We start from the raw sequence: 56,319 nt of genomic DNA on the forward strand, positions 1-56,319 counted from the left end.
TCAGTTGAGCGGGCACGACTTACGCAAAACGGGATCAGGCAAGGCGCTCGCCCCTGAAAAAACTTTATTCCATCCTTGTTTGCGTAAGTCCAGGCGGAGATTCGGCGCCCGTTGTGGCGAGTACCGGTTTGCGCGCTCGTTACCATCGGGGTCGAAAGGACTCATCCCCATGACGGTCAACATCAGCTTTCTCGGTGGTGCGAGCACGGTCACCGGCTCCAAATTCCTCGTGCGCTACAAAGAGCGCAAACTGCTCGTGGATTGCGGGCTGTTCCAAGGCTATAAGCAGCTGCGCCTGCGCAACTGGCAGCCCTTGCCCGTCGCACCCACCGAAATCGACGCCGTCGTGCTGACCCACGCGCACCTGGACCACAGCGGCTACCTGCCGCTGCTCGCGCGCGACGGCTACCGCGGCGCCGTGCACACCACGTCGGGGACGCGCGACCTCTGTGCCATCTTGCTGCCCGACAGTGGCCATTTGCAGGAAGAAGACGCCGCGTTTCTCAACCGCCACCACCTCAGCGAACACACACCGGCGCTGCCGCTTTACACGCGGCTGGACGCACAGCATTGCCTGCCGCAACTTCGCGCCCACGCTTTCCACCAATCGTTCGAGCCGATTCCCGGCTGGCGCGTGCGCTTCACACCCGCTGGTCACATCCTGGGTGCGGCCAGCGTGCTGCTCGAAGTCGGTGGACGGCGCATTTTGTTTTCGGGCGACCTGGGACGCCCCGACGACCTCATCATGAACCCGCCCGAGGCGCCGCCGCAGGCGGACACCGTGCTCGTCGAATCGACCTACGGAGACCGGGAACACCCACCCACCGACGTCCTGCAAGAGCTCGGCCCGGCGCTGCAGCGGCTTGCGGCACGCGGCGGCGTGGCCGTGGTTCCGGTATTTGCCGTGGGCCGGGCGCAAACCCTGCTGCATGCGATCCACTTGCTCAAGGCGCAAAAGGTGATTCCAGCCTCGCTGCCGGTCTTCCTCGACAGCCCCATGGCCGTGAGCACCACGGGACTGTTCGAGCGGCATTTGGGCGAGCATCGCCTGAACTTGCGCCAGTCGCAGGCGCTCTCGCGCGAGGCCACCATGGTGCAGACCACCGACGAATCCAAGGCGCTCGCACGCCGCCACGGCCCCATGGTGATTCTGTCGGCCAGCGGCATGGCCACGGGTGGGCGCGTGCTGCACCACCTGGCGCTGTATGCGGGCGAGCGGCACAACATGATCATCATCACGGGCCACCAGGCGCCTGGCACGCGCGGCGCGCGCATCGCCAACGGTGAAAAGCGCATCCGCATCTTCGCCCAGGAAGTGGACATCCGCGCCGAAGTGGTGACGCTCAATTCAGCCTCCGCACACTCGGACGCCAACCAGACGCTCGCCTGGCTGCGCAGCATGGGGCGTGCGCCCCAGCAAGTCTACGTAGTGCATGGTGAGCCGGGCGCAGCCGACGCGCTGCGCGAGCGCATCGCTCATGAACTGCACTGGCGCGTCGCCGTGCCCGAGCACAACAGCACCTGCCCGGCGTAAGGGATGTGCGGCTGCCCCTGCGGGCAGCGCAGGCCTTGCCACCCGTTCTGGCCCTACGCCCTAAAATCGCTTTTTCCCCACACCAAGACCTTCTCGAGAACCATCCATGGGACGCACCCTCTACGACAAAATCTGGGACGAGCACGTCATAGACACCGAGGAAGACGGCACTGCCCTGCTCTACATCGACCGGCACCTGGTGCACGAGGTCACCAGCCCGCAGGCTTTCGAAGGGCTGCGCCAGGCCGGACGCAAGGTCTGGCGCATCAGCTCGGTCGTCGCCACGGCCGACCACAACACCCCGACCACGGGCTGGGAGCTGGGCTACGACGGCATTGCCGACCCGATCAGCAAGGAGCAGATCACCACGCTGGACGCCAACATCGCCGAGTTCGGCGCGGCGGCGTTCTTTCCCTTCATGTCCAAGGGCCAGGGCATCGTGCACGTGATGGGCCCCGAGCAAGGCGCTACGCTGCCCGGCATGACCGTGGTCTGCGGCGACAGCCACACGAGCACGCACGGCGCGTTTGGCGCGCTGGCGCACGGCATAGGCACTTCAGAGGTCGAGCATGTGCTCGCCACGCAGACGCTGCTGGCCAAGAAGGCCAAGAATATGCTCGTCAGGGTCGAAGGGCCGCTTGCGCGCGGCGTCGGCGCCAAGGACATCGTGCTCGCCATCATCGGCAAGATCGGCACCGCCGGCGGCACGGGCTACACGATAGAGTTCGCCGGCTCGGCCATCCGCGCGCTCAGCATGGAAGGGCGCATGACCGTGTGCAACATGGCGATTGAGGCCGGCGCGCGCGCCGGGCTCGTGGCCGTCGATGACAAAACCATCGAGTACGTCAAAGGCCGCCCGCTCGCGCCCACGGGCGCCGAATGGGAGCAGGCCGTGGCCTACTGGCGCACGTTGCATTCCGACCCCGACGCACAGTTCGACCGCGTGGTCGAACTCGACGCGGGCAGCATCGTGCCGCAGGTCACCTGGGGCACGAGCCCCGAGATGGTGCTCGGCATCGATGCGCGCGTGCCCGATCCCGACAAAGAAAAAGACCCGAACAAGCGCAACGCGATCGAGCGCGCGCTGACCTACATGGGCCTCACGCCCGGCAAGCCGATCACCGACATCCACATCGACAAGGTCTTCATCGGCTCGTGCACCAACAGCCGCATCGAAGACCTACGCGCTGCCGCCGCAGTGGTCAAGAAACTGGGGCAGAAAGTCGCGAAAAACGTCAAGCTCGCGATGGTCGTGCCGGGCTCGGGCCTGGTCAAAGAGCAGGCCGAACGCGAAGGCCTGCACGAAATCTTCCGCGCCGCCGGCTTCGAGTGGCGCGAACCCGGCTGCTCCATGTGCCTGGCCATGAATGCCGACCGGCTCGAGCCCGGCGAGCGTTGCGCGAGCACCAGCAACCGCAATTTCGAAGGCCGCCAGGGCGCGGGCGGGCGCACACACCTCGTGAGTCCGGCGATGGCCGCGGCGGCCGCGATCCACGGCCATTTCGTCGATGTGCGCCAATTTGCCTGAGGAGGGCCCCATGAGCAAAACATCTGCCCTCCTCGCCGTATTTTTGACAGGGCTCGTGCTGAGCGGTTGCAACACCGTGCAAGGCATGGGCCAGGACATCCAAAAAGCCGGCAACGCCATCGAGCGCGCCGCCAAGTAACGGCTCCATGTAACGGCTCCAAGCCCCAGAGACATCGCCATGCAGAAATTCACTGTGCACAAGGGCCTCGTCGCCCCGCTCGACCGCGAAAACGTCGATACCGACGCCATCATCCCCAAGCAGTTCCTCAAGTCGATCAAGAAAACGGGCTTCGGCCCCAACCTGTTCGACGAGTGGCGCTACCTCGACCACGGCGAGCCCGGCATGGATCCGGCCAGCCGCAAGCCCAACCCCGACTTCGTGCTCAACCAGCCGCGCTATCAGGGCGCGTCCATCCTGCTCGCGCGCAAAAATTTCGGCTGTGGCTCGAGCCGCGAGCACGCACCCTGGGCGCTCGAGCAATACGGCTTTCGCGCGCTGATCGCGCCAAGCTTTGCCGACATTTTCTTCAACAACTGCTTCAAGAACGGTCTGCTGCCTATCGTTCTGCCTGAAAACGTCGTCGACCAGCTCTTCGACGAAGTGGCAGCTTTCCCCGGCTACGAGCTCACGATCGACCTGCCACGCCAAGTCGTCGTGCGCCCGCAGGGCGAGGAAATCCCGTTCGAGGTCAACGCCTTTCGCAAATACTGCCTGCTCAATGGCCTCGACGACATCGGTCTCACGCTGCGCCATGCAGACAAAATCCGCGAATACGAAGCTCGCCGCCTGGCCACCAAGCCCTGGCTCGCGCACACGCTGCTCGCCTGAATTAGTAGTAAAAATGACCTCTAGCCCATATAAATCAAGCGCTAGCAGCTATCAATAAAGAACTATTTCATGAAAATCGCGATCCTCCCCGGGGACGGCATAGGCCCCGAAATCATGGCCGAAGCCGTCAAAGTCCTGCAGGCGCTGGACCTGCGCTTCGAGATGGAAACGGCCCCCGTCGGCGGCGCCGCTTACGAAGCCTCGGGCCACCCGCTGCCCGAGGCCACGCTGCGGCTCGCACAGCAAGCCGACGCGATCCTGTTTGGCGCCGTGGGCGACTGGAAGTACGACAAGCTCGAACGCCATTTGCGCCCCGAACAGGCCATCCTGGGCTTGCGCAAGCACCTCGGGTTGTTCGCCAACTTCCGACCTGCGATCTGCTACGAGCAGCTCGTGGGCGCATCCAGCCTCAAGCCCGAACTCGTCGCCGGCCTGGACATCCTCATCATCCGCGAGCTCACGGGCGACATCTATTTCGGCCAACCGCGCGGGCGCCGCAGCGCACCGGACGGCGCCTTCGCGGGCGCCGAGGAAGCCTTCGACACCATGCGCTACACGCGCCCCGAGATCGAGCGCATCGCCCGCGTGGCCTTCGAGGCTGCACGCAAACGCGGCAAAAAAGTCACGAGCGTCGATAAAGCCAACGTGCTCGAAACCTTCCAGTTCTGGAAGGACGTGGTCACCGAAGTGCACCAGGACTACCCCGACGTCACGCTCGAGCACATGTACGTGGACAACGCCGCGATGCAGCTCGTCAAAGCCCCAAAAAACTTCGACGTGCTCGTCACAGGCAACATGTTCGGCGACATCCTGAGCGATGAGGCCTCCATGCTCACCGGCTCGATCGGCATGCTGCCCTCGGCCTCGCTCAACGACAAAGGCCAGGGCTTATACGAGCCCAGCCACGGCAGCGCACCCGACATCGCAGGCAAAGGCATTGCGAACCCGCTCGCCACCATCCTGAGCGCGGCCATGATGCTGCGCTTTTCACTAGCGCAGCCGGCCGCCGCCGAACGCATCGAGGCCGCCGTCAAACAGGTGCTGGCCCAGGGCCTGCGCACCGCCGACATCTGGAGCGAAGGCACGACGCGCGTGGGCACGCGCGAGATGGGCGACGCGGTGATCAAGGCATTGCAAGGCGTTTGATTTTGCTCGGCTTGATCGCGATCTGCCTGATCGCGGTCGGTTTGGCTGACTGCTAAAATCCAGACCACGATGAACGCCTCGATCCCCTTCGATGCCAACACCTGCGCAAATTCCTCGCTGCGGGTGGCTTTTTTCATCGCTTCATCCCCTCTCTCTCCCACTACCACGACCAAAAAAGGCTGAACCCAGCCGGTTTCGTCGTGCGCCGCCTTTCCGGAGCCTGACGATCCGGAAGGGCCAGCAAATGCATCGTTTGAAAGGCGCAAAATGAAACTCGGTAACCTTGTGGGCCTCGTCGGCTGGCGCGGCATGGTCGGCTCAGTCCTGATGGATCGCATGCAGGCCGAAGGCGATTTCGACCTGATCGAGCCCGTTTTCTTCTCGACCTCCAACGCTGGCGGCGTGGCCCCTGCGATGGCCAAGAACGAAAAAACACTGCAGGATGCGTACGACATCGCTGCGCTGAAAAAATGCGACGCCATCATCACCTGTCAGGGCGGTGACTACACGACCGAGGTCTTTCCCAAATTGCGCGCCGCGGGCTGGAAGGGCCACTGGATCGATGCGGCGAGCACGCTGCGCATGAAGGACGACGCCGTGATCGTCCTCGACCCGGTGAATCTGCCCGTGATCCAGAACGCGCTCGCCAAGGGCGGCAACAACTGGGTCGGCGGCAACTGCACTGTCAGCTGCATGCTCATGGGTGTGGGGGCGCTCTACAAGGCCGGTTTGGTCGAATGGATGAGCACGCAAACCTACCAGGCCGCGAGCGGTGGCGGCGCACAGCATATGCGCGAGCTGCTGACGCAATATGGCACGCTGTACGCCGAGGTGCGAGACTTGCTCGCCGACTCCAAGAGCGCGATCCTCGAGATCGACCGCAAGGTCATCGCCAAGCAGCGCAGCCTGGGCGCCGATGAAACCGCGCATTTCGGCGTGCCGCTCGCAGGCAGCTTGATCCCCTGGATCGACAAGGACTTGGGCAACGGCATGAGCCGCGAGGAGTGGAAAGGCATGGCCGAGACCAACAAAATCCTGGGCCAGGGCGAGGGCTTTGGCTCGCCGGCCGTGCCCGTCGATGGCTTTTGCGTGCGCATCGGTGCGATGCGCTGCCACAGCCAGGCGCTGACCTTCAAGCTGAAAAAAGACGTGCCCGTGGCCGACATCGAGGCCATGATCGCCGCCGACAACGCCTGGGTCAAAGTCGTCCCCAATAACAAAGAGGCCACGCTCAAAGACCTCACGCCCGTGGCCGTGACCGGCACCCTCACCATCCCCGTGGGCCGCATCCGCAAGCTCACGATGGGCCCCGAATACCTGGGTGCGTTCACGATCGGCGACCAGCTGCTCTGGGGCGCGGCCGAGCCGCTGCGACGCATGCTGCGCATCCTGCTGCAGGCTTGAGCGCCGCGCTGTCCGTGCGCATGAGCGTTGCGCCGCAGGCGTTGCTGCCTGGCAACATCTGACATCGCCGCTGAGACCTGACATCCTCACGCGTCAAATGCAGATGCCAAGTATGCTTGTCAGTGCAATGCATTGCTGCTATGGTTCTTGCACTCCTTTTGCCTTGAAAAGCAGTGGTTTGCACTTTCTTGCGTGAAACCACCGCCAAAAGCAAAATCGTCCAACCCCATCACCTCTGGCGACCAAGCCCATGCACCGTTGGAAACTTTCTGCCTTGGCGGCCGCAGCCGCACTCTCGTTCGGCATCTATAGCAGCAGTGCATGGGCCTTGGCTTTTGGGCGATTGACCGTCCAGTCGGCCTTGGGTGAGCCTCTGCGGGCCGAAATCGAGTTGCCGCAGATCACCCCGGAAGAAGCCGACACCTTGCACGTCGGGCCGGCGGCGCCTGAGGTGTTTCGCGCTCAGGGCGTGGAGTTTTCTCCCCTGCTGAACGACATGCGCATCACGCTGCGCAAGCGTGCAGATGGCAGTGTGTATTTGCAGGTCACGAGCAATCGCCCCATCAATGAGCCCTTCCTGGATTTGGTCATCGATGCCTCGTGGAATGCGGGCCATCTGATACGCAACTACACCATACTGCTCGACCCCCCGGCACTGCGCCGCCCGGCGCCCGAAATCGGTGCTGCGGCACAAGTGGCACCGTCCTCCTCTGATGCCGGCCGCACCACGGCAGGCGTGACGAGCGCGCCAGCAACCCCTGCCGCTGCGGGTAGATCCACCACCGAACGCGCCGCGACCCGGCCGCGGGCGGCACAGGCAGCCCCCTCCCCAGGTTCGGTGACGCGCATTACCGTGCGCCCCGGAGATACCGCCGCTCGGATTGCCGCGGCGCACCGTCCGGCGAGCGTCTCGCTCGACCAAATGCTGGTCGCTTTGCTGCGCTCCAACCCCGATGCCTTCATTCAAGGCAACGTCAACCGCCTGAGGTCAGGCGCCGTACTGCAGTTGCCCGACGAAGCTACCGCGCAATCCACCCCGCCCAACGAGGCCCGCCAGCTCATTGCCGCGCAAAGCCGGGATTTCAACAACTTCCGGCGCAAACTCGCGTCCGCCGCCACCAAAACCGAAATCGCTCCCGCGCAGCGCTTTGCAAGCGGCAGCGTGCAAACGGCCGTCGAAGACAAAAAAGCTGCCGCCGCAAGTCCTGACAAACTGCTGCTGTCCAAGCCCTCCGCGCCCGGTCAACCCTCGGCAGAAGACCAGTTGGCCCAGGAAAAGCAAAAGCACGAAACCGCCGCAAGGGTGGCCGAGCTTTCCCAAAACATTGCCGAGCTCAACAAACTCAGCGCAGCTTCCGCGGGCGCATCCGCTCCCGCTTCGGCCGCAGCCCCCTCTTCCGAGCCAACGCCCGCAGGGGCCAAGGCATCCTCGCCCCAAGGCTTGGCATCGGGGGCCGTGACGGCCAGCGCCGGCCTTGCTCCGGCTGAACAGGCATCCGTCGCTTCGGCTGCCAGTGTGGCTGAAGCGGCCTCAGCCCCCGCATCCCGCCCCAAGCAGCCACCGGTACCTGCCCCGCAGCCGGAGCCGCAACCCGGCTTCGTGGCCAGCCTTTTCGAGGAGCCGCTGCTGCCAGCCGTCGGTGGATTGCTGGCCTTGTTGCTCGGCTATGGCGCCTACCGCATTGCACGCAAACGCTCCAGCCAAAAGGATTTCGCTGACTCCACCATCATGGAAAGCCGCCTGCAGCGTGATTCTTTTTTTGGCTCCAGCGGTGGCCAGCGCGTGGACACCACCCAAAGCGACCTGAGCACGGGGGCATCGTCCATGGCGTACTCGCCGAGCCAGCTCGACGCGGGCGGCGACATCGACCCTGTGGCCGAAGCAGATGTCTATCTGGCGTATGGCCGCGATATGCAAGCCGAGGAAATCCTCAAGGAAGCGCTGCGCCACCACCCCGAGCGCGTGTCCATCCATGTCAAGCTCGCCGAGATTTACGCCAAAAGACAGGATCGCAAAGCACTCGAGGCCGTCGCCACTGAAGTTTTCAAGCTCACCCACGGAGAGGGCCCCGAATGGGGACGTGTTGTGGATCTGGGCCGCGCGCTGGAGCCAGCCAACCCCCTGTATCAACCCGGCGGACGCCCCAAGACTGCAGAACAAGAAAGCTCTGCCCCAGGAGGGTTTCCCAACACCCTTCCCGGTGCCGCCGCAGTCAGTAGCGGCGCTCTGCCAGAGCTGGACCTGAACCTGGAGGAGGCAGATGTTGCAGGCATTGCGGCACCCGCACCTGCGCCTGCACCTTTGACCGCCGACTCGGCCCAGCCGCAAGTTCCGACCTCGCGGGCCGCACCAGAGATGCCCGAAAACAGCTCTGGATCGGGCGCAGAGGCACAAGAAGCCGCTGTTTCGTCAACCGTTTCGCCAACCGATTCCGCGCCGCCCCCGCCAAGCTTTGCCATGCCCCCAGCGCAAGAGCCCGGTCTTGCGCCCCAAACCCTTGCCCAAGCGCCAGCGCAAGAAAAAGCCCCCACCGAAGAACCCGTGCTGGCAGAACTCGACTTCTCTGGCGCGGATTTGCATTTGCCTGCACAAGCCCCCGCGCCGCTCGAAGAGGAAGCTCCCTCCGCGGAACTCCCGTCTTTGGAATTCGACCTTGGCGATCTATCGCTGGAACTCGACTCCAACACCGACTCAGCCACAACTCCCGCCCCTTTGATGGCAGCGAACGGCGCGCCTGAGTCAACGGCACAAGACCCGCTGGCCACCAAGCTCGCATTGGCCCAAGAATTCCACTCGATCGGTGACACCGAAGGCGCACGCCAGTTGGTCGAGGAAGTGCTCGCCGAAGCCTCTGGCCCGCTGAAGGAACGCGCACAACGCCTGCTGAATGAAATCGGCTGAGCGGCTGCCCTGACCTGTCCCATACCCAGGTACACGCTGCAAAACCGCTCCTGCCCGCTTGCCCGATGAGGATCGCGCTCGGCGTCAGCTACAACGGCCAGGCCTACGACGGCTGGCAGAGCCAGCCCTCGGGCAATACCGTGCAAGACAAGCTCGAAGTCGCGCTTGCGCGCTTTGCCGCGCAGCCCGAACCGGTGCGCACGCTGTGCGCGGGCCGCACCGATGCCGGCGTGCACGGGCTCATGCAAGTGGTGCACTTCGACACACCGCTTGCACGCACGGCGTTTTCATGGGTGCGCGGCACCAATACCTTTTTGCCGCCCGACATCGCCGTGCAATGGGCGCAACCCGTGCCCGACGCCTTTCACGCACGCGCCAGCGCCGTGGCGCGGCGCTACGCCTACGTGCTGCTGCAGTCGCCCGTGCGCCCCAGCGTCGAAGCCGGGCGGGTCGGCTGGGTGTTCCAGCCGCTGAACCTCGCCGCGATGCAGGAAGCGGCCGAGTACCTGCTCGGCGAGCATGACTTCAGCGCCTTTCGCGCCGCGGCCTGCCAGGCCAAGTCGCCCGTCAAAACCCTGCAGCGCATCGCGATCTCGCGCCGCGGAACATCCACGTCCGTCCAGGCCAAGGCGGATTCCGACACCGATTGGCAGCCCTGTTACTGGCGCTTCGAGTTCCAGGCCGACGCCTTCTTGCACCACATGATCCGCAACATCATGGGCTGCCTCGTCGCCATAGGCCAGGGCAGCCAGCCGCCGCAGTGGATGGCGCAGGTGCTCGCGGCGCGCTCACGCAGCGCCGCCGCACCCACCTTCGCACCCGATGGTTTGTATTTTCTGGGGCCGGTTTATGCGCCGCACTGGGGCCTGCCCGAGCGCAGCCCTGCGTATGATTGGCTGCCATGAGCTTCGCCCCCGAACAGACCCAAAAGCCCCAGCAGCCGCCACCCCCCAGCCGCCCCGCCGCACAACGCACGCGCATCAAAATTTGCGGCCTCACACGCGAGCAGGACGTGGATGCGGCCGTCGCCGCTGGCGCGGACGCGATCGGCTTCGTGCTCTACCCGAAAAGCCCGCGCTACGTGGCGCCCGAGCGCGCCGCGGCCTTGGCCAGGCGCCTGCCGCCCTTCGTGACGCCGGTGCTGCTCGTGGTCAACGAGAGCGCTTCTTTCGTGATAGCTGCTTGTGCGCTTGTACCGGGCGCCATCGTGCAATTTCATGGGGATGAGAGCGCCGAGGAGTGCTGGGCCGCGAGTGGCCACGGCAGCCGCCCTTACCTGCGCGCAGCGCGCATCCCTATCGGCGCGCAGGCCGCGCCATTCGACCTCGTAGAATACGCGCAGCAATATTCTCGCGCCCAGGCCATTTTGCTCGACGCCCAAGTCGAGGGCTATGGCGGCGGCGGCAAGGCATTCAATTGGTCACTCCTGCCACCAAACGTCAACGCTCACCTCGTTTTGTCTGGTGGACTCACGCCTGCAAACGTGACCGATGGCATCGCCCAGGTGCGCCCACGCTGCCTGTCGCTGGCCGTTGACGTCAGCTCGAGCGTGGAACAGGACGGCCCCGACGGTCGTCCCCTCAAGGGCGTGAAAAGCGCCGAAAAGATCCACCGCTTCGTTGCCGCCGTGCGCGCGGCCGATGCCCAACTTGCCTCCAAGAGCCATGTCCAGTTACCAACAACCTGATGCCTCGGGCCACTTCGGCCCCTACGGCGGCAGCTTCGTCAGCGAAACCCTGACGCACGCCATCGAGGAGCTGCGCCAAGCCTACGCGCGCTACCAGAACGACCCCGACTTTTTGGCCGAATTCCACTACGAATTGCGCCATTTCGTGGGCCGCCCCACGCCGGTTTACCACGCCGCGCGCACCAGCCGCGAAATGGGCGGCGCGCAGATCTACCTCAAGCGCGAAGACCTCAACCACACGGGCGCGCACAAGATCAACAACGTGATCGGCCAGGCCATGCTCGCGCGGCGCATGGGCAAGCAGCGCATCATCGCCGAGACCGGCGCAGGCCAGCACGGCGTGGCCACGGCCACCATCTGCGCGCGCTACGGGCTCGAATGCGTGGTCTATATGGGCGCCGAAGACGTCAAGCGCCAAAGCCCCAACGTCTATCGCATGAAACTGCTCGGCGCGACCGTGGTGCCCGTGGAATCGGGCAGCAAGACGCTCAAGGACGCGCTCAACGAAGCCATGCGCGACTGGGTCGCGAACGTGGACGACACCTTCTACATCATCGGCACCGTGGCCGGCCCGCACCCCTATCCCATGATGGTGCGCGACTTCCAGAGCGTGATCGGCAAGGAGTGCATAGAGCAGATGCCCGCCATGCTCGTCGCGCAGAACGCACGCTCGGGGCAGCCCGACGTGGTCGTGGCCTGCGTGGGCGGGGGCAGCAACGCCATGGGCATCTTCCACCCCTACATCCCGTTTGAAAACACGCGCCTGATCGGCGTCGAAGCTGCGGGCGCGGGGCTCGACACGGGCCGCCACGCGGCCTCGCTGCAGCGCGGCAGCCCCGGCGTGCTGCACGGCAACCGCACCTACATCCTGCAAGACGCCAACGGCCAGATCATCGAGACACACAGCGTCAGCGCGGGCCTGGACTACCCCGGTGTCGGCCCCGAGCACGCCTGGCTGCAGCAGATCGGGCGCGCCGAGTACGTGGGTATCACCGACCAGGAGGCGCTCGCGGCGTTCCACTACCTGTGCCGCACCGAGGGCATCATCCCCGCGCTCGAATCGAGCCACGCTGTGGCCTACGCGATGCAGCTGGCCAAGACCATGCGGCCCGAGCAATCCATCCTGGTCAACCTCTCGGGCCGCGGCGACAAGGACATAGGCACGGTGGCCGATCTTGGCGGCGCCGATTTTTTCTGCCGCCCGAGCTGCCAGGGGCAAAGCGTGAAAGGCAGCGAACACAGTGTCAAAGTAGCCAAATGAGCCGTATCGAAACCACTTTTGCCGCGCTGCAGGCGCAAGGCCGCAAGGCGCTGATCCCTTACGTGACCGCAGGCTTTCCGTTTGCCGACATCACGCCGGCGCTGATGCTGGGCATGGTCGAGGCCGGTGCCGACATCATCGAGCTGGGCGTGCCTTTTTCCGACCCCATGGCCGACGGCCCGGTGATCCAGCGCGCCGGCGAAAAAGCCCTCGCCCTGGGCGTGGGCATGGCGCAGGTGCTGCAGCATGTGCGCGAATTCCGCAAACGCAACGACAGCACGCCGGTGGTGCTCATGGGCTACGCCAACCCCGTCGAGCGCTACGACCAGCTGCATGGTGCAGGCGCCTTCGTGCGCGATGCGGCAGCCGCGGGCGTCGATGGCGTGCTCATCGTCGATTACCCGCCCGAGGAATGCGCCGAATTCGCCGCGCAGCTGCGCGCGCAGGGCATGGACCTGATCTTTTTGCTCGCACCCACCTCGACCGAGCAGCGCATGCAGCAAGTCGCGGCGGTGGCGAGCGGCTACGTCTATTACGTCTCGCTCAAGGGCGTGACCGGTTCGAGCGCGCTCGACACCGGCGCTGTCGAGCAGATGCTGCCGCGCATCCGCGAGCATGTGCACATCCCCGTGGGCGTGGGCTTTGGCATCCGCGACGCGGCCAGCGCGCAGGCGATCGGCCGCGTGGCCGACGCCGTGGTGATCGGTAGCCGCATCATCGAGCTGATCGAACCCCAGCCCTACGAGAAGGTCGTGCCGGTGGCGCGCGACTTTCTGCGCCCGATCCGCAAGGCGCTGGACGCCGCATAATCCGCATCCCCTGCCTGCAAAGGAGCACCCCATGTCCTGGCTCGAAAAACTCCTGCCCGCCAAAATCCAGCAAACGCCTGTCAAAGAACGTCGCCAGATGCCCGAGGGGCTGTGGATCAAGTGCCCGAGCTGCGAGGCCGTGCTCTACAAGACCGACCTCGAACACAACCTCAACGTCTGCCCGCAGTGCGGCCACCACCACCGCATTGGCGCGCGCGCGCGCCTCAACGCCTTTCTCGACCCCGAAGGCCGCTACGAAATCGGCCACGAGGTGCTGCCCGTCGACCCGCTCAAGTTCAAGGACAGCCGCAAGTACCCCGAGCGCCTCAAGGAAGCGATGGAGCAGACCGGCGAGACCGACGCTCTGGTTGTGATGGGCGGCGCCGTGAAGAGCATCAACCTCATCGCCGCGTGCTTCGAGTTCGAGTTCATGGGCGGCAGCATGGGCAGCGTGGTGGGCGAGCGCTTCGTGCGCGGCGTAGAGACCGCGATCGAGCAGAAAGTGCCCTTCGTGTGCTTCACCGCCACGGGTGGCGCGCGCATGCAGGAGGGCTTGTTCTCGCTCATGCAAATGGCCAAGACCAACGCCGCGCTGGGGCGGCTCGCGAAAAAGGGCCTGCCCTACATCAGCGTGCTCACCGACCCGACCATGGGCGGCGTGAGCGCGGGCTTTGCCTTTCTGGGCGACATCGTGATCGCCGAGCCCAAGGCGCTGATCGGCTTTGCCGGCCCGCGCGTGATCGAATCCACCGTGCGCGTGACCTTGCCCGAGGGCTTTCAGCGCGCCGAGTTCCTGCTGCAAAAAGGCGCGCTCGACTTCATCTGCGACCGCCGCGAGCTGCGCAACGTCGTCGCTTCGAGCCTGGCCATGCTGCAGCGCCTGCCAAGCGACGCGGTGGCGTGACGCGCCTCACCGCAAAGACTCCCGAAAGATGAGCTGCCAGCGCTTGCCCATCAAGCACTGACGGCCATTTTCACTGCATAAACACGCTGGCCTGCACATGCCCCAGCACGATCAGGGCGATCTGCAGCAGCACCAGCGCCACGAGGGCCGACCAATCCACGCCCCCCAGCGGCGGAATGATGCGCTGCAAGGGCCGCAGCACGGGCGCACACAGCCGCGCGACCACGTCGGCCAGCGGCGCGCGCGCCGGCATCCAGCTGAGCACGGCAGACACGAGCAACAAGCCCATGAGCCCCGTGATCGCCACGCGCACCAGGCCGAACAAGGCCAGCCACAGCAGCCAGACCCAGGCCACGCCCGCGCCCATGAGCAGCCACAGCAAGCCATACTGCGCCAGCTGCAACAGCAGCGCCGCCACCAGGCTGGCCCAATCCCAGCCACGCACCGCGCGCAGCACGCGCCGCAGCGGCAGCACCAGCCAGTCGGACAGCGCCATCACCACGCGCCCGAGCGGATTGGCAAACGATACGCGCTGCCACTGCATGTAAAAGCGCAGCAAGCACGCGCCCGTCAGCAGGCCGCCCACGAGGTCGAGCAAAAAAGTGGCGATTTCGTACAGCATGGACAACCCTGGAAAAGCAATTCTGCGCTGTGGGGAATGATAGCGGGCACAATGCTCGGCCCATGACCCAACGCCTCACCCTTTCGTCGCTGCCGCTGTTCCCGCTGGGCGCGGTGCTTTTCCCGGACGGCGAGCTGGCGCTGCGCGTGTTCGAGGTGCGCTACCTCGACCTGGTGCGCAAGTGCCAGCGCGCCGCGGCGCCGTTCGGCGTGGTCGCGCTGCGCGCCGGGCATGAGGTGCGCCAGGCCGGCGCGCCCGAGGAAAAGCTCTGCGAAGTAGGCACGCTCGCGCACATCGAACAGCTCCAGACGCTGCAGCCCGGGCTGATCAGCCTGCGCTGCCGCGGCGCCGAGCGCTTTCGCATCCTGCACTCTCAGCGTCTGCCACACGGGCTGTGGATAGCCGATGTGGAGCAACTGCCCGCCGACCCGTCCGTGGCGATTCCGCCCGACCTCGCGCACACGGCCACGGCGCTCGCCCAGCTGCAGGACACGCTGCGCGAGCGCACTGCGCAAGACGCCGTTGCGTCCCGCCCCACGGCAGCGCAGCTCAACGACTGCGGCTGGGTCGCAAACCGCTGGGCCGAGCTGCTGCCCGTGCCGCTCGAGCTCAAACAAAACCTAATGGCGCTGGACAACCCGCTGCTGCGGCTGGAGCTGGTGAGCGATCTGCTGCAAAAGCTGGGCATCGTGCAGTAGCTCCGCCCGGCGCAGCGGCTGAGGCTGTGTCTGCCAAGGCTTGCAATTTCGAGTGTTTTTGGCCTCTAGCCCTTACAAATTAAGCGCAGGTAGCTATGATTTTTGCATTAGCTGCAAGCGCAACCTCCGGGCCTGTGAAGCCCTTCAGCGCGGCCGGTATTCCGGCACCAGCGTCTGCAGCCAGGCGCGCAAGGCCGCGGCGTCGGGTGCGGGGCCGGCCTGTTGCAGCCATTGCTCGACCACCTGCGCGGCGAGCCCGCCGTCGGCGCCGAGCTTGGCCACGCGCAGCTTGGGGTGCGGCGTGGGTTCGGTGGTTTCGTCGTCGGCGAGCAGCTCTTCGTAGAGTTTTTCGCCCGGGCGCAGGCCCGTGAAGGCGATCGGCACCGCGTCCTCGGTCTGGCCCGAGAGGCGAATCATCATGCGCGCGAGCTCGACGATTTTGACCGGCTCGCCCATGTCGAGCACGTAAATCTGGCCCGAGCGCCCCATGAGCCCCGCCTGCAACACGAGCTGCGCCGCCTCGGGGATGGTCATGAAGTAGCGCACCATCTCGGGGTGCGTGACCGTGACGGGCCCGCCGCGCGCGATCTGCGCCGCAAACAGCGGCACCACCGAGCCGCTCGAGCCCAGCACGTTGCCAAAGCGCACCGCCACGCACTGCGTGCCCGGCCACTGCACCGCCACGCCCTGCAACACGCGCTCGGCGAGGCGCTTGCTCGCACCCATGACGCTCGTGGGGTTCACCGCCTTGTCGGTGGACACGAGCACGAAGCGCGCCGCCCCCACCTCGCCCGCCACACGCGCGGCGTGCAGCGTGCCGAGCACGTTGGTGCGCAGCGCCTCGACTTCGTTGCCGTCCTCCATCAGCGGCACATGCTTGTACGCCGCGGCGTGGAACACCACGGCGGGGCGGTGCTGCGCGGCAATGGCGCGCAAACGTTCGTATTCGCGCACATTGGCCGTGTAGTAGAGCCCCTGCATCTGCGGGTGCGTGGCGCGCAGCTCCTGCTCGAGCTGGTAGATGGCGATTTCGGACATGTCCAGGCACACCAGCCGCGCCACGCCAAAGCGCGCGATCTGCCGGCACAGTTCGGCGCCGATGGAGCCACCCGCTCCGGTGACGAGCACCGTCTGCCCCGCGAACAGCTCCGACAGGCCGCGCACGTCGAGCTGCACGGGCGCGCGGCCAAGCAGGTCTTCGAGCTGAACCTTGCGCGGGCGGCCCGCGCTGCCGGGCACGAGCAGCTCTTCAGGCGCAGGCAGGGTGAGCAGGTTCAGCCCCGAGCCCGACCAGCGCAGCAGCGCCTCGCGCCGCAGCGCCGCGCCCGGCGCGCTCGCAAGCAGCACCGTGCGCACCTGCGCGGCGGCGGCAATCTCGGCCAGAGCAGGCGCCGCACCGAGCACGGGCACACCTTGCAGCGTGCGCCCGGCGTCGGCCGCCTGCGCCGAGACGATGCCCACCACGCGCCAGCCCGCGATGCCTTTGAGGGTGCGCAGCGCTTGATCCGCCTCGTCCAGGCTGCCCAGCACGAGCAAAGGCTGGCGCGCGTCGGGGGTGCCAGCCGGCCTGCGCTCGCCCACGCTGCGCCACAGCGCACGCGCGCCGCTCAAGGCGACCAGTGCGAGCAGCGTGGCCAGGGGCAGCACCGCGCGCGGAAAATCCTGCACGCGCAGCCCCATGACCAGCGCCGTGGTCAGCACGCCGCCCAGCGCCACGCCCGCGGCCAAGCGGCGCAGGTCGGCCAGACCCACATGCCGCCACGACTGGCGCGGCACCTGCAGCAAAGCCAGCCCTGCCGCCATGCCCAGCAAGGCGAGCGGCGTGGTCTGCAGCATCTGCCCGAAGTAGCGCGCGGGCACTTCGAAATTGAAACGCAGCCAGTATGCGCCCCACCACGCGAGCGCGGTCAGCGCCAGGTCGGTGAGCCAGATCGCGCCCGGCACGCGCCGCAGCCAGGCGCCCAGGCGCAGCGGCAAAGACGCCATCGCACTCACCGCCGCAGCACGGCGCGCGCCGTGTCCCACAGAATGCGCAGGTCGCCGCGCAGGCTGCGCTGGGCGACGTAGTCGAGGTAGTAGCGCTGCTTGATCGGCATGATCTGCTCCACGTACACGCGCTCGGGGTCGGGCGCGGCGGCGAGCAGGCGCTCCTCATCGCGAAATGCGATGGCTGCGCGGTCGGTGATGCCGGGGCGCACAGACAGGATGCGCGCACGCACCTCGGGCGCGTACAGCGCCATGTAGCGCGGCACTTCGGGGCGCGGGCCCACCAGGCTCATGTGGCCGGCGAGCACGTCGATGAGCTGCGGCAACTCGTCGAGCTTGCTGCGCCGCAGCCAGCGGCCCACGCGCGTGATGCGCGCATCATGCGCCGCGGTGAGCTGCGGCCCCGCGCCATCGTGCAGGTGCATGGTGCGGAACTTGTGGATGCGAAACAACCGCCCGCCGCGCCCCACGCGCGTTTGCCGAAAGAACACCGGCCCGCGCGAGTCGAGCCGAATGACGAGCGCGATCACGCCCAGCAGCGGCAGCGCGAGCAGCAGCGCCGGCGTGGCCAGCAGCAGGTCGAAGCCGCGCTTGGCGATGTCGCGTGTCATGAAGGATGCGTGCGTGGCCGGGGTCGGAGAGTGCATGGCCGTGCGGATGCTGCTGGGCATGGTCAACGCACGCAAGCGTGCAGCGCGGCGATGACGCGGCCCTGCTCCTCGTCGCTCATCGCGGTGAACAGTGGAATGCTGAACATGCGCTGGTAGGCCGCATCGGCCACGGGAAACTGCGCGGGCGTGAGGCCGTAGCGGTCGCGCCAGTACGGCTGGCGGTGCAGCGGCACGTAATGCACGCTGGTGCCTATGCCCGCTGCAGCCAGCGCCTCTATCACCGCGTCGCGCGTCACGCGCGCGGCGTCTGACAGGCGCAGCACGAACAGGTGCCAGGCGTGCGTGTCGCCCGCGGGGGGCTGCGCGGGCAAGACGAGCGGCAGGTCTTGCAACTCGGCCAGGTACCGCGCCGCGAGTTGAGCGCGCCGCTGCACGAAGGCCGGCAGGCGCGCGAGCTGCACCCGGCCGAGCGCGCCGGCCATGTCGCCCATGTTGTATTTGAAGCCCGGCGCGACGATTTCGTAGTACCACGCCGGCGTGCGGCTTGAGAAGCGGTCGAACGCGTCGCGGCTGATGCCGTGCAGGCGCATCACGCGCATGCGCGCCGCGAGCGCTTCGTCGCGCGTCACGACCATGCCGCCCTCCCCCGTCGTGATGGTCTTGTTGGCGTAAAAGCTGAATACCGTTGCAGCGCTTGCCAACTGGCCGACAAGCGCTCCTTGAAAAGTAGCAGGCAGAGCATGCGCCGCGTCTTCCACCACGTGCAGGCCGTGGCGCTGTGCGATGCCAAAAATCGCGCCCATGTCGCACGCCAGGCCGCCGTAGTGCACCGGCACGATGGCGCGCGTGCGCGGCGTAATGGCTGCCTCGATGCACGCCGGGTCGATGTTGAGCGTGACCGGATCGACGTCCACCAGCACCGCATCGGCGCCCAGATAGCGCACCACCTCCACCGTGGCGGTGAAGGTCAGCGTGGGCGCGATCACCTCGTCGCCCGGGCCAATGCCGATCGCCTCGAGCGCCAGGTGCAGGCCCGCGGTGGCCGAGTTGACGGCAATCGCCTGCACGCCACCGCCGAGATAGGCGGCGAATTCCTGCTCGAAGGCCTTGGTTTCGGGCCCCGTGGTGACCCAGCCCGAGCGCATGGCACGTGCCACGGCGGCTATCTCGGCCTCGCCGATGTCGGGGCGGGCAAAAGGTAAAAAATCTGAAAAATTCATAATCAAATCAGACCTAAAGGAAGTCTGGTCAAGCGCAAGCAGCTATTACTTTCAGTGCAGTGGCCAGCCGCCTGCGGCGTCGATGGCGGCGTCAAGCTCGGCCTGGATCGCGAGCGTGCGCACTAGCGCCGCCAGCACGCTCTGATAGTGCGTGAGGTCGTCGTAACTCAGCGGTCGCCCCTTGCGATCTTTGAGCCATTTTTCGGCCACTCGGTAGCCGCCGATGTGCGTGTCCCACACCGCCTGCGGCACCTGGTCGAAATATTGCGCCTCATTGATCCACACGCGCCCCGCTGTGGCCCCAGCTTCGATGCCAAAGCGCACCTTCACCACCTCATTGCTGCCCGCCACCGGAAAGCCGGTGACGCGCGGCAGCACTTTTTGCAGGGTGTGCAACCCGATCAGCTCCTGCCCCAGGCGCACCAGCGTGTCGAACAGCGCCGGCTGGGCCGTCAGCGGCACGCGCGGAAAGTCGCGGCGCAAAAATTCGGCATAGCGTGCGCGATAGCCCGGCGTGTAGAGCACCGCGTACAGATAGGCGAGCGTATCTTCGGGACTGACGTTGCGGCCTTGCGCGGCCAGCAGGGCAGCGGTGAATTCTGGGGCGAGGTTGGGGCGTCTTTTTAATGCAAGCTCTTCGATAGGAATCTGCGATTCTCGGGGATAGATATATAACGGAGAAAGGTAGCTTCCATCATATGGGGTTGCCAGTTTGTGTTGCCCCGCCGGAAGGCGAGTACAAAACACAGAAAATTCTTCCTTGGTGCCTCTGGTCGTAATTATTGCAATATTTTCCTCGATCAAGTTATCATTGATCTCCGGCCTATGATAATCAAACGCATACGCCCCATACAACATCCAGCGAAAATCAAATGGCCTATAAATACAGCGTATCGGCCTATCACTCCTGGAATGCGCCAGCTTTCGAGCCAAATCCAGCTTCCAGTCCCGATTGTCAGTCAAACCATATTTTTCACGCAGCTCTTCGCTTGATATCTGAGGATCAGACAAATCAGACAATCGCCTTACAGCAGTTGATTCATCAAAAGCTATTGCAAAATTGTCTCTGTGTGAATTTGGGCCCAGGCGTGTAAGCGGCATTATGGAAGGAATTTTCCATCCTTCTTGATACTCAGACAACAAATCTTCATTTTGAGGTACAAAATAAAAATACGGTGATGCAGGAGCGAGTTTTTGCCAATCGCTGCTCTCGACATCCTGGCTTTCCAGCGCACGGTATTTGTCTTTGCGCAAACCATACAAGTCCCTGTGGAACACTTCGGCCAGCCGTGTCTTGAATGACCCGTCAGGATTCAGCGCGGGCGGGCCGCTTTTGGGTTTTTTGACGAAAATACCGATGGCCACGCCTTGCTGGATGTCGAAGACGTTTTCATCTTTGCCGCCGTCGGGCGCTTTTTCGCTTTTCTTGCTGTTGCCGTGCAAGTCGAGTACGTAAATTTCATCAAAACTTTGCATCAAACACTGGCGCATACCGCGGAACGTGGGATTGTCCAGATAACCGTGGTTGGTGACGAAGGCCAGCACGCCATGGCCGGTGCGTTCGATGCGCCACTGGGCAAAGCGGATGAATTTCACATAATCGTCGTTCAGCCATTTTGGATTGCGTTCACCCAGAGGCTTACCATCGACGGCGAAATAGTTACCAGTGAGCGCACCTTTATCGCTGATGTCCACGCCATGCAGCAACTGACGCATCCATTCGCCCTGATTGGCCGAATGCCCCGAATACGGCGGATTGCCCAGCACCACCATGACCGGCGCCTGGCGTTTGATGTCGGAGGCGGCCAGCGATTCGTCGGCCAGCCATTGGGTGAACAAGGGCAGGTTGGTAAGCTCGTGCGCTTCTTCGAGCGAATTGGTCAGGTACACGCCCAGGCGCTGGTCGGAAGCAAAGTCGTAACCACTGGCTTCGAGGGTTAGGCCCAGCTTCATGTGCGCGACGGCGTAGGGCGCCATCAGCAGCTCGAAGCCGAACAGGCGCGGCAGCAGGTGTTCCGCCACGTAGCCGGGCCAGGCGCCGTCGTTGCCGACGAAGTGCAGGCGTATCTGCTGGATGACGGCGTGCAAGAAGGTGCCGGTACCGGTGGCAGGGTCGAGGATTTGCAGGCGGTGCGTTTCGTGCTCCACGTAGCGTGAGAGGCCTTTTTTCGTCAGATCGGGCGGCGCCGGCACTTTGATGGTGGTTTTGCCTGCGTGGGCCAGCCCCTCGGGCATGGCGAAGTGTTTTTTGAGCAGCGCATCGACGCTGCGCACGATGTAGCCCACCACCGGCTCAGGCGTGTAGTAAACGCCACGCGCCTCGCGCATGGCCGGGTCGTAGGCGGCCAGAAAGGTTTCGTAAAAGTGCACCACCGGGTCTTCTTGCCGGATGGCGCGCCCGAAACTCTCGAGGATGGCGGCCATGTCGGCGCGGGCGAGCAGTTCAGCGAGTTGGTCCACCGCCCAGGCAATGCGGTCGTCGAGATCGGGGCCGGCGATCTGGTGGAACAGTTTGCGCAAAAACGGGTTGGTCTTGGGCAGTTGGTGCGCGGCGCTCTGGCGCGTGAAGCCGCCGCCAGCGGGCAGCGTACAGCGCGCAGCAAAGAGGCCGTAGCACAGCGTCTGGGCGTACATGTCGGCAAATTGCGCTGGGGTCAGCGTATCGCCCATCAGCACGTCGCGAAAGGCTTTGAGCTGAGCGTGTAGTTCGCCACGGGCGCCTTCGGCCTCAAAGGTTTTGGTGATCAGCTCGCGGATCAGGCGCCCCAGGCCCGCCATGCGCACGGCCAGGTCGTGGGGCGTGGCTTTGACGGGCATGTCAGCCTGCATGAAACGCAGCAGCAGTTGCGCCACTTCTGCCGCGGCGGCTTCGTTCCAGCGGACTTTGCCGTCTTTGTCGGGCCGCGGCAGACTGGCGCTGAGCTGGCATTCACCATCGACGAACCAGCGGAATTCGATGTAGTCGGTCAGGATCAAGTTGGGCAGCGACTCGCGGTAGCGGCGCAGTTGCGCGGATTCGGCAGCTTTGTCGAGATGGACGCCCACGTCCTTGGCCTCGACGTAACCCAACGGCAGCACGCCGCGCGTGACGATGAAGTCGGGCGCGCCGCAATCGATGCGCTGGGGCTCGTTGGTAGCTTGTACGGCGCCTTGGGCGTGCTTGCCTCCGCTCGCACTGGCTTGCGTGCCCACGGCTTCGAGCAGCGTCTTGAGCGCCGGGCGGTGCGTGTGCTCGGTGGCATTGCCGACCTTGAGCGCGGTGGCGATGGCCTCTAAATAGGGATGGAGCAGGCTCGCAGGGTTCATGGTTAAGTGTGCCTATAGCGCTTTATTCACCTGCGCTACCAGCTATTTTTTGGTTAGCAGCCGCAAGATCAGCGCGTGAGGTCTTGCATGGCGGGCCCCGTCTGGCGCTGCCACAGGATGTCGATCATCCCACGCCAGCTGCCCAGCCCGTAGCCAAGATGATAGGCGGCGATGACGGCCGGCAGGCGCCACAGCAAACCCCAGCGTGCGCCGCGGGGCGCCGCTGTGTCCTGCACTGCACCGCGCGCCGCCGCGAGTGATGCGCCGCCCAGGTACGCCGCATACGCGAGCAGCAAACCCGCCAATGGAGCATAAAAAAAGGGTAAAACCACGGTGGATACTGCCAGAGCAGCTACAAACATCATAGGAACAATCTGCCGCACCGAGCCCGGCTGGCCGTGCTTGCGCAGCACGAAGGGGCGCCAGTAGCCGTATTGGAACTGCTGGCGAAACAGCGCCCCGAGCGCGTCGCGCGGCACGTACCACGAGTGGATGCGCGCGCTTTGCCAGATGCGCCCGCCCTGGCGGCGCAGGCGCAGGTTGTGTTCGTCGTCCTGGTTGCGCACCAGGGTTTCGTCGAAGCCGCCCACGCGCGCGAACACGGCGCGCGGCCAGCAGCCCAGATAAACGGTATCGACCTCGCCCTCGTAAGCCCGGTCGCGCGAGCGCGCGCCGCCCACCACCCAGCGGCACTGAAAGGCCGCGGCGATGGCGCGGCCCCAGGCGCCCTGCCCGCGCGCGACCCACGGCCCGCCCACGTTGTCGGCGCCGCTGCGTGCAAGCGCGGCCAGGCATTGGGCCACGTAGTCGGGCGCGAAGCGGGTGTGCACGTCCATGCGCACGATGACCGCGCCGCGCGCCTGGGCCAGGCAGGCGTTCAAGCCGGTGGAGACGATGCGCTGCGGGTTGTCGAGCACGCGCAGGCGCGGCTCCTGCGCCGCACGCGCATCCAGCCGCGCGCGTGTGCCGTCGTCGCTTTGGCCGTCGGCCACGAGCAGCTCCAACTGCCAGCCTTCAGGCAAGCGCTGCGCGAGCGCCGCGTCGCACAAAGCGTCGATGTACGCGCACTCGTTGCGGCAGGGCACGATGATGCTCACGCAGCGCGCCTCGCCGGGCTCTGCGAGCTCTGGCAGCATGGGCGTGGCCGCGCGCGGGCCCGGCGCCGCCGGCTCCGCAAGGTGCGCGGGGTTTTCGGGCACGGCCATCACGGCAGGCGCTCCCCGGCGAGCAGGCGGCGGTACAGCGTGTCCATGGCGTCCATCTGCTGGCGCCGGTCGCCGTCGCGCGCAATGCGTGCGGCGTTTTGTGCGCCGAGTTGCTGCGCCTGCGCGTCGTCTTGCAGGCACGCGAGCCAGCGCTGTGCCAGCGCCGCTGCGTCGCCCGCGGGCACCAGGGCCTCGGCGGGCAGCCAGTCGCGGTTGGCGGGCAAGTCGCTGGCGATCACCGCCAGGCCGCAAGCCATGCTCTCGAGCACCGAGACCGAAGTGGCGTCGCTCTGCGGCACGCTGATCGACAGCTTGCAGCGCGCGAGCACCGCGGCCATGCCCGCGTCGTCGAGCCGGCCCTGGAATTGCACTGCATCTTGTAGCGCAAGATCGTTGACCAGAGAGCGCAAAGCACCCTCCTGGCTGCCTCCGCCGAGCAAGTGCAGGCGCGCTTCGGGGCGCACCGCGCGCACCTGCGCGAACGCGCGCAGGATCACGTCGATGCGGTAATTGGGCTCCCAGCTGCGCAGGCTCACGGCCTCGGCGGCGGGCTTGTCGGCCCAGGGCGTGGGCGCAAAGCGGCTGGTTTCCACGCCCCAGTGGATCAGCGCCCTGGGCACGCGCGGCGCGAGCTGCGCCGCCACGGCCAAAAGGTCGGGCGAGTCACCCGTGACCAATTGCGCGCGGCGCAGGCTCCAGCGCGTGAGCGCGCGCAGCAGCGCGCTCTGGCGCGGCGTCACGAGCAAGTCCGTGCCCCAGGCGGTCATCACCAAGGGCTTGCCCACGGCACTGTGCGCACGCGCCGCCAGGTAGCCGTAAGAAGTGACGTAGTGCGCATGCACGAGGTCGGGCCGCAGCGCCACGAGCGCGCGCCGCGCCGCACCCACGCGCCACAGCCAGTCGCGCGAGCGCACCACGGGCGCAAGCACGGTCTGCGCCACGCCATCGATCGGCTGGGGCCGCGCCGTGACGAGCGACACGCGCCAGCCGCGCGCCTGCATCTCACGCACCCAGCGCTGCACGTGCACGCTGGTGGCGTCGCCCAGCAGGGCGAGGTGCGGCGTGTTTACGGTGCTGCCCGCGCTCATGGCGTCTGCCTCACGGGCGCAGCCTCCGGGCCGCCGGTGCGGGTGAAGACAGGGGCAGCGGCGTCAGCATGGGCAGCGGCCAGCAGCGCGGCACGCCAGCGCGCGTAGTGCGCCGCCAGTTCAGGCTGATCGGCCAGCCAGCGCGCGTCGCCAGCGCGCGTGTCGCCCACCACTTGCGCGGGGCTGCCCGCGAGCACGGCAAAGTCCGGAAACTGCCCGCGCACCCGGCTGTGCGCCGCCACCAGCGTGCCGTGGCCCAAGGTGCTGCCCGCTTCGATGGTGCTGTGCGGGCCGATGAAGCAGCGCTCACCGATGTCGATCGGCTGCCGTATCACTGCGGCCTCGAGCGCCGCGCCCGACAAACCCGCCGCCACGCGCACCGCGCGGTGCGTGCTGTGGCTCACGATGCTCACGAAATTGGTGATTTGCGTGCCCCGGCCGATGCGCACACCGGCGCTGGCCTCGATGAAGTTGAAGTGGCCGATGAACACGTCGTCGGCCAGCTGCAAGCGGTCTTCATGTTCTATGCAGGTCGAGGGCGAAATGCGCGTGCCCGCCAGCAGCGCGCCGCCGCTGCGCTCGCCAAACAGCATGCGAAAAAACAGCAGGCGCCAGCAGCGCCGGCGCCAGCGGTTGACCCAGGCACGCACAGCCATCACGGCGCCGCCTCCGCCGCGTGGCCGGCCAGCATGGGAATGTCGCGCCAGCGCGCCAGGCGCCAAAAGTACCAGCCAAAGTACGGCACCATCACCGCCGACACCGCCCACGCACCCGCGCGCAGGCCGCCCCAGTGCAGCCCCAGCGCGAGCGCGAGCACGAAGGCCGCCTGCCCCACGAGCGCGAGCCGAAACGCCCAGCGCTGCGCCTGCCAGGCCATGGTGACCACCGCAAGTGGCGCGGCCACGAAATGCGCAGCAATGTAGGGCGCGAGTGCGCGCGCCACTTCGCCCGCCTCGCGCCAGGGCGCACCAAACACCCAGGCAAACAGCCACGGCCCGGCGAGCAGCAACACGGCCATCAACACCAGCGCCGGTAGCGCCAGCAGCACCATCACCTGCCGCACGCTGCGCCGCGCCTGCGCAGGGCTGGCCACGGCCAGGCGCGGGTACAGCGCCTGCGACACCGCGCTGCCCACCAACGTGGCCGGCGCCTTCAGATAACGCAGCGCCAGCCCCCACAGCCCCGCCGCCGCGTCGCCCGACCAGGCGATCAGCAGCGCCACGGCAAGCGCGTCCTGCAGCGTGCCCAAAAAAGCGTGCGGCGTATTGACCCAAGCAAAGTCCCGGTATTGCCGCGCCACGGCGCGCATGTGCGCGCGCAGCGCCGGGTCTGCGCGGCCCAGCACACTGCGCCAGCCGCCCGCAGGCGCCGGCTGCAGCAGCCACAGGCTGGCCAGCAACTGCGCTGCCAGCGGCGCCAGTACCAACGCCCACGCGGCCTGCGCCCCACTGGCTGCGCCTTGCCACAACCACAGGCCCAGTCCCACCTGCAGCGCGGCAGCGCCTGCGTAGTTGAGCACGCGGCTGGCCGCCAGCGCACCAAAGCGCTGCGCCCGGTTGGCCCACAGCATCAACACTTGCAGCAAGCCCGCCGTGCCCACGGCCAAAGGCAGCCAGTGCGGCAGCGGCAGCCAGCCGCCCGCATGCAGCAGCCAGGCCAGCGGGATGCTCAGCACCACCGCCACAGCCAGCAAGCGCAACGCCAGCGCCAGCAGCGCCTGCGCCGGCGCATCGGCCACGGCCAGCGGCAAGGCCTGCTCGTAGCGCAAACTGGCGGCCACCGCGAGCGACGCCGCAACGGTGGAAAACTGCGTGAACACGCCCATGGCCTGCGGCGTGAACAGGCGCGCCAGCACCGGCCCCAGCAGCAGCGGCACGAGCTGCGCCAGCGCGCCGCCGGCCAGCAGCGTCAAAGTGGCGCTGGCAAGCGTAGGCGCGCGCGTCGGCCCGGCCCCGGCACGCAGGCCGCCTAAAATCTGCGGTTTTCCCATCACATTCGACCCAAACACCGGCGCATTATCCCCGCCGGCGCTTCGGCCCATGCCCGCCATGAACAAGCCCGCCGCCCCCGCCCCTCAGAGTCCCGCCTCCAGCCCCGCCCCCCAGGACGAAAACCAGCTCATTGCCGAGCGCCGCGAAAAACTGCGCGCGCTGCGCCAGCAGCAGGCTGCAGGCGGGCCGGTGGCGTTCCCGAACGACTTCAAGCCCACGCACCACGCCGCCGAGCTGCACGCCGCCCACGGCGAGACGCCGGCCGAGCTGCTCGAAGGCAGCCCCATCGCCGTCAGCGTGGCCGGGCGCATGATGCTCAAGCGCGTCATGGGCAAGGCGAGTTTTGCCACGCTGCAAGATGGCTCGCTCAGCGAGGTGGGCGAAGGCGGCGGGCGCATCCAGCTCTACATCACGCGCGACGCCGTGGGCGACGAGCTCTACGCGGCCTTCAAACACTGGGACCTGGGCGACATCCTCGGCGCCGAGGGCACTTTGTTCAAAACCAAGACCGGCGAGCTCTCGGTCAAGGTCTCGAACCTGCGCCTGCTCACCAAGAGCCTGCGCCCGCTGCCCGACAAATTCCACGGCATGACCGACCAGGAGCAAAAATACCGCCAGCGCTACGTCGACCTGATCACCGACGAGCACGCGCGCCGGCGCTTCGTCGCGCGCAGCAAGGCGGTGGCGGGGATTCGCGAATTCATGGTGCAGCACGGCTTTCTCGAAGTCGAAACGCCCATGCTGCACCCGATTCCGGGCGGCGCCAACGCGCGCCCCTTCGTCACGCACCACAACGCGCTCGAGCAGGACATGTACCTGCGCATCGCGCCCGAGCTCTACCTCAAGCGCCTGCTCGTGGGCGGCTTCGAGCGCGTGTTCGAAATCAACCGCAACTTCCGCAACGAAGGCATCTCCGTGCGCCACAACCCCGAGTTCACGATGATGGAGTTCTACGCGGCCTACTGGAACTACCGCGATCTGATGGACTTCACCGAGCAGCTGATCCGCGACGCAGCGCTCAAGGCCGTGGGCAAGCTGCAGCTGTATTACCAAGGCCGCGCGGTCGATCTGGCGCAGCCCTTTGCACGCCTGACCATACGCGAAGCGATCTTCCAGCACACCGAGGCCGGCGCGCACGTCGATGACCCGGCCTGGCTCATCAGCGCGCTCAAGCGCCTGGGCCGCAGCGAAGAAAAAGACCGGCTCTCGAGCCGCTCGCTCGCCAGCCTGCAGGTGCTCTACTTCGAGGAAGCGGTAGAAGACAAGCTCTGGCAGCCCACTTTCATCATGGAGCACCCGACCGAAATCTCGCCGCTAGCGCGCGCCAACGACCTGCGCCCCGAAGTCACCGAGCGCTTCGAGCTCTACATCACGGGGCGCGAATTCGGCAACGGCTTTTCCGAACTCAACGACGCCGAGGAGCAGGCCGCGCGCTTTCACGCGCAGGTCGCAGCCAAAAACAGCGGCGACGATGAAGCCATGTATTTCGACCACGACTTCGTGCGCGCGCTCGAATACGGCATGCCGCCCGCGGGTGGCTGCGGCATAGGCATAGACCGCTTCATGATGCTGCTGACCGACAGCCCCAGCATCCGCGACGTGATCCTGTTCCCCGCGCTGCGCCGCGAGAGCTGAAGCGCCATTGCCCCTGCTGCTGCGCAGCGGCGCGTGGTGCGCCACAATCGCACAGCGACACTCGACCCGAAAGGCTTGGCACCATGGCGCTCGAAATCGTCTTGATCACCGGCATGTCCGGCTCGGGGAAGTCCGTGGCCTTGCATGCCCTCGAAGACGCCGGCTACTACTGCGTGGACAACCTGCCGCCCGAGTTGCTCGGCGCTTTCGTCGCACTGGAGCACAAGCACCACGGCAACCGCGTTGCAATCGCCATGGACGTGCGCAGTGCCGCCTCGCTGCCGCAGGTGCCCGAAGCGCTGCAAAACCTGCGCGCCCAGGGCATCACCGTGCAATCCATTTTTCTCGATGCATCCACCGACACCTTGGTGCGGCGTTTTTCCGAAACGCGCCGGCGCCATCCGCTGTCCAACGACGACTCCCTGGTGGGTCAGCACGCGCTCGTGCAAATCATTGAAATCGAACGCGAACTGCTCGCCCCCTTGCGCGAACATGCGCATGTCATAGATACCAGTGTGATCCGGCCCGCGCAATTACAAAGCTACGTCAAGAGCCTGGTCGCCGTGACGCCCAGCACCTTGCTGCTGGTTTTCCAGTCGTTTGCGTTCAAGCGCGGCATCCCCGTTGACGCCGACTACGTTTTCGACGTGCGCATGCTGCCCAATCCGTATTACGAACCGCAGCTGCGCCCCTTGACGGGGCGCGACGCGCCTGTGATCGACTTTTTGCGCCAGCACGAGGAGGTTGCGCTGATGCAGCGGCACATCGAGCACTTTCTCGCGCATTGGCTCGAGGTGCTGGCGCGCAGCCACCGCAGCTATGTCACCGTGGCCGTAGGCTGCACGGGTGGCCAGCATCGCTCGGTGTATTTGGTCGAGCAGCTAGCCCAGGCTTTCGGCGAGCGCTGGCGCGTGCTGCGGCGCCACCGCGAACTCGACGACGCGAAGAGCCAATAACCCGGCGCCATGACTGCCGTCATGGGTCTGTTCAGACGGCGAGTTCTGCCAGCAATTTGCGCAACGGCGCCGGCAGGCCGAGTGCGGCGCGCTCGGGCGTCCCAACCCAAGCGCCTGCGCTCCCTGCGCCCAATGCGCCCGGCACCGCCTTGCAGCCCGGCCCCTGCGCCAAGTCGACGCGTACGGGATGCAAGTGCAAATCTCTGTGCGTGAGCACATGCACGAAAGGCGCCAATTCCCGCGCCGTGAAGGCTGAGGGATGCTCTGCAGAAAAACGCGTCTGCAGCCATGCAAAAAGTTCGTCGCGTGAAGAAAACACCGGCACGCAATGCAAGCCGGCCCAAATGCCGCGCTGCGGGCGTCGTTCGAGCCACACCCGGCCCGCCGCATCATGCAGCACGAGCAACCACCAGGGCTGCGCACGCCGCGTCAGTTTGCGCGTCTTCACGGGGTAGCGCTCGGGCGCCCCCTCGTGCCGTGCCGTGCACAAATCGGCCACAGGGCACTGGCTGCACGCGGGATTGCGCGGCGCGCAAGGGCCCGCGCCCAGGTCCATCAAGGCCTGCGTGTAGCGTGGCATGGTGGTTTGCAAGTCCGTGCGGGGCAGCAAAGCCTCGGCCTGCAGCCATAGCCTTTGCTCGTTGTGCGCGCGCGCCAGGTCGGCATCGAAACCGAGCACACGCGTGAGCACACGGCGCACGTTGGCGTCCAAAATCGGCACGCGCTGCCCAAAACAAAACGCCGCTATGGCCCCCGCGGTGGAGCGTCCTATGCCCGGCAAGCGGGCCAACTCCTCGGCGGTGCACGGAAATGTGCCGCCCCACTGCGCCACCACCTGCTGCGCACAGCGGTGCAAATTGCGCGCGCGGCTGTAGTAACCAAGCCCGCTCCACAGCGCCATGACCTCGTCGGGCGCAGCCTCGGCCAGCGCCTGCACATGCGGAAAACGTTCGAGAAAACGCGCGTAATACCCGAGCACCGTCGTCACCTGGGTCTGTTGCAGCATGATTTCAGAAAGCCAGACGCGGTATGGATCGCGCGTGTGCTGCCAGGGTAAATGCTGGCGCCCGTGTGTGGCCTGCCAGCGCAGCACGCGCTCGGCAAACCCCTTGGTCTGAAACTTCATGCGCGTGAGACCGACGAGGAATGCGTGTCTTGGGCAATCTCGCCGGGGGCACGTATGGCCATGAGCTGTGCCGCACGGTGCGCAAGCTCGCGTTCCAGATCGATCAACTGCTGTTCATTCGACTCGATTTCAGCAATGCGCTCGACCAATCCGCTTGCGGCCTGCTGGATGCGCTCGACGGCTTCCATGCGGCGCGAAAAACTGCGCCTGCGTTCGCGCAACTGCGCATCGAGTTGTGCAGTTGCAGCCTTGCTCCAGAGCTCCAGTTCATTCGCTGCCGACTCGAATACCGTGCGCAAACGCGTCCCCAGCGCGCGCACCAGGCGCTCGGCGAATTCTGGTTGTGCGAGCTTGAGCGCATTGCCCAGGCTTAAGTAGCGCACGTGGCTGCGCTCGATGTGCGTGAGCTCCTGCGCAAAAGCACCGAACTGCGGCACTGGTGGCACTTGGAGCGAAAACCCGAACTCGGCATTCAGCTGCCGAAATGTGCCTTCGAGCATTGCATGGATTTCGGCAGCGCCGGTCTGCGCCTTGTCGATCGTGGCCCGCAAGTGCTCGAAAGTCTGGGCGTAGATTTTTCGTACGCCGAGCTTGACCCCCCTGTGCTGCAGTGCTTGCGTCAACTCGGCCAGCTCTGCCCTGAGCGCTTTCGTACCCAGCTGCTGAAAAATGTCACGCAGCAATTTGAGGTGCACGGAGCGTACGGCCTGAATTTTGGCCGTGCTTTGATCGAATTCTTGCTGCTCTCGCTCGATTCGTTTGCGCATCACGCCAATGACCGAGGCGTTTTTGCCGCGCAAGCTGCGCAATTCCGCCATCTGATCATCGAGATCGCGCCGGCGGATATGAATCAGGCGCGTCACCTGCGTCTTCAGTCCTGTCACGGCCGAGCCAACCGCCGCGCGCAAAATGGCTTGGCGCTGGCCCATGATTCCTCGCGCCAAGGCATCTTCGAGCACCGGCAGCCCGCTGGATTCGAGCAACAGGTCGTCGCAGGCAATCTTGGCCATCAGACCTTTTTGCGCCGAGATGGGCACCACCTGGGCGCGCGGCACGTCGAGCACCTGCGCCACGGTTTCACATTGGCGCTCGAGCTGCGCCTGCACCTGGGCGGGGGAATCAAGGCTGTCCCACAGAGTGTCGATCTTGTTGAGCACGACCAGCCGCGCTGCCACGCTCTCGGCAGATGGTGCCAGATGTTCTCGCCAGATCGCCAAATCCGAGCGCGTGACTCCTGTATCCGCCCCCAAAATGAAGACCACCGCATGCGCCTGCGGAATCAGGCTCACAGTGAGCTCCGGTTCAGCCCCCACAGCGTTCAGGCCGGGCGTGTCCAGAATCACCAACCCTTGTTTGAGCAAAGGGTGCGGAAAATTGATCAATGCATGGCGCCACATGGGCACTTCGACCAAGCCCTGCGCATCAGGCAAAGGATTTTCTTGGGGCAATTCGTCGTGCCAGAACCCCAGCGCCCTCGCCTGACTCTGCGTCACCTTGCGCACTTCTGCCACTTTGGCAATGGCTCGCGCCATTTGCGTTGCATCGTTCACGTCCAGCGGAAATTTCGTCCAATGCGCGGGCTGCAGGCGCCACTCTGTCAACCCCAGCGGCTGCAAACGGCTATCGATGGGCAGCAGACTGAGGCTAGGGGGAACCGCAGGGTCATAGGCCAGCTCGGTCGGACACATGGTCGTGCGCCCGGCACTCGCGGGCATGATGCGCCGCCCATAACCGGCGAAAAAAATCGCATTGATGAGCTCGGACTTGCCACGCGAGAACTCCGCGACGAATGCCACCATCACTTTATCGCTACGCACCTGCGTCTCGAGCCGCTGCAGTTGCTCTTCGATAGCCGCATCCATGAGCTCATGGTCGGCCAACCAGGCAGACAATGCCCGCAATTGCTGCGCGAAACCACGCCGCCACGCGCTATGCTGATCAAACTGCTCGTTGAAGGAGGGCCCCACGTTATTCTCGATATGGATGACTGCCGACTATGCCAAAGTCAATGCAATAAAAAGTCAATGCAATATATAGCATCCGGCGTATACCCCAGGCCGCCAGGCGTACAGTCTCAGCCTCGCTGACAGCGAGGGCAAAAATAGCTGCTGCGCTGGCCTTGCTGAAGCCAACGAATCGGCGCGCCACAGACCCGGCACGGCGCACCTGCGCGGTCATACACGTGCGTCGCATGCTGGAAATGGCCGATGGCCCCTGCCGCATTGGAAAAATTGCGCAAGGTGGTGCCGCCGAGCGCCAGCGCCTGCTCCAAGACTTCGCATATCGCCGCGTGCAGCTTGCGCACCCGCGCAGGACCCAACCGCATCGCTGGCGTCGTAGGGCGTATCCCCGCAAGAAACAAAGCCTCGTTCGCGTAGATATTGCCCACACCCACGACGAGCCGGCCCGCCAGCAAGACCTGTTTGATCGATGCCCGGCTCTTTTTGAGTGCGGCGGCGAACCCCTCAGCAGTAAACGCCTCGGACAAAGGCTCTACACCGAGCCCGCCGAGCAGCTTTTGCGCCAAGGGATCTTGCTCGCTTGGCACATACACCACCGCACCGAAGCGCCGCGGGTCATGCAGACGCAAAGTGCCTTGTGTGGTCACGAGGTCGAAGTGGTCGTGCTGGGCGGGCGGCGGCAGTCCTGGCGCGAAGCGCAGGCTGCCTGACATGCCCAGGTGCAAGAGCAAAAGCCCCTCGCCCAAATCTACCAACAGGTATTTGCCACGGCGACGCACCCCCAACACCTGCCGCCCCAGGAGGTGCTCCGGCTCACAGCCGAGAGGCCAGCGCAGAGGTTTGCCCAAAAATACCTCTTGCACCCGCGCACCTGCGATCGCGCCGGCAAAACTGCGGCGTGTGATCTCGACCTCGGGCAACTCAGGCATGGATGAACATTCCCATTCGATCAGTGCGCTTCGATTATTATGGCCCGATGATTCGACCCCATCGCTTGCGCACCATCGCCATCGCCGCAGTTTTCGTGGCGGCCATCTTTGCGGGCCTTACTGGCCGGGCCTACGCAGGTACCGAAAAGCATACCAGCCGCAATCCCACACCAGACCCCGCTGACATGCAGGCCGCGCTCGATGCGGAATTGTTCTACGACATCTTGCTCGGAGAACTGAGCCTGCGCTCCGGGGATCCTGGGGCGGCCTATGCGCTCATGCTCGAAGCCGCACGGCGCAGCGGCGACGAGCAACTCTACCGCCGCGCCGCCGACATCGCATTACAAGCCCGCTCGGGCGACTATGCCCTGAAGGCGGTACAGGCCTGGAAAGAGGCGCACCCCGAATCGCGTGAAGCCAACCGCTACCTGCTGCAGATTTTGGTAGCACTGAATCGAATCGAGGAAACGCCGCAATTGCTGCGACAAGAACTGGCCCAGGCGTCTGCAAACGACAAAAATGCGCTGCTTCTGATGGTGCCACAGCTCTATGCACGTGCCAGCGACAAGACCCTCGCGGCACAGGTGGTGGAGCAAGCACTCTCGGAGGTCGTCACGGACCCCGCCACCGCCCCCGCTGCCTGGGTAGCAATAGGACGCATGCGGCTTGCGGCTAAGGACTATGCCGGCGCGCTCGCAGCCGCCCAGCGCGCGCAGGAACTCGCTCCCACGAGCGATGGCGCCATGTTGCTTGCATTGGAGCTGCTCGAAAATGGCCAAACGCAGGCCCAAGCCTTGGTCGATCGCTATCTGGCCGGCCAGCCAAAAGCCGAATTGCGCATGGCCTACGCCGGGGTGCTCCTGAATTTGCAGCGCAATGCGGAAGCAGAAAAAGAGCTGCAGGCCGTTACGCGGGCAAAGCCTGACTTTCCCGATACCTGGCTGCTGCTCGCCGCATTGCAACTGCAGAAGAACCAGCTGAACGACACGGAAAAATCCCTGCAGCGTTTTCTCGAACTCCTCGATAAAGCCGATGTGGACGCCGCAACCCGGCAACGCGGCCAGACGCAGGCTTATCTGATGTATGCGCAAATTGCCGAAAAACGGCATGACTACGCCGCTGCCGAATCCTGGCTCAAGCGCATAGACAACGCGCAGGACATGTTCAGCGTGCAACGCCAGCGCGCATCCGTGCTCGCGCACCAGGGCAAGATCGAGCAGGCACGCGCACTCCTGCGCAATTTGCCCGGCGCGACACCGCAGGCCGCGCGGCTCAAACTGCAAGCCGAGGTACAACTGCTGCAAGAAATGCAGATGTACCGCGAAGCCTATGAGGTGCAAAGCCAACTGGTGGCGCAAAACCCGCAGGACGATGACCTCGTCTATGACTTGGCTCTGCTGGCCGAAAAGGCCGGCAAACCGCAAGTCATGGAAAAACTGCTGCGCGAGCTGATCGCGCACCGCCCGGACTACTACCACGCCTACAACGCTCTGGGCTATTCCCTTGCCGATCGTGGCGTGCAGCTCGAAGAAGCCAAGCGTCTGATCAGCAAAGCCCTCGAGTTTGCGCCTGGCGACCCTTACATCACCGACAGCCTAGGGTGGGTAGAGTTTCGCCTCGGCCGCCATGACGAAGCCCTGCGTCTGCTCGAGTCCGCCTACAAAACCCGTCCCGACGCAGAGATCGCCGCGCACCTCGGCGAAGTCCTTTGGAGCATAGGCGAACGCCACCGCGCATTGAGCATCTGGAAAGAAGGGCGGCGCCTGAACCCCGACAATGAAACCCTGCAATCGACCCTCAAACGCCTGGGCGTGCGCCTTTGAGTCGGACTGAACCATTCCCACACCCTCCATGCTTGGCCCGAGCAGCCAGTGGCCACGTCTGCCCCGGCACATCGCCCGATCGCGCACGGGCGTGTGGGCGCTTGGCCTGAGTCTGCTGCTCGCCTGCGCAGGTTGCGCGCAATTTCCGCCCGCCAGCACTCCACCAGGAGCCGCGCCGATTTCCGTGTGGGCCGGGCGCCTGGCACTGCAGGTCCAAGGCGACGAAGCCCGGTCTTTTTCTGCCCTGTTCGAGCTGCGCGGCTCGCCTGAGCAAGGTGAACTCGTGCTCTCCAGCCCGCTTGGCAACACCCTTGCCATGCTGCGCTGGCAGCCCGGCGAAGCCACGCTGCAAACGGGCCAGCAAATGCGGCAGGCCGCCTCGCTCGATGCCCTGCTGCAAGATGCCGCCGGCAGCCCCATTCCAGTGGTGGCCCTGTTCGACTGGTTGCAAGGCATCGCCACACCGGCACCCGGCTGGCAGGTCGATCTGTCGGGCTTGTCTGATGGGCGTGTGCTCGCCCAGCGCAGCGACCCGCCCCCTCCAGCGACGCTGCGCATCGCGCTCACGCACTAAGATAAGTGCCTATTTCAGTAGGCTCTACCTTGCAAGCCCTGTACGACGTACCCGCCCCGGCCAAGCTCAATCTCTTTTTGCACGTCACAGGCCGACGTGCCGATGGCTACCATCTGCTGCAATCGGCATTCATGCTGATCGATTGGTGCGACACACTGCATTTCGAGCGCCGCACCGACGGGCGCATCGCGCGCACCGATCTTGGCGGGCCGCTGCCCGCGATCGACCTCAGCGTACGTGCAGCGCAGGCGCTGCAAGCAGCCGGGGGCTGCACAGCCGGCGTGCAGATCAGCATAAACAAACGCATCCCCGCTCAAGCCGGCATGGGCGGCGGCTCCTCGGATGCGGCCACTACGCTGCTGGCGCTCAATCGACTTTGGGACTTGCATCTGCCGCGCGCGACGCTTGAGCGCATCGGCTTGACGCTGGGTGCAGACGTGCCGTTTTTCTTGCGCGGCCACAATGCCTGGGTCGAAGGCATAGGCGAGCAGATCACGCCGCTCGCACCTGCGGTGCAACTGCCCCGCGCCCGTTTCGTGATCGTGAAACCCGCGGCAGGGCTCGAAACGCGCGAAATTTTCTCCTCACCCAGCCTTGAGCGCAATTCTGATGCTGCTACAATCATGGGCTTTGCTGCAGCACCCTACAGCTACGGTCGCAATGACCTGCAACCGGTTGCCCAGGCACTGTGTCCAGAGATCCACCAAGCCATCGCATGGTTACAATCGCTGGGCTTGCAGGCCAGGATGACGGGGTCGGGCAGTGCGGTGTTTGCGCAATTGGCCCATACGCCAGAGCCTGTCGATATTTTTGAGGATGCAGACAAACTGCACCCCCAATGGCAGATCAAAGTATGTGAAAATCTGATGCTTCATCCGCTTGCGGGCTGGGCATCCGATGAAAGTTTGCGGTGAGCTGCCTTCGGCAGCTGACCTGTGTAGGGGAGTCGCCAAGTTGGTTAAGGCACCGGATTTTGATTCCGGCATTCGAGGGTTCGAATCCTTCCTCCCCTGCCAAATCTTCCACTTCTCTTCAACACACACAATCATGTCGGATCCGCTTGTAGCAATGTCCCTTGCGCTACAAGTGCGCCCAGCATTGCGCCGGCGCTGATTTGCGCGCGGATCCTCTCTTCCATCGCCGGGATGCAAATGCAAGCCAATCAACCTGATTTCATGGTTTTCACGGGCAATGCCAACCCCGGCTTGGCCGCTGAAATCGTTCACCACCTGGGCACGCGCCTGGGCGCAGCCGATGTAGGGCGCTTTTCGGATGGCGAGGTGGCCGTCGAAATCAAGCAAAACGTGCGCGCACGCGACGTTTTCGTGGTGCAGTCCACCTGCGCGCCCACGAACGAAAACCTCATGGAACTGCTGATCATGGTCGATGCGCTCAAGCGCGCCTCGGCCGAACGCATCAGCGCCGTGATTCCCTACTTTGGCTATGCGCGCCAGGATCGCCGTCCGCGCTCCTCGCGCGTGCCGATTTCGGCCAAAGTGGTCGCCAACATGCTGCAGGCCGTGGGCGTGGCGCGCGTGCTCACCATGGATTTGCACGCCGACCAGATCCAAGGCTTTTTCGACATTCCGGTGGACAACATCTACGCTTCGCCGGTGCTGCTGCGCGACTTGCGCCAGAAAAACTACGACGACCTCATCGTCGTGTCGCCCGACGTGGGCGGCGTGGTGCGCGCGCGCGCGCTCGCCAAACAGCTCAACTGCGACCTCGCCATCATCGACAAGCGCCGGCCCAAGGCCAACGTGTCCGAGGTCATGCACGTGATCGGCGATATCGACGGACGCAACTGCGTCATCATGGACGACATGATCGACACGGCCGGCACGCTGGTCAAAGCCGCCGAAGTGCTCAAGGAGCGCGGCGCGAAAAACGTTTACGCCTACTGCACACACCCGATTTTCTCGGGCCCGGCCATAGAGCGCATCAGCCAGGGGCGCGCGCTCGACGAGGTCGTGGTGACCAACACCATTCCCTTGAACGATGCGGCCAAGGAGTGTTCCAAGATTCGCCAGCTCTCCGTCGCACAGCTGATCGCCGAGACGATCCAGCGCATCGCCACGGGCGAGTCGGTCATGAGTTTGTTCTCCGACCAGGAAAATCTTTTCTGATTTTCAGTGCCTGTCGGCTTCATCGGTCAGGCGGATGCGAGAACGGCACGCAAGCCTGCGATGCTGCAGGCTTTTCAGCAACGGGGTGAGGCTGGTCGCGGCCCATCCATTTTTCAGGAGTCAGTCATGCAATTCGTCGCTTTCGAGCGTAGCAAGCAAGGTACGGGTGCGAGCCGCCGCCTGCGCAACACGGGCAAGACGCCCGGCATCGTCTATGGCGGTTCGGCCGAACCGCAAATGATCGAGCTCGACCACAATGCCCTGTGGCACGCGCTCAAAAAAGAAGCCTTCCACTCGAGCGTGCTCGACATGGAGCTCAACGGCCAGACCAGCAAGGTGCTGCTGCGCGACGTGCAATACCACCCTTTCAAGCAACTGGTACTGCACATCGACTTCCAGCGTGTCGATGAAAAAACCCGCCTGCACATGAAGGTGCCGCTGCACTTCAGCGGCGCCGAAGAATCGCCCGCCGTGAAGGTGGACAAGTGCCTGGTCACGCCCATCGTGACCGAACTCGAAGTCACGTGCATGCCCGCAGACCTGCCCGAGTTCATCGCCGTCGATCTGTCCACACTGCAAAAAGGGGCGTCCTTGCACCTCAAGGACGTCAAGCTACCCAAAGGCGTGACGGCTGTCGTGCGCGGCAGCGACCGCAACCCGGCGCTGGTATCGGTGGTGCCGCCTGCGGCCGAAATCGAAACGCCCGCCGAGGCCGCACCTGCTGCCGAAGCCAAGGGCAAAGGCAAGGGCAAGAAGTAATCCTTTTTGATGGTGATGGCGGCCGGAAGGCTGCCCGCATCCCCGCAACGGCCCACCACAGCGTGGGCCGTCGTCGTTTTTGACCTGAGAATCTTTGCATGATCAAACTCATCGTCGGCCTGGGCAACCCGGGCGCGGAATACGAGGGCACGCGCCACAACGCGGGCTTTTGGTGGCTGGACGCGGTGGCGCAGGCGCTGGGAGTGCAGCTTCAGCCCGATCGCAGCTACCACGGGCTCGTTGCGCGCACCAGTGTCGCAGGGCACAGCCTGTGGCTGCTCGAGCCGCAGACCTTCATGAACCTCTCGGGCAAGTCGGTGGCGGCGCTCGCACGTTTTTACAAAATCGCACCCGACGAAATCCTCGTCGCGCACGACGAGCTCGACCTGCCCGCGGGCCAAATCAAGCTCAAACGCGGTGGCGGCCATGCGGGCCACAATGGCCTGCGCGACATCCATGCGCAACTGGGCTCGTCCGACTACTGGCGCCTGCGCATAGGCATAGGCCATCCGGGCGTGAAATCAGAGGTCATTCACTGGGTGCTGCAAAAGCCTTCGCCCGAGCAGCGCCGGCTCATCGAAGCCGCGATTGCGCACAGCTTGCAAGCCTTGCCCGCGCTACTGCATGGCGACATGGCAAAGGCCACGCTGCTCATCCACACCACCGCTGCGCCACGCCCCAAACCCCAGCGGCCCAAGCCGGGCCCCTCGGCAGCGCCCGAGGCGGACGCTTGAAATTTCTATTTTGATAGCAATAAACGCTTGTCCATCAAGCACTAGAATCCAAAAACACCCTCAATTTTGGAGATTGATCGTGCGCAGACGCAGGTATTTTTGCCACAAGGCTTCGCGGCTTTCGACGTGCGCGGGGTTCACGGGGATGCACGAGACGGGGCACAGCAGCGCGCACTGCGGCTCGTCGAAGTGTCCGACGCATTCGGTGCAGCGCGCGGGGTCGATCACATAAACCTCGGGCCCGAGCGAGATCGCCTCGTTTGGGCACTCGGGCTCGCAGACATCGCAGTTGATGCACTCGTGCGTGATCATCAGTGCCATGGCAGCCCCTTGCTCAGCTGCTGGCCAGCCGCACCGCGAGCCCCAGAAACACCAGCCCCGCGACGCGGTTGAGCACCGTGCGCGCGCGCGCCGAGCGCTGCAGCAAGGCGCCGAACGCGCCTGAGAAGCACGCGATGGCGCCAAACACCAGCAAAGTGGCGAGCATGAAGACCAGACCCAGCACCATGGTCTGCGCGGCCACGCTGCCGCGCGCCGGATCGGTGAACTGCGGCAAAAAAGCCAGGAAAAAAATCAGCACCTTGGGGTTGGTGAGGTTCATGAGCATGCCACGCCCGACCATGCGCACGAGGCCAGGCACAGCGGCCAACTCGGCTTGCGGCGCCGCGGCCGGGCCTTGCCCACCGCGCGCAGCATCGCCTGCATGGGCCGAATCCTGCGCTGCGCCGGCTGGTGCGCGCAGCGCTTGCCAGGCGAGCCAGGCGAGGTAGGCCGCGCCGCAGAATTTGAGCACCGTGAAGGCCGTGGGCGAGGCCGCGAACAGCGCCGCCAGCCCCAGCGCCACGGCCGCCGTGTGCACCACCAGCCCCATGCACAAGCCCAGCACCACCGCCATGCCCGCGCGCCAGCCACGCTGCGCGGATTGCAGCAGCACGAACAGGTTGTCGGGGCCAGGCGTGAGCGCGAGCAGCACGGCTACGCCAAAAAACGTGCTCAGGATATGCAGGCTGGGCATGGCGGCAGGGAAAGAAAATGAAGAGATCGTTTGCCTGTGAGCTCTCAGGCGCGCCCGATGATGGACGCCGTGGCCATGAGCTCCTCGAGTAGCGCGAGCGCGACCTTGCCCGACATCGCGTACGGGTCGAGCTCGGGCTTTTCGGAGTATTTGAGCAGGATGGAGTGGTTGATTTTGGCGAGGTTTGCCTGCCCCATGGTCCAGCCGCCGAAGCGGCGCTCGCAGATTTCCTCGTAGACCAGCAGCTCGATCTGGCGGTGGCGCGCATCGTGCAGGATGTGGCTGTAGAGCCTGTTGACCGCAGACCGGCCGCCCTCTATGGCCTGCAGGAAAATGCCGCCGCCATAGCACAGGATGCCCGTGATGCCGCTCGCGGGGTTGTGGCTGCGCGATTCGGCAAGAATGGCCTCGATCGCGTCGGGGGAAGGATCGACCGCGCGGCTTGCGTATACCAGGCGCACCAGCATGTTCAGCTCCGGCCAGGGATGAGCGAAAGGAATTCACGGCGCAGGTTCGCATCCTTGAGGAACACGCCGCGCATGACGGAGTTGAGCATCTTGCTGTCGGGCTCGCGCACGCCGCGCCAGGACATGCAAAAGTGGCTTGCCTCCATGACGATGGCCAGGCCGTCGGGCTGGGTTTTTTCGATGATGAGGTCGGCGAGCTGCACCACGGCCTCTTCCTGGATTTGCGGGCGGCCCATGACCCAGTCGACCAGGCGCGCGTACTTCGACAGGCCGATCACGTTGGTGTGTTCGTTGGGCAGGATGCCGATCCAGATTTTGCCGATCACCGGGCACAGGTGGTGGCTGCAGGCGCTGCGCACGGTGAGCGGGCCGACGATCATGAGCTCGTTGAGATGCTCGGCGTTGGGGAATTCGGTCAGCGCGGGTTGCGGTGCGTAGCGGCCCTTGAACACCTCGCTCACGTACATCTTGGCCACGCGGCGCGCGGTGTCGCGCGTGTTGTGGTCGCCGTCGGTGTCTATGACCAGGCTGTCGAGCACGCCCTGCATTTTGAGTTCGACCTCGTCGAGCAGTTTTTCGAGCTCGCCGGGTTCGATGAATTCGGCGATGTTGTCGTTGGCATGAAAGCGCTTGCGCGCGGCAAGGAGGCGCTCGCGAATCTTGACGGAAACAGGCGTACCTTCGTCTTCGGTCGTCGGCGGTGGCGTCATGGTGGCGGCAAGGGGTCTGAGCATGGCAACTATGGTAACAGCGATCACAATCCCGAGATTACAAGGGTTTTTGCCCTCTCGCGTAGGTACAAAAAGCGCAAGTAGCTACCCAATCCATAGCACCAGAGCTCAATAGCGCTTGCCCGTGACCCAGAGCGCCAGGCGCATCAAGCCGTGGGCGAGCCAGTCGAGCACGCGCTCACGCAAAGGTCTTTGCAGGTAGCGCGCCGGATCGACCCGCTGCCCCGCGTGCTCCATCGCGTGCACGAGGCGCGCACGCAGCTCGCACGCAAACGCGCCATCCTCCACCACCACGTTGGCCTCGCGCGCGAGCAGCAGGCTCAAGGGCTCAAGGTTGGACGAGCCCACCGTGGCCCAGGGCTTTTCGCCCTGCGCGTCGATCACGGCCACCTTGGCGTGCAAAAAGCTCGGTGCATATTCATGGATTTCGACACCGGCTTCGAGCAGCACGCCATAGACGGGCTTGGCCGCGTGGTATTGCATGAAGTATTCGTAACGCCCCTGCAGCAGCAGACGCACACGCACGCCGCGCCGCGCTGCATGCACGAGCGCCCGGCGCAGCTTGTGCCCGGGGATGAAGTAGGCGTTGGCGATGATGATCTCCTGCCGCGCCGTAGCGATCGCACGCAGGTAGGCTTTTTCGATGCGGCCGCGGTGGCGCAGGTTGTCACGCAGCACCAGCGCGGCGCGCACGCTGGACGCATCACGCCGCAAGCGCGCGGCATGCCGCGCCGCACTGGCCGCGCGCAGCGCGCGCACAGCCTCGGGCAGGTCGCGCCGGCGCAGGTCCCGCACGGCCTCGATGTGCCACCAGAGCTGCTCCATCGCCTCGCTTGCCTGCGCGACCAGGCTGCCTGCGACTTCCACGGCAAAGTCCAGCCGCGGCGCGGCGAGCGGCCCGTGGTTCGGGTCATGGAAATCGTCGAGGATGTTGATGCCACCGCAAAACAGCAGCCAGCCATCGACCACGCAGAGCTTGCGGTGCAGGCGCCGCCAATGGCGCGGCGAGAGCAGGCCAAACCATCCTGGCGCTGCATAGACGCGCCACTGCACGCCTGCCTCTTGAAAGCGGCGCGCCCACTCTTGCGGCAGACGGCCCGTGCCTACGCCATCGACCACCACGTGCGTGCGCACGCCGCGGCGTGCAGCGCGCTCGAGCGCCTCGGCCACCACCACGGCAGCGCCCGTGAAGTCGAAGATGTAGGTTTCGAGCTGGATGTCGGACAGCGCCGCGTCCATGGCCCGCACCAGCGCCGGAAACAGCTCCTGCGCACCTTGCAGCAGACGCAGATGGTGGTCTTTTGCAAAAGTGGCCGCGGGTGCCATGGCTGCTCAGGGCGGGTCGAGCCGGAACTCGGCGATCAGCGGCAGGTGGTCGGACATGCGCCACCACAGGCGCCCGCGCGGCACGAGCAGGCCCAGCGGCTGCAGACCGCGCGCGTAGATGTGGTCGAGCTGCACCAGCGGCAGGCGCGCGGGGTAGGTGTAGGCGCGCGGCGCGTCGAGCTCGATCAGGCCAAACTCGGCGAGCATGTGCCTGGTCTGCACGCCCCAGTCATTGAAATCCCCCGCCACCACCAGCGGATCGCCCGCGGGCACCTCGCGCGTGATGAATTCCTGCAATTGCTGCGTCTGGCGGATGCGGCTGCCCGGGATCAGGCCCAGGTGCACCACGATGGCGTGCAACCGCCGCCCATGCACCTCTACCTCGACGTGCAAGAGCCCGCGCTGCTCGAAACGGTGGTCGGAAATGTCCTGGTGCTGGTGGCCGAGCACGGGCCAGCGCGAAAGCAGCGCATTGCCGTGCTCGCCGTGGCGCGTGATGGCGTTGGTGCGGTACACCGCGTGGTAGCCCTCGGGCGCGAGAAAATCGGCCTGCGGCAATTCGGGCCAGTGCGGAAAATGCTGCGCATAGCGCCGGTGAAGTTTGCGCACTTCCTGCAAAAAGACGAGGTCGGCGTCGAGCTGCTGCACCGCCTGCCCGAGGTTGTGGATTTCGAGCCGCCGCGCCGGGCCCAAGCCCTGCACGCCCTTGTGGATGTTGTAGGTGGCGACGCGCAGGATGCGGTCGCTGTCGTGGCTGTGTTTGTGCATCGCTGCCCGTGATTTTGGAATTTATGTATCAAAAAACAGAGCTTCCAGCGCTTGATGGATCAGCATTTGCGGGCGATTCGGCAATGGTATTTTTGCCACATAAAATATAGCAATCACGACGGCCGACCGACAAAGCGCGGCAGCATCAGGATTGCTTCGGCATTCGACGAGGAAAAGCAGCGCTCGGCAGCCTTGCGCCAAGGCAACCACGCAAATGCGGTGTGCTCGCGCGGATTCAATACCACAGGCGTGCCTGCGGGCACCTGCAGGCTGAAGACGCGTTCGGTGTTGCGCCACACACCGGGCGCATAGCGGTGCTGCCATTGCGGATAGATCGGATAGACGTTCTCGAGTTGCCAATCGCGCAGCACAAAGCCGGGCGCGAGCGCGTCCATGCCCGTCTCTTCGCGCACCTCGCGCACGGCGGTATCGTAAAAACTCTCGTGCGGATGGTCTTTGCTGCCCGTGACCGACTGCCAGAACTGCTCGGCGTCGGCGCGCCGCAGCAAGAGCACCTCGAGCGCCGGCGTGTGGATCACCACGAGCACGGACTCGGGGATTTTGTAAGGGCGTGGATCAGACACCACTGAGTACGGCATCCATTGCAGCGCTTACCGCACTGGCGCTGTGCGACAGTGAAATTACGGGCTTGCGCAGCAGACGCGCCGACACGGGAGCCGCCAGATGCGGCATCAGCGTCAGCGCCTCGCCCTCGACTTCAAGCACCGGACACAAATTGGTAGGCAACTTTGCCAGCCCCGCACCCACACGCGACAAGGGCATCACCAAGCGCGTCGGCAGGCTGTCGATCAAACCACTTTGCACATCGAGCACGAAAGGCACTGCGGGGCGCGAAGCCGGATTGGGATTCACATAGACATCGAACTGCGCCATGCTCAGGGCCGGACTCAGAGGCTGAGAATTTTTCGGCCGCGGCCGAAAGACGCATCAAAGCGCCACCGATCGAGGCGCAAAGCGCAGCCATAGCTCGGGCTATGGCGAGCATTTGCAACGACAAGCAGGGGTGTTTTGGTGTGCAAGGCGGCCATGGACGAAAGACTCTCAGCCTCTCAAGCTTGGTCTTGCCAGGCGACGAAGCCCTCGCACCAGAGGCCATGCTCCTCGAAATGCCGATGCTGCGCGGCAATCCACTCTTTATAAGTTTCGTTGAACTCCTGGCGCCGCTGCGCCAGGGATTTGGGCGGCGCCGCAGCCTTGAGCGCCTCGTACTGCTCGGCCGAGAGAATGACCGAATCGACGCGCCCGCCCTTTTCCACGAACACGGGTGCGCGCTTGGCCTGGGCGCAAATCTGGCCAAAGCGGTTCTTGGCTTCGGTGGCGGTGACGTGCATGGCGATCTCCAGCGGGTGAATGGCCATTTTAGCCATTCGCTCTGAATCTACCCATGCCGCCGACGCACGAGGCGCTCAAGCCGCTTTGGGCGCCTCGACGCTGCGCAGGCGGATGTGCAACTCGCGCAGCTGTTTTTCATCGACGGGCGAGGGCGCGTGGGTCAGCAGACACTGGGCGCGCTGGGTTTTGGGGAAGGCGATCACGTCGCGGATCGACTCGGCGCCGGTCATCAGCGTGATCATGCGGTCGAGCCCGAAGGCCAGGCCGCCGTGCGGCGGCGCGCCGTACTGCAGCGCATCGAGCAAGAAGCCGAACTTGAGCTGCGCTTCTTCGGGCGAGATCTTGAGCGCATCGAACACTTTTTGCTGCACGTCGGCGCGGTGGATACGTACCGAGCCGCCGCCGAGCTCCCAGCCGTTGAGCACCATGTCGTAGGCCTTGGAGAGGCATTTTTCGGGCGCGCTCACCATCCAGTCTTCATGCCCGTCCTTGGGCGCCGTGAACGGGTGGTGCACGGCATTCCAGCGCTGCTCGTCCTCGTCGAACTCGAACATCGGAAAGTCCACCACCCACAGCGGCGCCCAGCGGTCTTCGAACAGGCCCTTTTTCTTGCCGAACTCGCTGTGGCCGATCTTGATGCGCAGCGCGCCGATGGCGTCGTTGACCACCTTTTCCTTGTCGGCGCCGAAGAAGATCAAATCGCCGTCCTGCGCCCCGCTGCGCGCAAGAATGGCATCGAGCGCTGCATCGTGCAGGTTCTTGACGATGGGCGACTGCAGGCCGTCGCGCCCCTTGGCGACTTCGTTGACCTTGATCCAGGCCAAGCCCTTGGCGCCGTAAATCTTGACGAATTCGGTGTAGCCGTCGATCTCGCTGCGGCTGATTTCGGCGCCGCCGGGCACGCGCAAGGCCACGACGCGGCCGCCGGGCATGTTCGCCGCGGCACTGAAGACCTTGAAATCGACTTCTTTCATCACGTCGGTGAGCTCGGTGAACTCGAGCCGCACACGCAGATCGGGCTTGTCCGAGCCAAAGCGCCGCGCCGCCTCCTGGTAGCTCATGACCGGAAAGCTCCCCAGGTCTATGCCCAGCGTGTTCTGGAACACCGTGCGCACCATGTGCTCGAACAGCGCACGGATGTCCTGCTCGTCCATGAACGAGGTTTCGATGTCGATCTGCGTGAATTCGGGCTGGCGGTCGGCGCGCAAGTCTTCGTCGCGAAAGCACTTGGTGATCTGGTAATACCGGTCGAAGCCCGCCACCATCAGCAACTGCTTGAAGAGCTGTGGCGACTGCGGCAACGCGAAAAACATGCCCGGATGCACGCGGCTGGGCACGAGGTAGTCGCGTGCGCCTTCGGGCGTGCTCTTGGTGAGCATGGGCGTTTCGATGTCGATGAAGCCGTTCGCATCGAGGAACTTGCGCACCTCCATCGCGACGCGGTAACGCAGCATCAGGTTGTGCTGCATGTAGGGGCGGCGCAGGTCGAGCACGCGGTGCGTGAGCCGCGTGGTCTCGGAGAGGTTTTCCTCGTCGAGTTGGAACGGCGGCGTGACCGAGGGGTTGAGCACCTTGAGCTCATGGCACAGCACCTCGATCTGGCCGCTCTTGAGCTTGTCGTTCGTGGTGCCGGCCGGGCGCGCGCGCACCAGACCCGTGACCTGCACGCAATACTCGTTGCGCACTTCTTCGGCGGTGTGGAACATCTCGGGGCGATCGGGGTCGCACACCACCTGCACCGTGCCTTCGCGGTCGCGCAGGTCGATGAAGATCACGCCGCCATGGTCACGGCGGCGGTTCACCCAGCCGCACAGGGTGACGGTTTGGCCCAGCAGGGCTTCGGTCACGAGACCGCAATAATGGGAACGCATGGCCATGGCAAAACTTCCGGCGCCGCTGCGGGCGCATGAACAAATGAAAAGAAGGAAAGGAATTGGAGGACGCGCGGAACAGACGGTGTCAGTGGGCGGACTCCAGCGCAGGATCGGCCGGTGGGGCGACCACGCCCATCGAGATGATGTATTTGAGTGCCACGTCTATGCCCATCTCGAGCTCTATGCACTCGCTCTTGCGCACCATCACGAAGTAGCCGCCCGTGGGGTTGGGCGTGGTGGGCACATAGACGCTCACATACTCGTCGCGCAGATAAGCCGCGACCTCGCCACCGGGCGCGCCGGTGATGAAGGCCAGCGTCCACACGCCTTCGCGCGGCCACTGCACGAGCGCCGCGGTACGAAAGGCATTGCCGCTTTCGGAAAACACCGTGTCCGACACCTGCTTGACGCTCGAATAGATGGAGCGCACCACGGGGATGCGGCTCACGATGGCGTCGCCCCACTGCACCAGCTTGCGCCCGGCAAAGTTGCTTGCCGCGGCGCCGACGAGCAGCAAAATCAGCAGCGTGAGCAACACGCCAAAGCCCGGAATGTGCCGCCCCAGCAGACGGTCGGGCTGCCAGGCCTCGGGCAGGATCAGCAGCGTCTGGTCGAGCGTGCCGACGATCCAATGCAGCACGGCCAGCGTGATCGCAGCGGGCACGATCACGAGCAGGCCGGTCAAAAACCATTTGCGCAAGGCAGCCATGCGCAGGTCTTCAGGCTTGCGGCGCTGTAGTGGCTGGCTCGGCGCAAGCTGCGCAGGCAGCAGCGCCGTCTTTGCCGGACGCGGCCGCTGCGCAAGTCGCGCCCTCGGCAGCGGGCTCGCTCGCCGGCGCAGATTTGCCCGCGCTCTTGCCGCTGTCGCGGAAGTCGGTCACATACCAGCCCGAGCCCTTGAGCTGAAAGCCCGCCGCGGTGACCTGCTTGGCAAAAGTTGCCGCGCCGCATTCCGGGCAGACGGTGAGCGGCGCATCGGAGATTTTTTGCAGCACGTCCTGGGTATGGCCACAAGTGCCGCATTTGTAGGCGTAGATAGGCATAGTGTGAGATCGAAGGAAGTGGTATGCAAAGCCCTCAATTATAGGCGGGAGGGCTTTTTGCAATATCCGCGCAATATCCGTGCAATGGCTGCCGCCGCACCCGACTCAAAACAGCCGCAGCCGCACCAGCCACTGCATCACCAGCAAACCCAGCACGAAGCCGAGCCCGCCGTAGATCAGGCTTTGCAGCAAGCGATTCGTGCGTTTTTGCGCTTCGAGTAGTTCGCGCATCAAGGGCGCTGGTTCGGTGCGGCGCTGGCGCAGGTATTGGTGCAGCAGCAGCGGCAGCTCGGGCAGCATCTGTGCGTAGTGCGGTGCCTGCGCGCGCAGCTCGCGCCACAGGCGCTGCGGGCCCATCTGCTCGAGCATCCATTTTTCGAGGAAGGGCTTGGCCGTGCTCCACAAGTCGAGGTCGGGGTCGAGCTGGCGCCCCAGGCCCTCGATGTTGAGCAGGGTTTTTTGCAGCAGCACGAGCTGCGGCTGGATTTCGACGTTGAAGCGCCGCGAGGTCTGGAACAGGCGCATCAGCACCATGCCGAGCGAGATTTCCTTGAGCGGGCGGTCGAAGTACGGCTCGCACACGGTGCGGATCGCCGCCTCGAGCTCGTTCACGCGCGTCTCGGGCGGCACCCAGCCGCTTTCGATGTGCAGCTCGGCCACGCGCTTGTAGTCGCGCCGGAAAAAGGCCGTGAAGTTTTGCGCGAGGTATTCCTTGTCGAACTCGGTGAGCGTGCCGACGATGCCAAAGTCGAGCGAAATGTAGCGCCCAAAGCTCACCGGATCGAGGCTGACCTGGATGTTGCCGGGGTGCATGTCGGCGTGGAAAAAGCCGTCGCGGAACACCTGCGTGAAGAAGATCGTCACGCCGTCGCGCGCCAATTTGGGGATATCGACCCCCGCCGCACGCAGGCGCTCGACCTGGCTGATGGGCACGCCGTCCATGCGCTGCATCACCATCACCTCGGGGTGGCAGTAGTCCCAGAAAATCTCCGGGATCAATACCAGGTCCAGCCCGGCCATGTTGCGCCGCAGCTGCGCGGCGTTGGCGGCCTCGCGCACGAGGTCGAGCTCGTCGTGCAGGTAGTTGTCGAATTCGGCCACCACCTCGCGTGGCTTGAGGCGCCGACCGTCGGCCGACAGGCGCTCGACCCAGCTGGCCATCATGCGCATCAGGCTCAGGTCTTTTTCGATCACCGGCAGCATGCCTGGGCGCAGCACCTTCACGGCCACTTCGCGCTGCTGGCCCGTGCGGTCGCGCAGCGTGGCGAAGTGCACCTGCGCGATCGAAGCGCTCGCCACAGGCACGCGTTCGAAATGCTCGAACACCTCGGCGATGGGGCGGCGAAAGGCGCGCTCTATGGTCGCCACGGCGACGTCGGCCGCGAACGGCGGCACCCGATCCTGCAAGAGCGCGAGTTCGTCGGCGATGTCGGGCGGCAGCAGGTCGCGCCGCGTCGAGAGCACCTGGCCGAACTTGACGAAGATCGGCCCCAATTGCTCGAGCGCTTCGCGCAGGCGCTGGCCGCGCGGCTTGTGCAGCCGCCGCCCCAGCGTCAGCGCTCGCGCGAGCCAGCGCAGCCCGGGCTTTTGCAGGCCATCGAGCAATAGCTGGTCGAGGCCATTGCGCCACACCACCCAGACGATGGTCGCACCGCGCGCCCAATGTTTCATGGGTTGGTGAGCGAAGACGCGGCTGCCGGCGCGCTGCGCGCCGCCGCGAACTGCCGCAGCGCCTGCGCCGCGCGGCGCGCGACATCGCCGACCACATGCGCGGGCGCGTCGCCGATGAGGCGCGCGAGGTCTTCCTCCAAGTCCCAGCGCACGTGATCGACGAGCCAGTTGATCTCGGCCGCGAGCTGCACGTCGCCCTCGATGCGCAGCGGCGGCTTGTCGCCGCGCAGCGCCGTCTGCGCGAGCACGAGCGGCGAAGATTCGGTGATTTCGAGGTGCAGATCAGGCACGGCCGCGGCGGGCGCGAGGTCGAGCAGGCCCGCGGGCGTGACACCGAGCGCGAGCACATACGCACGCCAGCGCAGCTGCGCCACGCGCCCGCGCTGGCGCACGAGGCGCTCCATGGCCTCGGGCTCCTGCATCAGCACGTGGTTGAGCAGCAGCACCACGCGGTGCTGCACCTCATGCACCAGCCACTGCGGCGCCTGCGGCCCGGCGGCGAAACGCTCGAACAAGCTGTCGAGCAAAGAGAATGGAGAAGGTATTGCCATGGCGGGCGATTATGGCCGCGCTGCAGCGCAGGAAAGCTGCGGCAAGTATTACTGCAGCGCCTGCACTCCCGCAACCAGCCAGCCGGTAGCGCCCGACTTGGGCTTGGTCATGTTCCAGACCTCGCGGAACGGGCTGGGGCCGGCCGAGGGCTCTTCGCGGATCATGCCCGAGAACTCCACGCTGGCCATGTAGCCGTCACCGAGGTCTTCGATGCCCAGCAGCTGCGCCTCGAGCATGAGCACGTCGGTCTGGTTGGGCAGGCTGCCGCGATGCGCCTCGCGCTCAGCGAGCTGGGCGCGGATTTCGGCGAGCATTTCGTCGGTCATCATGGAGCGCAGCGTGGCGATGTCGGCGCGATCCCAGGCAGCCTGCAGGGTGGTGAAGTTGCGCTTGGCCGCAGCCAGAAACCCCGCCACGTCGAAGCCCTCGGGAATGCCCCAGTTCTGCGAACCGGAAAGCGCCGAGCCTATGACCACGCCCGAGGCTTGCGCAGCCTGGGGTGCATTCGCCGCCTCGAATGCCGTGCCGCTGCGCTCCCAGGGGCGCGCCGAGGCGTCGTTGCCGACCTTGGCGGGGTTGTATTGCGCCGGCGCCTGCGCATCCGCGGGCGAACCCGCGCCCTGCAAAGCCCAGCGCGACGCATTGGCCGCAGGGCGCGGGCGCAGGAGCATGCGCAGCACGAAGAAGGCCACGAGCACGAGCAGCGCGATCAGCAAAAACTGCCCCATCTCGGCCCCAAGGCCGAGCGAATGCGCGAGCCAGGCAAGGCCCAGGCCCGCCGCGAGGCCGCCGAGCATCGCGCCCCAGGGCTTCTTGGGTGCAGCGGGGGCCGGTGTCGGAGCGCCATTCGGCGCGGCATTGGGCGCCACAGCTGGTTTTGCTGGTACGGCCTGACCGGGGCTTTGCGGTGCGGCGTAGCGCTGCGTGACGTTGCTCGATTGTTTGCCCACTGAACGCCCGCCGCCCAGACGTGCGGCATCGGCGTTGGCATGTGCGGCAACCAGGGCCAGCACCAGAATCCAGGACCATCGTTTCATGTTCGTCGTCTCCATCGTTTCATTGATCAAAGGCTCAACACTTGATTCCAACATGCAAAGCCACGATGCCGCCCGTGAGGTTGTGATAGTCCACATGGCCAAAGCCATTTTGTTGCATCAGGGCTTTGAGCTCCTCCTGCCCCGGGTGCATGCGGATGGACTCGGCCAGGTAGCGGTAGCTCGCTTCGTCGCCCGCCACCCATTTGCCCAGGCGCGGCAGCACCTGGAACGAATACCAGTCATAGAGCTTTTCGAGCGGCTGCGCCACTTTGGAAAACTCCAGCACCAGCAGCTTGCCGCGCGGCTTGAGCACGCGGCACATCTCGGCCAGGGCGCGCTCTTTGTGCGTCATGTTGCGCAGGCCGAAGGCCACGCTCACGAGGTCGAACTGCGCGTCGGCAAAGGGCAGCTGCTCGGCGTCGCAGACCAGCGTGGGCAGCACCACGCCGGCGTCGAGCAGGCGGTCGCGCCCAGTGCGCAGCATGGCTTCATTGATGTCGGTGTGCACCACGCGGCCCGTGGGCCCCACCTTTTTGGCAAACGCCAGCGCCAGGTCGCCCGTGCCGCCCGCGATGTCCAGCACCTGCTGGCCGGGACGCGGGTTGGCCACCATCACGGTGTAGGCCTTCCAGGCGCGGTGCAGGCCTGCGGACATGAGGTCGTTCATGAGGTCGTAGCGCGGCGCGACCGAGTCGAACACGCCACGCACGCGGCGCGCCTTCTCCTGCTCCTCGACCGGTTCGAATCCAAAATGGGTAGTGCTCATGGGGCGGGCATGTTAGGCGCTCTGCTGCGCCGCGTACAGCGACAACCCTGCATTGGCGCAGGGCATAGCGACAATTCGTTGCAAAAATGGGGCTTGGCGCCCTTGTATCAAGCGCGGACAGCTATCGATTTCGATGCGGCCATGATGGTGCGCGCGGCGCCACCTTGCATCACGCCCCATCGAGGCACTGCGCCAGCCGCGCCGCCATGTCCTGCTCGAGCGCAGCGCGCCGTGCCAGCAGCGCGGCTTCGTGCTCGGGCGCGCGCGCACGCAGCGGCTGCGCCCAGACGGGGCCGGGGAAATGGCTGTCCCAAGCAAAGCGCGCGATCACGTGCCAGTGCAGGTGCGGCACCTGGTTGCCCAGCGCGGCCAGGTTGACCTTGGTGGGCGCAAGGTGCGCGCGCAAGGCTTCTTCGACCAGGGCCACGGCCTGCATACAGTGCGAACGCTGCGCGGGTACAAGGTCGGTGAACTCGGCCAGGTGCGCATTCCAGACCACGCGGTAAAAGGCCGGAAAACCCGCCTCGTCGGCGCGGATCACGCGCAGCTGCGCGCCGCGCCAGACGAGCGCCCCGCCCTCCCCTGCGCACAAGGCGCAGGCCGCCGGCGCGGCACGGGGCGTGGACTCTGTACCTATCGCCGCGCTCATACCAGCACCCGCTCTATCCCGCCCTGGTTCGCACGCTCCACGTACTCGGGCAGCCAATTTTCACCGAGGATGGCGCGCGCCATTTCGATCACGATGTAGTCCGCCTCGAGCAAGCCGTTTTGCAGGTCGTCCTGGTAGCGGCTCAGGCCCTGCAGGCAGCTCGGGCAGCTCGTGAGGATTTTGAGGTTGCCGCTCTGGGCGACGGCGCCAGCCCCGACGCCAGACTCCTGCATGCGCGCACGCAACTGGGCCTCACCCTTTTGGATTTCTTCCTGCTTGCGAAAGCGCACCTGCGTGGCCACGTCGGGGCGCGTCACGCCCAGCGTGCCCGATTCGCCGCAGCAGCGCTCGCTCTTGAGCACATCTTCGCCGAGCAGCGCCTTGACGGTCTTGAGCGAATCCTGCTGTTTCATGGGGTTGTGGCAGGGCTCGTGGTAGAGGTAGGCGTTGCCGCCCGGCAGCGTGATGCCTTTTTCGAGCAGGAATTCGTGGATGTCGATGATGCGGCAGCCGGGGAAGATTTTGTCGAACTGGTAGCCCTGCAGCTGGTCGTAGCAGGTGCCGCAACTCACGACCACGGTTTTGATGTCGAGGTAGTTGAGCGTGTTGGCCACGCGGTGGAACAGCACGCGGTTGTCGGTGATCATCTTCTCGGCGCGATCGAACTGGCCGCTGCCGCGCTGCGGGTAGCCGCAACACAAGTAGCCGGGCGGCAGCACGGTCTGCACGCCCGCGTGCCACAGCATGGCCTGCGTGGCCAGGCCCACCTGGCTGAACAGGCGCTCGGAGCCGCAGCCGGGGAAGTAAAACACTGCCTCGCTCTCCACCGTGGTGCTGGCCGGGTCGCGGATGATGGGGACGTAGTTCTTGTCCTCGATGTCGAGCAGCGCGCGCGCCGTCTTCGTGGGCAGATTACCGGGCAGCTTCTTGTTCACGAAGTGGATCACCTGCTCGCGCAGCGGCGCTGGCCCCACGGTGGCGGGCGGGCGCGCGGTCTGCTTGCGCCCCAGGCTGCGCAGCGCATCGACGGCCAGGCGCTGCGCCTTGAAGCCCCAGTTCACCATCACAGTGCGCAGCAGTTTGATCGTGTCGGGGCTGGTGGCGTTGAGCATGGCCATGGCCAGCGCGTTGCCGGGGCGCCAGCTTTTTTGCCCCATCTTGCGCAGCAGGTTGCGCATGTTCATGGTGACGTCGCCGAAGTCGATCTTCACCGGACACGGCGCCAGGCACTTGTGGCACACCGTGCAGTGGTCGGCCACGTCCTCGAACTCCTGCCAGTGCTTGATCGAGATGCCGCGGCGCGTCTGCTCCTCGTACAAAAAGGCCTCGATCAGCAGCGAGGTCGCGAGGATCTTGTTGCGCGGGCTGTACAGCAAATTGGCGCGCGGCACATGCGTGGAGCACACGGGCTTGCACTTGCCGCAGCGCAGGCAGTCCTTGACGCTGTCGGCGATCGCGCCGATGTCGCTTTGCTGCATGATCAGCGACTCGTAGCCCATGAGGCCGAAGCTCGGCGTGTAGGCGTTGGTCAGGTCGGAGTGCAGCACCGCGCCAGGCGCCGGATTTTGCGCAGAATTTTGAGCCAAATCGGCACCTAGCGCCCGTCCATCCTGCGTAAGCAGCTCCTGATTACGTAGCAGCTTGCCGCGGTTGAAATGCCCCTCGGGATCGACTTTTTGCTTGTATGCGGCAAACGGACGCAGCTCCTCGTCGGTCAGGAACTCGATCTTGGTGATGCCTATGCCGTGCTCGCCCGAAATCACGCCGCCCAGCCTGCGCGCGAGCCGCATGATGCGCGCCACGGCCTCGTGCGCGGTCTGCAGCATTTCGTAGTCGTCGCTGTTCACGGGGATGTTGGTGTGCACGTTGCCGTCACCCGCGTGCATGTGCAGCGCCACCCACACGCGGCCCTTGAGCACGCGCCGGTGGATGGCCTCGACCTCGTCGAGAATGGGCTGGAACGCCGCGCCCGTGAAAATCGCGCGCAGCGGCGCGCGCAGCTGCCTTTTCCAGCTCGCACGCAGGCTGTGGTCTTGCAACTGCGGAAACAAGGCATCGAGGTCATGCAGCCACTGCGCCCACTGTGCGCGCACCTCGGCGATCAGTGCCAGCGCCTGCGCCACGCGGTCTTCGAGCAGCTCGGCCGGCGGGATCTCGCCGGCCTCGTCGCTGCGGCCCAGCGGCAGGTCGCCGCGCGCGAAAAAGGCCTGGAGTTCGTCGCACAGCTTGATCTTGTTGCGCAGCGACAGCTCGATGTTGATGCGCTCTATGCCGTCGGTGTATTCGGCCATGCGCGGCAGCGGAATCACCACGTCCTCGTTGATCTTGAAGGCGTTGGTGTGGCGGCTGATTGCGGCCGTGCGCTTGCGGTCCAGCCAGAACTTCTTGCGCGCCTCGGGGCTCACGGCGATGAAACCCTCGCCCGAGCGCGAGTTGGCGATGCGCACGACCTCGCTGGTGGCGCGTGCCACGGCGTCCGGGTCGTCACCCGCGATGTCGCCGAACAGCACCATCTTGGGCAGTCGCCCGCCGTGCTTTTTGCTCTTGGTGGCGTAGCCCACGGCTTTCAGATACCGGTCGTCAAGGTGCTCCAGCCCCGCGAGCACCACGCCCGAGCGTTTTTGCTCGGCGAACATGAAGTCCTTGATCTCGACGATGCTGGGCACGGCGTCGCGCGCGTTGCCGAAAAACTCCAGACACACCGTGCGCGTGTGCGCCGGCATGCGGTGCAGCACCCAGCGCGCGCTCGTGATCAGCCCGTCGCAGCCCTCTTTCTGCACCCCGGGCAGACCGGCGAGGAACTTGTCCGTCACGTCCTTGCCCAGCCCCTCTTTGCGGAACACCGCACCGGGGATTTCGAGCTGCTCGGTGCGCACGGGCGTCTTGCCGTCGGCCGCGAAATAACGCAGCTCGAAGCGCGCCACGTCCACGTCGTGGATCTTGCCCAGGTTGTGGCCGATGCGCGTGACCTCGAGCCACTGCGCCTGCGGCGTCACCATGCGCCAGCTCACCAAATTGTCGAGCGCCGTGCCCCACAGCACGGCCTTCTTGCCACCCGCGTTCATCGCGATGTTGCCGCCGATGCACGAAGCCTCGGCGCTGGTCGGATCGACCGCAAACACCAGCCCCGCACGCTCCGCCAGATCGGCCACGCGCTGCGTGACCACGCCGGCCTCGGTCCACACCGTGGGCACTTCGCGCTCCAGGCCGGGCAGGCGCAGCATCTCCACGCCCGACATGGCCTCGAGCTTTTCCGTATTGATCACCGCGCTCAGCGGCGTGAGTGGCACCGCGCCGCCCGTATAGCCCGTGCCGCCACCGCGCGGAATGATGGTCAGGCCCAGTTCGATGCAGCCTTGCACCAGCGCGGCCATCTCGGCCTCGGTGTCGGGCGTGAGCACGACGAACGGGTACTCGACACGCCAGTCGGTCGCGTCGGTCACGTGGCTCACGCGCGAGAGGCCGTCGAACTTGATGTTGTCGCGCGCCGTGCAGCGCCCCAGCGTGCGCAGCACCTTGCGGCGCAGTTGCACCGCCTGCACAAGCTGCGCATCAAAACGCACCACGGCCTGCGCCGCCGCCTGCACGAGCTCGCCCACCATGCGATCGCGCTCGGTGTCCTCGCCCGGCGTGCGGCGCTTTTCCACCTCGGCGAGCCGATGCCGCAGCGCATCCACGAGCAGCTTGCGCCGCGCCGGGTTGTCCATCAGGTC

At 65.3% G+C, this 56,319-nt stretch carries 53 protein-coding genes and 1 tRNA gene (2 of these 54 only partly in view); 24 read left to right on the forward strand and 30 right to left on the reverse strand.

The window, feature by feature from the left end; genetic code table 11:
- The 13 genes from dnaJ to accD form a co-directional block, all read left to right on the forward strand.
- A protein-coding gene (dnaJ, locus tag DFR45_RS00760) for a molecular chaperone DnaJ (protein WP_114481800.1) crosses the window boundary here: on the forward strand, window positions 1–8 show its 3' portion. It extends 1,120 nt beyond the left edge of the window; the window shows 8 of its 1,128 coding nt (coding positions 1,121–1,128); its start codon lies beyond the left edge, outside the window; it ends in the stop codon at window positions 6–8.
- Window positions 9–169: 161 nt separating this feature from the next.
- Window positions 170–1,534 carry an MBL fold metallo-hydrolase RNA specificity domain-containing protein gene (locus DFR45_RS00765; protein ID WP_114481801.1) on the forward strand — a complete coding sequence of 455 codons (1,365 nt, stop codon included), beginning with the start codon at window positions 170–172 and terminating at the stop codon, window positions 1,532–1,534.
- A gap of 106 nt (window positions 1,535–1,640) precedes the next feature.
- The gene (gene leuC / locus DFR45_RS00770; RefSeq protein WP_114481802.1) at window positions 1,641–3,062 is read left to right on the forward strand and encodes a 3-isopropylmalate dehydratase large subunit; all 1,422 of its coding nucleotides are present in this window, start codon (window positions 1,641–1,643) and stop codon (window positions 3,060–3,062) included.
- A 10-nt stretch (window positions 3,063–3,072) separates the two neighbouring features.
- Window positions 3,073–3,201, forward strand: coding sequence for an entericidin A/B family lipoprotein (locus tag DFR45_RS00775; protein ID WP_114481803.1), 129 nt, complete (start codon window positions 3,073–3,075; stop codon window positions 3,199–3,201).
- A gap of 39 nt (window positions 3,202–3,240) precedes the next feature.
- Complete coding sequence (gene leuD / locus DFR45_RS00780; protein WP_114481804.1) at window positions 3,241–3,891, forward strand: 3-isopropylmalate dehydratase small subunit; 651 nt, start codon at window positions 3,241–3,243, stop codon at window positions 3,889–3,891.
- 69 nt (window positions 3,892–3,960) lie between these two features.
- Window positions 3,961–5,037 (forward strand): 3-isopropylmalate dehydrogenase, encoded by a 1,077-nt coding sequence (gene leuB / locus DFR45_RS00785; protein WP_114481805.1) that lies wholly within the window; start codon window positions 3,961–3,963, stop codon window positions 5,035–5,037.
- Between the two features lie 267 nt (window positions 5,038–5,304).
- A complete protein-coding gene (asd, locus tag DFR45_RS00790; protein ID WP_114481806.1) occupies window positions 5,305–6,441 on the forward strand; it encodes an aspartate-semialdehyde dehydrogenase in 1,137 nt (378 codons plus the stop codon).
- Window positions 6,442–6,691: 250 nt separating this feature from the next.
- Window positions 6,692–9,343: a FimV/HubP family polar landmark protein gene (locus DFR45_RS00795; protein ID WP_114481807.1), complete on the forward strand. Its 2,652-nt coding sequence runs from the start codon at window positions 6,692–6,694 to the stop codon at window positions 9,341–9,343.
- A 65-nt stretch (window positions 9,344–9,408) separates the two neighbouring features.
- On the forward strand, window positions 9,409–10,248 hold the full coding sequence (truA, locus tag DFR45_RS00800; protein ID WP_114481808.1) for a tRNA pseudouridine(38-40) synthase TruA: 840 nt from the start codon (window positions 9,409–9,411) through the stop codon (window positions 10,246–10,248).
- Window positions 10,245–11,030, forward strand: coding sequence for a phosphoribosylanthranilate isomerase (locus DFR45_RS00805; protein ID WP_114481809.1), 786 nt, complete (start codon window positions 10,245–10,247; stop codon window positions 11,028–11,030). The genes truA and DFR45_RS00805 overlap by 4 nt, the downstream gene beginning before the upstream one ends.
- Complete coding sequence (gene trpB / locus DFR45_RS00810) at window positions 11,008–12,291, forward strand: tryptophan synthase subunit beta (protein WP_114481810.1); 1,284 nt, start codon at window positions 11,008–11,010, stop codon at window positions 12,289–12,291. The genes DFR45_RS00805 and trpB overlap by 23 nt, the downstream gene beginning before the upstream one ends.
- Window positions 12,288–13,100 (forward strand): tryptophan synthase subunit alpha, encoded by an 813-nt coding sequence (trpA, locus tag DFR45_RS00815; protein ID WP_114481811.1) that lies wholly within the window; start codon window positions 12,288–12,290, stop codon window positions 13,098–13,100. The genes trpB and trpA overlap by 4 nt, the downstream gene beginning before the upstream one ends.
- A 31-nt stretch (window positions 13,101–13,131) precedes the next feature.
- Window positions 13,132–14,004, forward strand: a complete 873-nt coding sequence (accD, locus tag DFR45_RS00820; RefSeq protein WP_114481812.1) for an acetyl-CoA carboxylase, carboxyltransferase subunit beta — start codon at window positions 13,132–13,134, stop codon at window positions 14,002–14,004.
- Between the two features lie 70 nt (window positions 14,005–14,074).
- Here accD and DFR45_RS00825 read toward each other — a convergent pair whose 3' ends face one another.
- The gene (locus tag DFR45_RS00825) at window positions 14,075–14,626 is read right to left on the reverse strand and encodes a YggT family protein (RefSeq protein ID WP_114481813.1); all 552 of its coding nucleotides are present in this window, start codon (window positions 14,624–14,626) and stop codon (window positions 14,075–14,077) included.
- A 62-nt stretch (window positions 14,627–14,688) separates the two neighbouring features.
- Between DFR45_RS00825 and DFR45_RS00830 the strand changes: the two genes are divergently transcribed.
- Window positions 14,689–15,324, forward strand: coding sequence for an LON peptidase substrate-binding domain-containing protein (locus DFR45_RS00830; protein ID WP_114481814.1), 636 nt, complete (start codon window positions 14,689–14,691; stop codon window positions 15,322–15,324).
- Window positions 15,325–15,468: 144 nt separating this feature from the next.
- Here the strand turns inward: DFR45_RS00830 and DFR45_RS00835 are convergent, their stop codons facing one another.
- The 4 genes from DFR45_RS00835 to DFR45_RS00850 form a co-directional block, all read right to left on the reverse strand.
- The gene (locus DFR45_RS00835; protein ID WP_114482168.1) at window positions 15,469–17,310 is read right to left on the reverse strand and encodes a polysaccharide biosynthesis protein; all 1,842 of its coding nucleotides are present in this window, start codon (window positions 17,308–17,310) and stop codon (window positions 15,469–15,471) included.
- 5 nt (window positions 17,311–17,315) lie between these two features.
- Window positions 17,316–17,909 (reverse strand): sugar transferase, encoded by a 594-nt coding sequence (locus DFR45_RS00840; protein WP_114482169.1) that lies wholly within the window; start codon window positions 17,907–17,909, stop codon window positions 17,316–17,318.
- A 74-nt stretch (window positions 17,910–17,983) separates the two neighbouring features.
- Window positions 17,984–19,141, reverse strand: a complete 1,158-nt coding sequence (locus tag DFR45_RS00845; protein ID WP_114481815.1) for a DegT/DnrJ/EryC1/StrS family aminotransferase — start codon at window positions 19,139–19,141, stop codon at window positions 17,984–17,986.
- 51 nt (window positions 19,142–19,192) lie between these two features.
- Window positions 19,193–21,958 carry a type ISP restriction/modification enzyme gene (locus tag DFR45_RS00850; protein ID WP_199755291.1) on the reverse strand — a complete coding sequence of 922 codons (2,766 nt, stop codon included), beginning with the start codon at window positions 21,956–21,958 and terminating at the stop codon, window positions 19,193–19,195.
- Between DFR45_RS00850 and DFR45_RS14575 the strand changes: the two genes are divergently transcribed.
- On the forward strand, window positions 21,935–22,417 hold the full coding sequence (locus DFR45_RS14575; protein WP_199755292.1) for a hypothetical protein: 483 nt from the start codon (window positions 21,935–21,937) through the stop codon (window positions 22,415–22,417). The genes DFR45_RS00850 and DFR45_RS14575 overlap by 24 nt on opposite strands.
- A 98-nt stretch (window positions 22,418–22,515) precedes the next feature.
- Here DFR45_RS14575 and DFR45_RS00855 read toward each other — a convergent pair whose 3' ends face one another.
- The 4 genes from DFR45_RS00855 to DFR45_RS00870 form a co-directional block, all read right to left on the reverse strand.
- Complete coding sequence (locus DFR45_RS00855; RefSeq protein ID WP_114482170.1) at window positions 22,516–23,583, reverse strand: glycosyltransferase family 2 protein; 1,068 nt, start codon at window positions 23,581–23,583, stop codon at window positions 22,516–22,518.
- Between the two features lie 68 nt (window positions 23,584–23,651).
- The gene (locus tag DFR45_RS00860) at window positions 23,652–24,740 is read right to left on the reverse strand and encodes a glycosyltransferase (RefSeq protein WP_114481817.1); all 1,089 of its coding nucleotides are present in this window, start codon (window positions 24,738–24,740) and stop codon (window positions 23,652–23,654) included.
- A complete protein-coding gene (locus tag DFR45_RS00865; RefSeq protein ID WP_338324284.1) occupies window positions 24,737–25,396 on the reverse strand; it encodes an acyltransferase in 660 nt (219 codons plus the stop codon). Before DFR45_RS00865 ends, DFR45_RS00860 begins: the two co-directional genes overlap by 4 nt.
- Window positions 25,396–26,730 (reverse strand): lipopolysaccharide biosynthesis protein, encoded by a 1,335-nt coding sequence (locus DFR45_RS00870; RefSeq protein ID WP_114481818.1) that lies wholly within the window; start codon window positions 26,728–26,730, stop codon window positions 25,396–25,398. Before DFR45_RS00870 ends, DFR45_RS00865 begins: the two co-directional genes overlap by 1 nt.
- Before the next feature lie 58 nt (window positions 26,731–26,788).
- Between DFR45_RS00870 and lysS the strand changes: the two genes are divergently transcribed.
- Window positions 26,789–28,366, forward strand: a complete 1,578-nt coding sequence (gene lysS, locus DFR45_RS00875; protein ID WP_114482172.1) for a lysine--tRNA ligase — start codon at window positions 26,789–26,791, stop codon at window positions 28,364–28,366.
- A gap of 83 nt (window positions 28,367–28,449) precedes the next feature.
- Window positions 28,450–29,322 (forward strand): RNase adapter RapZ, encoded by an 873-nt coding sequence (rapZ, locus tag DFR45_RS00880; protein WP_114481819.1) that lies wholly within the window; start codon window positions 28,450–28,452, stop codon window positions 29,320–29,322.
- Window positions 29,323–29,353: 31 nt separating this feature from the next.
- Here rapZ and mutY read toward each other — a convergent pair whose 3' ends face one another.
- The 3 genes from mutY to mutM form a co-directional block, all read right to left on the reverse strand.
- Window positions 29,354–30,448 carry an A/G-specific adenine glycosylase gene (gene mutY / locus DFR45_RS00885; protein ID WP_114481820.1) on the reverse strand — a complete coding sequence of 365 codons (1,095 nt, stop codon included), beginning with the start codon at window positions 30,446–30,448 and terminating at the stop codon, window positions 29,354–29,356.
- A complete protein-coding gene (locus tag DFR45_RS00890; RefSeq protein WP_114481821.1) occupies window positions 30,445–32,415 on the reverse strand; it encodes a dynamin family protein in 1,971 nt (656 codons plus the stop codon). Before DFR45_RS00890 ends, mutY begins: the two co-directional genes overlap by 4 nt.
- Before the next feature lie 107 nt (window positions 32,416–32,522).
- The gene (gene mutM, locus DFR45_RS00895) at window positions 32,523–33,338 is read right to left on the reverse strand and encodes a bifunctional DNA-formamidopyrimidine glycosylase/DNA-(apurinic or apyrimidinic site) lyase (protein ID WP_114481822.1); all 816 of its coding nucleotides are present in this window, start codon (window positions 33,336–33,338) and stop codon (window positions 32,523–32,525) included.
- A 47-nt stretch (window positions 33,339–33,385) separates the two neighbouring features.
- On the opposite strand from mutM, the gene DFR45_RS00900 reads away from it, so the two are divergent.
- From DFR45_RS00900 to pth, 7 genes are all read left to right on the forward strand, one after another.
- Complete coding sequence (locus tag DFR45_RS00900; RefSeq protein WP_241659334.1) at window positions 33,386–35,161, forward strand: tetratricopeptide repeat protein; 1,776 nt, start codon at window positions 33,386–33,388, stop codon at window positions 35,159–35,161.
- 28 nt (window positions 35,162–35,189) lie between these two features.
- A complete protein-coding gene (locus DFR45_RS00905; protein ID WP_114481824.1) occupies window positions 35,190–35,735 on the forward strand; it encodes an outer membrane lipoprotein LolB in 546 nt (181 codons plus the stop codon).
- Window positions 35,736–35,764: 29 nt separating this feature from the next.
- Entirely contained in the window at window positions 35,765–36,649 is an 885-nt protein-coding gene (ispE, locus tag DFR45_RS00910; RefSeq protein WP_114481825.1) for a 4-(cytidine 5'-diphospho)-2-C-methyl-D-erythritol kinase, read from the forward strand.
- A gap of 25 nt (window positions 36,650–36,674) precedes the next feature.
- A tRNA-Gln gene (locus tag DFR45_RS00915) sits at window positions 36,675–36,751 on the forward strand.
- Between the two features lie 135 nt (window positions 36,752–36,886).
- A complete protein-coding gene (locus DFR45_RS00920; protein WP_114482173.1) occupies window positions 36,887–37,861 on the forward strand; it encodes a ribose-phosphate pyrophosphokinase in 975 nt (324 codons plus the stop codon).
- 126 nt (window positions 37,862–37,987) lie between these two features.
- Window positions 37,988–38,620, forward strand: a complete 633-nt coding sequence (locus DFR45_RS00925; RefSeq protein WP_114481826.1) for a 50S ribosomal protein L25/general stress protein Ctc — start codon at window positions 37,988–37,990, stop codon at window positions 38,618–38,620.
- Window positions 38,621–38,718: 98 nt separating this feature from the next.
- Window positions 38,719–39,354, forward strand: a complete 636-nt coding sequence (pth, locus tag DFR45_RS00930; RefSeq protein ID WP_114481827.1) for an aminoacyl-tRNA hydrolase — start codon at window positions 38,719–38,721, stop codon at window positions 39,352–39,354.
- A 60-nt stretch (window positions 39,355–39,414) separates the two neighbouring features.
- On the opposite strand, the gene DFR45_RS00935 is transcribed toward pth, so the two are convergent.
- The 18 genes from DFR45_RS00935 to DFR45_RS01020 form a co-directional block, all read right to left on the reverse strand.
- The gene (locus tag DFR45_RS00935) at window positions 39,415–39,675 is read right to left on the reverse strand and encodes a YfhL family 4Fe-4S dicluster ferredoxin (RefSeq protein WP_114481828.1); all 261 of its coding nucleotides are present in this window, start codon (window positions 39,673–39,675) and stop codon (window positions 39,415–39,417) included.
- Between the two features lie 13 nt (window positions 39,676–39,688).
- On the reverse strand, window positions 39,689–40,369 hold the full coding sequence (locus DFR45_RS00940; RefSeq protein WP_114481829.1) for a LysE family translocator: 681 nt from the start codon (window positions 40,367–40,369) through the stop codon (window positions 39,689–39,691).
- A gap of 44 nt (window positions 40,370–40,413) precedes the next feature.
- A complete protein-coding gene (locus DFR45_RS00945; protein WP_114481830.1) occupies window positions 40,414–40,836 on the reverse strand; it encodes a BLUF domain-containing protein in 423 nt (140 codons plus the stop codon).
- 2 nt (window positions 40,837–40,838) lie between these two features.
- Window positions 40,839–41,570, reverse strand: coding sequence for a GTP cyclohydrolase I (gene folE, locus DFR45_RS00950; protein WP_241659335.1), 732 nt, complete (start codon window positions 41,568–41,570; stop codon window positions 40,839–40,841).
- Window positions 41,571–41,675: 105 nt separating this feature from the next.
- On the reverse strand, window positions 41,676–42,893 hold the full coding sequence (clsB, locus tag DFR45_RS00955) for a cardiolipin synthase ClsB (RefSeq protein WP_114481832.1): 1,218 nt from the start codon (window positions 42,891–42,893) through the stop codon (window positions 41,676–41,678).
- Window positions 42,894–42,899: 6 nt separating this feature from the next.
- Window positions 42,900–43,661: an endonuclease/exonuclease/phosphatase family protein gene (locus DFR45_RS00960; RefSeq protein ID WP_114481833.1), complete on the reverse strand. Its 762-nt coding sequence runs from the start codon at window positions 43,659–43,661 to the stop codon at window positions 42,900–42,902.
- A gap of 113 nt (window positions 43,662–43,774) precedes the next feature.
- Window positions 43,775–44,245, reverse strand: a complete 471-nt coding sequence (gene nudB, locus DFR45_RS00965) for a dihydroneopterin triphosphate diphosphatase (protein ID WP_421781852.1) — start codon at window positions 44,243–44,245, stop codon at window positions 43,775–43,777.
- Window positions 44,238–44,555 carry a CcdB family protein gene (locus DFR45_RS00970; RefSeq protein ID WP_114481835.1) on the reverse strand — a complete coding sequence of 106 codons (318 nt, stop codon included), beginning with the start codon at window positions 44,553–44,555 and terminating at the stop codon, window positions 44,238–44,240. Before DFR45_RS00970 ends, nudB begins: the two co-directional genes overlap by 8 nt.
- 176 nt (window positions 44,556–44,731) lie before the next feature.
- Complete coding sequence (locus DFR45_RS00975) at window positions 44,732–45,013, reverse strand: type II toxin-antitoxin system Phd/YefM family antitoxin (RefSeq protein WP_114482174.1); 282 nt, start codon at window positions 45,011–45,013, stop codon at window positions 44,732–44,734.
- 75 nt (window positions 45,014–45,088) lie between these two features.
- Window positions 45,089–46,891 carry an aspartate--tRNA ligase gene (gene aspS, locus DFR45_RS00980; RefSeq protein ID WP_114481836.1) on the reverse strand — a complete coding sequence of 601 codons (1,803 nt, stop codon included), beginning with the start codon at window positions 46,889–46,891 and terminating at the stop codon, window positions 45,089–45,091.
- 82 nt (window positions 46,892–46,973) lie between these two features.
- Window positions 46,974–47,597 (reverse strand): DUF502 domain-containing protein, encoded by a 624-nt coding sequence (locus DFR45_RS00985; protein WP_114481837.1) that lies wholly within the window; start codon window positions 47,595–47,597, stop codon window positions 46,974–46,976.
- A 10-nt stretch (window positions 47,598–47,607) separates the two neighbouring features.
- Window positions 47,608–47,931 (reverse strand): FmdB family zinc ribbon protein, encoded by a 324-nt coding sequence (locus DFR45_RS00990; protein WP_114481838.1) that lies wholly within the window; start codon window positions 47,929–47,931, stop codon window positions 47,608–47,610.
- Between the two features lie 105 nt (window positions 47,932–48,036).
- Window positions 48,037–49,602 (reverse strand): ubiquinone biosynthesis regulatory protein kinase UbiB, encoded by a 1,566-nt coding sequence (ubiB, locus tag DFR45_RS00995; RefSeq protein ID WP_114481839.1) that lies wholly within the window; start codon window positions 49,600–49,602, stop codon window positions 48,037–48,039.
- Entirely contained in the window at window positions 49,599–50,153 is a 555-nt protein-coding gene (locus tag DFR45_RS01000) for a hypothetical protein (RefSeq protein WP_114481840.1), read from the reverse strand. Before DFR45_RS01000 ends, ubiB begins: the two co-directional genes overlap by 4 nt.
- A 48-nt stretch (window positions 50,154–50,201) precedes the next feature.
- Window positions 50,202–51,191 (reverse strand): Tim44 domain-containing protein, encoded by a 990-nt coding sequence (locus DFR45_RS01005; protein ID WP_114482175.1) that lies wholly within the window; start codon window positions 51,189–51,191, stop codon window positions 50,202–50,204.
- Window positions 51,192–51,225: 34 nt separating this feature from the next.
- On the reverse strand, window positions 51,226–51,957 hold the full coding sequence (ubiE, locus tag DFR45_RS01010; protein WP_114481841.1) for a bifunctional demethylmenaquinone methyltransferase/2-methoxy-6-polyprenyl-1,4-benzoquinol methylase UbiE: 732 nt from the start codon (window positions 51,955–51,957) through the stop codon (window positions 51,226–51,228).
- Window positions 51,958–52,126: 169 nt separating this feature from the next.
- Window positions 52,127–52,606 (reverse strand): HIT family protein, encoded by a 480-nt coding sequence (locus DFR45_RS01015; protein WP_114481842.1) that lies wholly within the window; start codon window positions 52,604–52,606, stop codon window positions 52,127–52,129.
- Window positions 52,603–56,319: the 3' portion of a DUF3683 domain-containing protein gene (locus tag DFR45_RS01020; protein ID WP_114481843.1), read on the reverse strand. 246 nt of this gene lie beyond the right edge of the window; the window shows 3,717 of its 3,963 coding nt (coding positions 247–3,963); the start codon falls outside the window, past its right edge; it ends in the stop codon at window positions 52,603–52,605. Before DFR45_RS01020 ends, DFR45_RS01015 begins: the two co-directional genes overlap by 4 nt.

This window comes from Extensimonas vulgaris, assembly GCF_003337425.1.
Classification (GTDB): domain Bacteria; phylum Pseudomonadota; class Gammaproteobacteria; order Burkholderiales; family Burkholderiaceae_C; genus Extensimonas; species Extensimonas vulgaris.

Bases quoted from the DNA above. Each gene is read 5' to 3' on its own strand.
- DFR45_RS00765 (WP_114481801.1), top strand. From the start codon at position 170: ATGACGGTCAACATCAGCTTTCTCGGTGGTGCGAGCACGGTCACCGGC.
- leuC (WP_114481802.1), top strand. From the start codon at position 1,641: ATGGGACGCACCCTCTACGACAAAATCTGGGACGAGCACGTCATAGAC.
- DFR45_RS00775 (WP_114481803.1), top strand. From the start codon at position 3,073: ATGAGCAAAACATCTGCCCTCCTCGCCGTATTTTTGACAGGGCTCGTG.
- leuD (WP_114481804.1), top strand. From the start codon at position 3,241: ATGCAGAAATTCACTGTGCACAAGGGCCTCGTCGCCCCGCTCGACCGC.
- leuB (WP_114481805.1), top strand. From the start codon at position 3,961: ATGAAAATCGCGATCCTCCCCGGGGACGGCATAGGCCCCGAAATCATG.
- asd (WP_114481806.1), top strand. From the start codon at position 5,305: ATGAAACTCGGTAACCTTGTGGGCCTCGTCGGCTGGCGCGGCATGGTC.
- DFR45_RS00795 (WP_114481807.1), top strand. From the start codon at position 6,692: ATGCACCGTTGGAAACTTTCTGCCTTGGCGGCCGCAGCCGCACTCTCG.
- truA (WP_114481808.1), top strand. From the start codon at position 9,409: ATGAGGATCGCGCTCGGCGTCAGCTACAACGGCCAGGCCTACGACGGC.
- DFR45_RS00805 (WP_114481809.1), top strand. From the start codon at position 10,245: ATGAGCTTCGCCCCCGAACAGACCCAAAAGCCCCAGCAGCCGCCACCC.
- trpB (WP_114481810.1), top strand. From the start codon at position 11,008: ATGTCCAGTTACCAACAACCTGATGCCTCGGGCCACTTCGGCCCCTAC.
- trpA (WP_114481811.1), top strand. From the start codon at position 12,288: ATGAGCCGTATCGAAACCACTTTTGCCGCGCTGCAGGCGCAAGGCCGC.
- accD (WP_114481812.1), top strand. From the start codon at position 13,132: ATGTCCTGGCTCGAAAAACTCCTGCCCGCCAAAATCCAGCAAACGCCT.
- DFR45_RS00825 (WP_114481813.1), bottom strand. From the start codon at position 14,626: ATGCTGTACGAAATCGCCACTTTTTTGCTCGACCTCGTGGGCGGCCTG.
- DFR45_RS00830 (WP_114481814.1), top strand. From the start codon at position 14,689: ATGACCCAACGCCTCACCCTTTCGTCGCTGCCGCTGTTCCCGCTGGGC.
- DFR45_RS00835 (WP_114482168.1), bottom strand. From the start codon at position 17,310: ATGGCGTCTTTGCCGCTGCGCCTGGGCGCCTGGCTGCGGCGCGTGCCG.
- DFR45_RS00845 (WP_114481815.1), bottom strand. From the start codon at position 19,141: ATGAATTTTTCAGATTTTTTACCTTTTGCCCGCCCCGACATCGGCGAG.
- DFR45_RS00850 (WP_199755291.1), bottom strand. From the start codon at position 21,958: ATGCCCGTCAAAGCCACGCCCCACGACCTGGCCGTGCGCATGGCGGGC.
- DFR45_RS00855 (WP_114482170.1), bottom strand. From the start codon at position 23,583: ATGCTGCCAGAGCTCGCAGAGCCCGGCGAGGCGCGCTGCGTGAGCATC.
- DFR45_RS00860 (WP_114481817.1), bottom strand. From the start codon at position 24,740: ATGAGCGCGGGCAGCACCGTAAACACGCCGCACCTCGCCCTGCTGGGC.
- DFR45_RS00865 (WP_338324284.1), bottom strand. From the start codon at position 25,396: ATGGCTGTGCGTGCCTGGGTCAACCGCTGGCGCCGGCGCTGCTGGCGC.
- DFR45_RS00870 (WP_114481818.1), bottom strand. From the start codon at position 26,730: ATGGGAAAACCGCAGATTTTAGGCGGCCTGCGTGCCGGGGCCGGGCCG.
- lysS (WP_114482172.1), top strand. From the start codon at position 26,789: ATGAACAAGCCCGCCGCCCCCGCCCCTCAGAGTCCCGCCTCCAGCCCC.
- rapZ (WP_114481819.1), top strand. From the start codon at position 28,450: ATGGCGCTCGAAATCGTCTTGATCACCGGCATGTCCGGCTCGGGGAAG.
- mutY (WP_114481820.1), bottom strand. From the start codon at position 30,448: ATGAAGTTTCAGACCAAGGGGTTTGCCGAGCGCGTGCTGCGCTGGCAG.
- mutM (WP_114481822.1), bottom strand. From the start codon at position 33,338: ATGCCTGAGTTGCCCGAGGTCGAGATCACACGCCGCAGTTTTGCCGGC.
- DFR45_RS00900 (WP_241659334.1), top strand. From the start codon at position 33,386: ATGATTCGACCCCATCGCTTGCGCACCATCGCCATCGCCGCAGTTTTC.
- DFR45_RS00905 (WP_114481824.1), top strand. From the start codon at position 35,190: ATGCTTGGCCCGAGCAGCCAGTGGCCACGTCTGCCCCGGCACATCGCC.
- DFR45_RS00920 (WP_114482173.1), top strand. From the start codon at position 36,887: ATGCAAGCCAATCAACCTGATTTCATGGTTTTCACGGGCAATGCCAAC.
- DFR45_RS00925 (WP_114481826.1), top strand. From the start codon at position 37,988: ATGCAATTCGTCGCTTTCGAGCGTAGCAAGCAAGGTACGGGTGCGAGC.
- pth (WP_114481827.1), top strand. From the start codon at position 38,719: ATGATCAAACTCATCGTCGGCCTGGGCAACCCGGGCGCGGAATACGAG.
- DFR45_RS00935 (WP_114481828.1), bottom strand. From the start codon at position 39,675: ATGGCACTGATGATCACGCACGAGTGCATCAACTGCGATGTCTGCGAG.
- DFR45_RS00940 (WP_114481829.1), bottom strand. From the start codon at position 40,369: ATGCCCAGCCTGCATATCCTGAGCACGTTTTTTGGCGTAGCCGTGCTG.
- DFR45_RS00945 (WP_114481830.1), bottom strand. From the start codon at position 40,836: ATGCTGGTGCGCCTGGTATACGCAAGCCGCGCGGTCGATCCTTCCCCC.
- folE (WP_241659335.1), bottom strand. From the start codon at position 41,570: ATGCTCAGACCCCTTGCCGCCACCATGACGCCACCGCCGACGACCGAA.
- clsB (WP_114481832.1), bottom strand. From the start codon at position 42,893: ATGGCACCCGCGGCCACTTTTGCAAAAGACCACCATCTGCGTCTGCTG.
- DFR45_RS00960 (WP_114481833.1), bottom strand. From the start codon at position 43,661: ATGCACAAACACAGCCACGACAGCGACCGCATCCTGCGCGTCGCCACC.
- DFR45_RS00970 (WP_114481835.1), bottom strand. From the start codon at position 44,555: ATGGCGCAGTTCGATGTCTATGTGAATCCCAATCCGGCTTCGCGCCCC.
- DFR45_RS00975 (WP_114482174.1), bottom strand. From the start codon at position 45,013: ATGCACGTCACCGCCACCGAAGCCAAGAACCGCTTTGGCCAGATTTGC.
- aspS (WP_114481836.1), bottom strand. From the start codon at position 46,891: ATGGCCATGCGTTCCCATTATTGCGGTCTCGTGACCGAAGCCCTGCTG.
- DFR45_RS00985 (WP_114481837.1), bottom strand. From the start codon at position 47,597: ATGGCTGCCTTGCGCAAATGGTTTTTGACCGGCCTGCTCGTGATCGTG.
- DFR45_RS00990 (WP_114481838.1), bottom strand. From the start codon at position 47,931: ATGCCTATCTACGCCTACAAATGCGGCACTTGTGGCCATACCCAGGAC.
- ubiB (WP_114481839.1), bottom strand. From the start codon at position 49,602: ATGAAACATTGGGCGCGCGGTGCGACCATCGTCTGGGTGGTGTGGCGC.
- DFR45_RS01000 (WP_114481840.1), bottom strand. From the start codon at position 50,153: ATGGCAATACCTTCTCCATTCTCTTTGCTCGACAGCTTGTTCGAGCGT.
- DFR45_RS01005 (WP_114482175.1), bottom strand. From the start codon at position 51,191: ATGAAACGATGGTCCTGGATTCTGGTGCTGGCCCTGGTTGCCGCACAT.
- ubiE (WP_114481841.1), bottom strand. From the start codon at position 51,957: ATGAGCACTACCCATTTTGGATTCGAACCGGTCGAGGAGCAGGAGAAG.
- DFR45_RS01015 (WP_114481842.1), bottom strand. From the start codon at position 52,606: ATGAGCGCGGCGATAGGTACAGAGTCCACGCCCCGTGCCGCGCCGGCG.